Origin of the sequence: Actinoallomurus soli (assembly GCF_024055715.1) — a bacterium.
GTDB lineage: Bacteria > Actinomycetota > Actinomycetes > Streptosporangiales > Streptosporangiaceae > Actinoallomurus > Actinoallomurus soli.
Genome location: NZ_JAMXMV010000013.1, coordinates 56,974 through 114,644, shown reverse-complemented (window position 1 = coordinate 114,644; position 57,671 = coordinate 56,974). Strand labels below are relative to the sequence as shown.

The following is a 57,671-nucleotide window of genomic DNA, read 5'->3' as shown; positions in this document are numbered from 1 at the left end:
TGGCCCGCGGCCAGGTCAGGCGGGGCCTGCGCGTGGTCATCTCCGACTTCCTGGACGGGCAGGCGACCACGGGCGGGGAGTTGCCGTGGCAGCGGCCCCTGCGCCGCCTCGCCGTCCGCAACCAGGTGATCGCCGTGGAGATCGTCGACCCGCGGGAGCTGGATCTGCCCGACGTCGGGCCGGTGCTGATGAGCGACCCGGAGACCGGCGAGACCCGCGAGATCATCCTGTCGGGCCGGGTCCGCGCCGCGTACGCCGCCGCGGCGGCCGCCCAGCGCGCGCGGATCGGTGCGGCGATCCGCGGCAGCGGGGCGTCTCACCTGGTGCTGCGCACCGACCGTGACTGGATCAGCGATGTGGCCCGGTTCGCGCTGCAGCAGCGGCGTGTCGCGGGCCGTCCGCAGCCGCGAGGAGGCCGCTCATGACCTTCCTGTCTCCCGGCCGCCTGTGGCTGCTGGCGCTGGTGCCGTTCCTGGTCGGGGCGTACCTGCTGATGCAGGCCCGCCGCCGGCAGGCCGCGGTGCGCTTCTCCAACCTGGCGCTGCTGGCACAGATCGCGCCGCGCCGCCCCGGGTGGCGCCGGCACCTGGCCGCGACGTTGTTCCTCCTGTCGGTGATCTTGATGACGGTCGGGTTCGCCCGGCCCGCCAAGCCCGTCAAGGTGCCACGGGAACGCGCGACGATCATCGTGGCGATCGACGTCTCCCTGTCGATGAAGGCCACGGATGTCCTGCCGACCCGTCTGGACGCCGCCAAGGCCGCGGCGAGGAAGTTCGTGCAGGACCTGCCGATGCGTTTCAACGTCGGCCTGGTCAGCTTCTCCGGCAACGCCTCGGCCGTCGTCGCCCCGACCTTCGACCGGGAGGCGGTGGGCCACGCCATCGACGGGCTGCAGCTGGGCAAGGGCACCGCGATCGGCGAGGCGGTGTTCACCTCCCTGCAGTCGATCCGGTCGTTCGACGCGCGCGCCACCCAGGACCCGCCGCCCTCGCACATCGTCCTGTTGTCCGACGGCGACAACCAGAGCGGCCGGTCGGTCACCGAGGCCGCCGCCGCGGCCCGCGCCGCGAAGGTGCCCGTGTCGACGATCGCGTTCGGCACCCCGTACGGCACCGTCGACATCGACGGGGAGACCGTTCCGGTGCAGGTCAACAAGACCACGCTGCGCAACCTCGCGCACGACACCGCCGGCAAGGCGTACGAGGCGCAGGCCGGATCGGAGCTGTCGGAGGTCTACCGCCACATCGGCAGCTCGCTGGGGTACCGCATCGAACGCCAGGAGGCCGCCTCGCAGTACATCTTCGCCGCGCTGCTGCTGGCCCTGGCGGCCGGTGGCCTGTCGCTGGTGTGGTTCCAGCGCCTGCCCTGACGGCCGCCGCCCCGGGAAGGGATCAGCCGCGCCGGGCCGCCGGGCGGACGCCGCGTGCGACGTACCCGATGAGGCCCAGCAGGACCAGGACGCCCACGCCGTCCGACAGTCCCTCCCACAGGCTGGCGAACAGGCCGTGCCCGGACAGGAACAGGTAGGTCGCGAACACCGTCAGCGCCGTGCCCGCGGCCGGGACCGCGGCGTAGGACCACGGGTGCGCCTGCGCCCACGCCCGCGCGCGGTCACGGCCCTGGCGCAGCAGCGCGCCGCCGGCGCCGATGAGGAAGAACACCGACAGGCCGAGGGCGATCGGCGCGGCGAGGGTCAGGTGCCAGCCCAGCAGGTGCAGCGCGAAGTCGGCCAGGCCGACCGCCGCCCCGCCGGCGAGCGCGAGCGCCCAGGGCCCGTCGGCGGCCGCCGCCATGGCGATCCAGGTCGTCTCCGAGCGGCGCGGTACATCCGGTTCATGCGTCATATCGTGATGATGCGCCGGGATCGGCGGGAGGGCCATCGGGGATTCCCCCGAGCCGCCCCTGAGGTCACCCCCAGCCGGACGCTGGTACGGTCAGCCGTCGTGGGGGAGCACTACTTCGCGCGACAGCCGCAGGCCGACAGCAGACCGGGCACCGTCGACCTCGTCCTGCCCGACCTTCACCTGCGGCTCGCCACCGACCGGGGGATGTTCTCCCCCGACCGCGTCGACCCGGGCACCCGCGTGCTGCTGGAGACCGTCCCCCCTCCCCCGCCGGAGGGGGACCTCCTCGACCTGGGCTGCGGCTACGGCCCCATCGCCCTCACCATGGCCAGCCGATCGCCGCAGGCGATGATCTGGGGGGTGGACGTCAACGAGCGGGCCTTGATCATCGCGGAGCAGAATGCCCGAGCCGCCGGCCTTGACAATGTAAGGTTCGGTTTGGCCGACCGGATCGATCCCGCGCTGCGGTTCGCCGCGATCTGGTCGAACCCGCCGATCCGCATCGGCAAGCAGGCCCTGCACACGCTCCTGCAGACCTGGCTGGCCCGGCTCGCCCCCGGCGGCCGCGCCCACCTGGTCGTGCAGAAGAACCTCGGCTCGGACTCCCTGCAGCGCTGGCTGCGGGACCAGGGCCATCCCACCGAACGCATCGCCTCCCGCGCCGGGTACCGCGTCCTGGCCGTCGACCCGAAGGACCCATCGTGAGCACCGACGAGCGTCGGCAACTGCGCCCCACCGACGTCAAGCGCCTGAACCGCACCTGGCGCCGGCGCACCGAGGACCGCCTCGCGCTGCTCGTCGAGTCGGTGACCCAGCCGTTCAACATCGGCTCGATCACCCGGTCCGCGGCGGCGTTCGGCGTCGACCACGTGTGGCTGGCCGGCAACGCCACTCCCCCGACCCATCCCAACGCCCGCAAGACCGCGCTCGGCACCGAACGCCTCATCACCTGGGAACCGCCCGTCCCCGTCACCGACGCCGTACGCGCCGCCCGCGAGGACGGCTACCGGATCGTCGCGATCGAGCTGACCGGCGACGCGGCCCCCCTGCACGAGGCCCCGCTGGACGGCGACGTCTGCCTGGCCGTCGGCGGCGAGGACCACGGCTGCTCCCCCGCCCTGCTGGCCGCCGCCGACGCGGTCGCCTACATCCCCCAGATCGGACGGGTCGGCTCCCTCAACGTCGCGGTCGCCACCGCCATCGCCCTCGCCGAGGCCCGCCGCCGCGAGTGGGCCCGCTGACCGGTGCCCGTCACGCAGGCCCCGCCACGGCCGCGGCGGACGCCTCCAGCGCGCTGAGGAACCACCGGGCCGCCGGAACCGGGTCGGGCCCGGCGGCCCTGCCGTCGATCACGGCCAGGAGCTCCACGTACCGCGAGACCCGCGCGTCCGCGCCGACCCGGACCCGTTCGGCCAGCCAGCGGCGGAACTCCGCGTCGTCGTTCCGGCCGTGCGCGCCGGCGAACACGGCGACCAGCTCCTCGACGACGGCCCGCGCCCGCGCGCAGCCCGGTGGGACGCCCTCGGCGAGCGCCGCGCCTGCCAGGTCGAGGACGGCCCGCTCGGCACGGCGCCAGCTCGCCGGGTCGCCGCGGTCCGCGCCGGAGGCCCGGTCGGCGGCGTGCCGTTCGAACGCCGCGCGGACCGCCGTCCGGAAGCCCGGATCGCCGACCAGGTACGCCAGCTCCACCCACGCCTCCAGCCGCGCGGGCTCCGGGTCCTCCGGCGGGTCGGGCACCATCGAGCGCAGGTGCGCGGCGAAGCCCGGCTCCATGTCCAGGCCGCGGGTCGCCTCGCCGATGAGCTCGGTCACCATCAGGTGCCGCCGCCCCGCCGCGAGCACGGCGAGCCGGTGCGCACGGGTGACCGCGGCCGGATCCGCGCCGCGGGCGGCGGCATGGCGCAGCACCGCCTGCCGTACCCGCAGCTCCTGGATCCGTGCCTCCAGCGCGGCCGCCTGCCGGTCCGCGACCTGCGCCAGACTCTGCGCACCGTCCAGCACCCGGGCGGCCGTGGCGAGGTCGACGCCGAGATCACGGAGCGTGCGGACGAGTTCGAGCCGGGTCAGCGCGTCGTCGTCGTAGAGGCGGTACCCGCCGGGCGACCTGGCGGCGGGCGGCACCAGCCCCTCGTCGGAGTAGTACCGGATCGTGGCCACCGGCAGCCCGCTGAGCCGGGCCATCTCGCCGATCGTGCGCAGCCCCTCGTGCATGCCGCCCAGCCTGGCTCATCGATCCGCCGGGCGGTACCCGTCCCCGGCGGGGACGAGCCGCTCCAGGATCAGGCCGGCGACCCGCGCCGGCGCCTCCAGGTGCACGTCGTGGCCGGTCGCGAGGTGCACCACCGACAGCAGCGGTGTGGCGGCCGCGACCGCCGCCAACTCCCGTGCGAACCCCCGCCGGTACGCCGCGAACGCCGTCGCGACCGGCGGCGGCAGCAGCTCCTCCAGGTCCGAGCCCTCCGACTGGACCACCACCAGCGGGCAGCGCGCCGCCCGGTAGGTCGCGAACAGGTCCAGGGCGCCCAGCTCGGCGACCAGGCGGGTCAATGCCGGATCGCCGGCGCGCCGCGCCTCCTCTTCGAGGAAGCCGCGCATCGTCTGCTCCGCCGCCCGCGCGGCGCCGGCGTCCAGGTCGAAGGGGCCGGTGGGGTTGGTGTGCCCGTCCACGTTCACGGCGAGGGGGCACCGCGGCCGCCTCGTGGCCCACAGGGCCGCGACGATCCCGCCGAGGGAGTGCCCGGCCACGGCCGGTTCACCCAGCCCGAGACGGTCGATCACCGCGGCGAGGTCGTCGATCGCGTCCTGCCACGACCACAGCGCCGGGCCGGACGCGCCGTGCCCGCGCAGGTCGGCGGTGACCACCCGCAGCCCGGCCTCGGCGAGCAGCGGGGTCACCCGCCGCCAGTCGCCCATGTCACGGCCGCCGCCGTGCAGCAGGACGACCGTAGCGCCCCTCCCGCCATGGTCGCGGACGGCGATGTCCACGCCCGCGCGGGAGACCACGTGCTTCGTCCCCTCGCTCATCCTGACTCCTCCAAGATCCGGTTCGGCCGACGTGGAAGATCATGGAGTCTCGAGTCCCTTGAGACTCAACCCCGGCGGCCGTTCCGGGCCGTCATGCCGGCGAGGGCGAGGAGCGCGCCCATCCACGCCAGGCGCCGCCGCGAAGCGGACCGCACCGCCCGTTCCAGAGTCCCCCGGCGCCGCCGGCGGTGGCCCGTGTGGCGCGCTCATGGCCGGGGAAGGACCTGGTCGCGCGGATCACGCGGGGGGACGGAGGCCGGCGATGAGCACGACCGGGCGCGAGGCGAACCCGCCCGCCCGGAGCATCCGATTGCCCGGAATCCTCCTGGGGGTGGGCCTGGGCGGCTTCGTCGACGGGATCCTGCTGCACCAGGTCCTGCAGTGGCACCACATGCTGTCCAGCACCGACACCGCCAACATCGGCGTGCGGTACTACGACCCGAACACCGTGCCGGGGCTGCGGATGAACACCCTGTGGGACGGGATCTTCCACGTCGTGTGCTGGCTGTCGGTGCTGACGGGCCTGGCCGTGCTGTACTCGCGCGTGACGCTGAACCGCCGCCGCGTGTGGACCTCCCGTGTCCTGTGGGGCTGGGTCCTCACCGGCTGGGGCCTGTTCAACCTGGTCGAGGGGATCCTCGACCACCACGTCCTCGGCATCCACCACGTCCGCGGAGGCCCGTACCGGCTGTGGTGGGACATCGGCTTCCTGCTGCTGGGCTGGGCGCTGGTCGCCGCCGGTCACCTGATGCGGCGCGGCGCCCGCCCCGTCGACCCGGCCGCACCCGGAACGGTCCCCGCCCGATGAGCGGCCACCTCCACCATGCCGGGGGAACGACTCCCGGCACGCTCCCCGCCCTGGCTCTGGTCCTGGCGGCAGCCGCCGCGTACCTGTGGCTGGTGGCGCGGGCCCGCGACCGCGACCGGGGGCCACAGCGCCTGCGCACCGGGAGCTTCCTCGGCGGATGCGCCCTGCTCGCCGTCGCGCTGCTGCCCCCGGTCGCCGCGCACGGTGACTTCCGCCGCCACATGCTGCAACACATGATCATCGGAATGTACGCGCCGCTCGCCCTCGTGCTCGGCGCTCCCCTGACGGTACTGCTGCGGGCACTGCCCGCCGGCCGCGCGCGGCAGGTGACCCGCCTGCTGCGCGCCCGCCCGGCACGTGTCCTCACCCACCCGGTGATCGCCCTGATGCTGAGCACCGGCAGCCTGGGCGTGCTGTACTTCACGCCGCTGTACGACGCGGCGGCCGCCCGGCCCGCCGGGCACTGGCTCCTGCACGCCCACTTCCTGGCCTCGGGGTACCTGTTCGCCTGGGTGGTGGCCGGCCCCGATCCCGCGCCCGGCCGGCCGGGGGTACCCGCACGGCTGGTGCTGCTCGGCGTGGCCGTGGCGGCGCACGCCACGGTCGCGCAGCTGCTGTACGGCGGTTTCGGCGTCCACGTCCACGCCCCGGCCGGCCGGATTCAGGACGCCGCGGCGATCATGTACTACGGCGGGGACGTCGCCGAGCTCCTCCTGGCCGCCGCACTGGTCGCGACCTGGCGTCCCGAACGCCCGCGCCGGCGGGCGGCCCTGCTCACCGGATCCTCCTAGGCATAGGCCGCCGGCGTTTCGACGGAGCCGCAAGTGTCGCCGGGATACGTTCGGCCGGTGATAGCAATGATCTTCGAGTTCCGGTTCGATCCCGGGGACGAGGCCGCCTACCGGGAGTACCTGAGCGAGGCGGCGCGGCTGCGGGAGCTGCTGCCGGACCTGGACGGTCTCCACGGGATCGAGCGGTTCACCAGCGACACCGATCCGGGGCGGTTCGTCGCGATCGGTTACTTCCGGGACGAGGAGGCCGTCGCCGCCTGGCGTAACACCCCGGCGCACCGGCGCGCGCAGGCGCTGGGCCGGCGCCGGTTCTTCACCGACTACCGGCTGCGGATGGCCGAGGTGATCCGCGACTACGGGCCGGGCGATCGCAACGAGGCGCCCGCCGACAGCCGCCGCGCCCACGACGAGAGGACCACTGATGCATGACCTGACGATCGAGCTCGACGACGAGCCGGGCGCCCTGGCGGCCATGGGCGAGGCCCTCGGCGCCGCCGGCGCCAGCGTGGAGGGCGGCGGCGTGTTCGTCGTCGGCGGGCGGGCGGTCGCGCACTTCCTGTTCGACGACGGCGTGGCGGCGAGCGCGGCGCTGCGGGCGGCCGGCCTGCGCGTGACGGCCTGCCGGGAGGTCCTCGCCCGCCGCCTGGACCAGGACCGGCCGGGGCAGCTCGGGGCGATCAGCCGGGCCCTCGCCGACGCCGGCGTGAACATCGAGGTCCTCTACTCCGACCACGACCACCGGCTGATCCTCGTGGTGGACGATCCGCGAGCCGGCGCCGAGGCGACGGCCGCCTGGGATCGCTGACCGTTCCCGGCCGGGTACGGTGCCCTCCGAAGTGGGTGTGCGTGGCCCTCGGGGAGTATCGGAACGGGGATCAGCGGTAGCGAGGCGATCTTGATTCCGATTCGGTGACGTACCTGTTTTGCCTGGTCAGCTGGCTCTACGGTCCTCGGCAAGCCTGTTGAGTACCTGTCTGCTGAGCAAGAGGCCCGCTACGGCCGGTTCGCCACGGAACCGTCGCCCGGGGAGTTGGAGCAGTTCTTCCGTCTGGACCAGAAGGTCCGGGGTCCGGCGCGGGCGAACTGGCGCGGGGCGACCCCCCGTTCCAGGGCCTGTACTCGGCTCAGCAGGGTCTTCTTGAACAGAGCCACGGCCTTTACATAGTAAGGTACGGGCTTGGATCCGAGGAGCCGAAAGGCCGAGGGCCGGCGGAGCTTCGTTAGTCGTTCACATCTGCGTTCAGATCATTGACGATTTTTTTCTCCGAGCGGACACTGAGTCGTCGTCCCGTTCATTGCTTGAACGTTCGGGAAGCCGTACGTCGACTGGAGTGTCTGCATGCGCATGGCTCGTCTCGCGGTCGCGGCGGCGGTCACCGCCGCTCTGGCCGCGCCGCTCACCGCGGCGACCGGAGCGGCCCAGGCCGCCCCCGACGGAGGGCAAAGACCCTGGCTGAACACCTCACTACCGCTGGAACAACGGGTCGATCTGCTGCTGAGGCAGATGACCGACCAGGAGAAGGCCACCCTGATGACCGCGGTGGGACGGCCCAGCGGCTCGCACGCCACCGGCTACGTCCCCGGCATCGAGCGCCTCGGCATCCCCGGCCTGCAGTTCTCCGACGGCCCCAGCGGCGTCCGTGACGGCCAGCCCGAGACCGCGCTCCCCTCCCCCGTCTCATTGGCCGCCTCGTTCAACCCTCAGACGGCCACGGCGTACGGCACGGTGATGGGCACCGAGGCGAAGTACCGCGGCTACCAGGTCATCTACGGTCCGATGGTCAACATCGTCCGTACGCCGCTCGGCGGCCGTGACTTCGAGACCCTCGGCGAGGACCCGGAACTGGCCGGCGACCTCGCCTCCGCCGAGATCCGGGCCATCCAGGCGCAGGGCGTCGCCGCCCAGGTCAAGCACTACGCGGGCAACAACCAGGAGAACGCCCGCCAGACCTCCAGCTCCGACATCGATGAGCGGACGCTGCACGAGATCTACCTGCCGGCCTTCGAGAAGGCGGTCGCGGACGGCCGGGTCTGGTCCGTGATGTGCGCGTACAACAAGGTCAACGGCGTCTACGCGTGCGAGAACGCCCAGATCCTGCGGGACATCCTGCTCGACACCTGGAAGTTCGACGGAGTCGTCGGGACCGACTACCCGGCCAACCACTCGACGGTCGCCTCCGCGCTCGCCGGCCTGGACCAGGAGTTCAGCGGCACCACCTACTTCCAGCAGCTGCCCGCCGCCGTCGCGGCCGGCCAGGTGCCGCAGGCCGTACTCGACGACGCCGCCCGCCGCATCCTGCGGCTGGAGTTCCGCACCGGCCTGTTCGACCCGCCAAAGCCCGTGACCGCGAACTTCGACGACGACAGCGCCGTCGCCAAGCGCGCCGCCGAGGACGGCAGCGTCCTGCTGAAGAACAGCGGGAACACCCTGCCCCTGGACACGAAGGCCCTGCGCTCACTGGCCGTGATCGGCCCCAACGCCGACACCGCGATCACCGGGGGCGGCGGCAGCTCCGCCGTCACCCCGTACAAGAAGGTAGACCCGATCTCCGGCCTCAAGGCGAGACTCGGCGACTCGGTGAACGTGAACTACGTCAAGGCGGGCACGACCTCCGGCCAGCCCCCGATCCCCGCCTCCGCGCTGACCGGCCTCAAGGGCGAGTACTTCACCAACAAGACCCTCACCGGCACCCCCGCCGTCACCCGCGACGACACCGCCATCGACTTCGACTGGGGAAGCGGCTCCCCCGCCACCGGCATCCCGGCCGACGGCTTCTCCGCGCGCTGGACCGGCACGCTCACCGCACCCGCGACCGGCACGTACACCTTCTCGGCCACCAGCGACGACGGCAGCCGCGTCTACCTGGACGACAAGCTGATCGCCGACAACTGGAGCGACCACGGGGTGCGCACCGTCACGAGCACCCCGGTGCAGCTCACCGCCGGTGAGCGGCACACCCTCCGGGTGGAGTACTACGAGAACAGCGGCAACGCCTCCGTGAGCGTGGGCTGGTCGTCGCCGAACCTGCCCGACCCGCAGATCCAGGCCGCGGTCGCCGCCGCGAAGACCGCCGACGCCGCCGTGATCGTGGTCGGCGACTCCTCCAGCGAGGGCTCGGACCGCACCACCCTGGCGCTGCCCGGCGACACCGACGCCCTGATCGAGGCCGTCGCCGACGCCAACCCCAGGACCGTCGTGGTGCTGCGGGCCGGCGCGCCGGTGCTGATGCCCTGGCTCGGCAAGGTCCCCGCGGTGCTCGACATGTGGTATCCCGGCCAGGAGGACGGCAACGCGCTCGCCGAGCTGCTCACCGGCGACGCCGAGCCCGGCGGCCGGCTTCCCGTCACCTTCCCGAAGACCGACACCCAGACCCCGGTGGCCGCCGCGCCCGGCCGGTACCCGGCGGTCAACGGCGTCTACGACTACAGCGAGAAGCTCGACGTCGGATACCGCTGGTACCAGGACGAGAACGAGACCCCGCTCTTCCCGTTCGGCCACGGCCTGTCCTACACCACCTTCAAGCTCTCCCACCTGCGCGGCGGCCCCGCCAAGGTCACCGCAGGCGCGGGCACCACCGGCAGGATCAAGCTGACCGTCGACGTCACCAACACCGGCCGGCGCACCGGCTCCGACGTCGTCCAGGCCTACCTCGGTCACCCCGAGAGCGCCGGCGAGCCGCCCAAGGAGCTCAAGGCGTTCGCCAAGGTCCGGCTGAATGCCGGCGAGACCAGGAAGGTCACCCTCACCCTGGACTCCGGCGCCCTGCGGACCTGGGACGACAAGGCCCACGACTGGACCGTCCTGGACGGCGAGTACCCCATCCGCGTCGGCGAGTCCTCCGCGGACACTCCGCTGACCACCTCGGTGACGGTCCGCCGTACCCTCGGCACCCAGTACACGTCCGTCACCGCCCCCAAGATCACTCGGCCCGGTGACACGCAGACGGTCACCCAGACCTTCACCAACACCGGCGACTCCAGCGTGCACGGCCTCGCGCTCTCGCTGTCCGCACCCCAGGGCTGGACCGTGCGGCCCGCCACCGCGAACAGGTCCGCGCCGGCCGTCGTTCCCCCCGGCGGCCGGGTCGACACCACCTGGAAGGTCACCGCGCCGGCCGGTGCGGCGGCGGGCCCGGCCACCCTCACCGGGAACGCCTCCTTCGTCCTGGACGGGAGGCGGACCCGCAGCGGCGCCACCACGACCGTCGTGCCGTACGCCGACGTGACGAAGGCCTTCGACAACGTCGGGGTCACCGCCGACGGCGACCCGTCCCCCGGCAACCTCGACCCGAAGGGCTACAGCTTCTCGGCCACACAGCTCGCCGCGGTCGGCTACACCCCGGGCGCGACGGTGACCGCGGACGGCCTCTCCTACACCTGGCCGGACGTCCAGCCCGGGCAGCCGGACGACGTCGCCGCCGCCGGCCAGGTCATCCAGGTCCACGGCACGGGCGGCAGGCTCGGCCTGCTGGGCACGGGCACCGGCTCATCGCACTCGGGAACGGTGACCGTCACCTACACCGACGGCAGCACCGCCGACCTCCCCATCACCTTCCCCGACTGGTACGCCAACGCGGTCGGCGGCAACAGCCGGCTGGCGGTCACCACCGCCGACTGGAACCGCCCGCCCAGTGACACCCTGGGTCACCACAAGGTGAGCCTGTACACCACCGGAGGCGCACTCGCCCCCTCCAAGACCGTCGAGACCGTCACCCTGCCCGACGACAACGGCATCCACGTCTTCGCCATCACCGTCGGCTGAGCCGGGGCCGGCCCACCGGCCGGACGCTCCGCATCATCAGAGCGCCCTCCGCCGGCCGCCCGTACCGGGGCGGCCGGCGGAGGGCGACGCCCGCGTCGGCAGCGGGTCAGCCCTGGGACATGTAGGCGGCGAACTCCTCCAGCGAGATCTCCCCGTCACCGTCGGAGTCCATCCGGCGGACGACCTCGGCCGCCGTCTCGTCGGTGATGTCCTCACCGAGGGCCTTCATGAGCTGCTTGAGCTCCGGCGCGGAGACGCGCCCGTCCTTGTTGACATCGACGATCTCGAACGTCGCCGCGTAGGCGCTGGTGTCCGCCACGATCCCCGGCCTTCCCGGTTGAGAGGATGATGAGGGCTCTCCTGGAGCCACGACGGAGACAACTTAGTGGAAGAGATGCCCGGCTTGTGGTGGATCGGTGGTCCGTGTACGCCGTGCCGGTTGGTTCGGGGTCCGGTGCGTTGGAGAGACTACGGTTGATCAAGCCACCGCCTTTACGCAGTAAGGTCACTACTGTGGAAAGCGGGAGCAGCGCCCGCGGCCCCTAGTACGACAGGTGCACTCGTGTACGCATATCTCGACCATCCCGGCCCGATCCCCTTCGCGCACCGCGGCGGGTCCCCCGACGGCCGCGAGAACTCGATGGCGGCCTTCGATCGCGCCATCGGGCTGGGCTACCGCTACCTGGAGACCGACGTGCGCGCCACCGCGGACGGCGTCCTGGTCGCCTTCCACGACGCGACCCTCGACCGGGTCACCGACCGCACCGGCCCGATCGCCCGGCTCGGCTTCGCCGAGGTCGCCAAGGCGCGGATCGCGGGCCGTGAGCCCATCCCCCGCCTGGAGGAGATCCTCGCCGCCTGGCCCGGCGCGCGCCTGAACATCGACGTCAAGGCCGAGAACGCCATCGGACCGCTCACCGAGGTCCTGCACCGGGCCCGCGCGTGGGACCGGATCTGCGTCACCTCCTTCTCCCACCGCCGCCTCCGGCAGGTACGCGCCCGCATGCGCCTGCTGTCCGGCCGGGACGTGTGCACCGCGCTGAGCCCGCTGGGCGTGGCCACGTTGCGCGCCCGGTCCGTCGGCGGCCCGTTCGGCCGGCTCGTGCGCCTGGCCGAGCTCGGCGTCCCGTGCGCCCAGGTCCCCCGGCGCGTCGGGCGGACCCCGCTGGTCACCGAGGCGTTCCTGCGGACCGCGCACGCGCTCGGCCTGCAGGTGCACGTGTGGACGGTCAACGACCCGGCGGAGATGGCGCGTCTCCTCGACCTCGGCGTCGATGGCATCATCACGGATGAGATCGAGGCCCTGCGCGACGTCATGACCGCCCGCGCGCAGTGGGCCGCCGCGCCGGCCTGAGGCCGGCCGTTCCCCCGGGCGGGCCGAGGAGGACGCGTGGGCCTGGCGCCCGTCGGCACCCCCGCCGAGACCACCCCCCGCGACCGCCGGCGCGAGCAGCGCGGCTGGTACTTCTACGACTGGGCCAACTCCGCGTTCGACACGACCGTCGTGGCGGTGTTCCTCGGCCCCTACCTCAGCGACATCGCCAAGGCCGCGGCCGACGCCGACGGGTTCGTGCACCCGCTGGGCGCCGACATCCGGGCCAAGGCGGTCTACCCCCTCGCCGTCACGCTGTCGGTGGTCCTGCAGGTCCTCGTCCTGCCGCTGGCCGGCGCGCTGGCCGACCACACCGGACGCAAGCGCGCGCTCCTCGGAGTGTTCGCCTACATCGGGGCGTTCGCCACCATGGGCCTGTACTTCGTCGGCGGCGGGCGCTACCTCCTCGGCGCCGCCCTGTTCGTCGTGGGCAACCTCGCGCTCGGCGCCTCCACCGTCGTCTACAACGCCTTCCTGACCGACATCGCCGAACCGGACGAACGCGACGCGGTGTCCTCTCGCGGCTGGGGCCTGGGCTACCTCGGCGGCGGGCTGCTGCTCGTCCTGAACCTCGTGCTGTTCCTGGCGCACGACGCGTTCGGGGTGACCAAGGCGGAGGCGGTCCGGGTCAGCCTCGCCTCGGCCGGTGTCTGGTGGGCGGCGTTCACCCTCATCCCGCTGCGCGCGCTGCGCGACCGGCGGCCCGCGCCCGCGTCCGGCGCCGAACCGCTGCGTACGGCCGTGCGCGCCGGGTTCGGGCGGCTGGCCGGCACCCTGCGGGACATGCGCGGCCGGCCGGTCACCCTGCTGTTCCTGCTGGCGTTCCTGGTCTACAACGACGGCGTGCAGACGGTCATCACGATGTCGGCGACATTCGCGACGGAGGAGCTGAAGCTGGGGCAGACGGACGTGATCGCGGCGGTGCTGCTCGTGCAGTTCGTCGCGTGCGGCGGGGCGCTGGCTCTGGGCAGGCTCGCCCGGCGGTACGGCGCCAAGCGTGTCATCCTGGTCTCCCTGGTCCTGTGGACGGCCGTCGTGCTGGCCGCGTACGGGCTGCGGCGCGGGTCGGCGGCGGAGTTCCTGGCGCTGGCCGCCGCGATCGGCGTGGTCCTGGGCGGCACGCAGGCGCTGTCGCGGTCGCTGTTCTCCCACCTGCTGCCGCGGGACCGGGAGGCGGAGTACTTCGGCTTCTACGTCATCAGCGACAAGGGGACCAGCTGGCTGGGGCCGCTGGTGTTCGCGGCCGCGCTGCAGTGGACCGACAGCTACCGCACCGCCCTGGTCTCCCTGGTGGTGTTCTTCGTGATCGGCCTGGCGTTGCTGGTCACGGTGGACGTTCCCCGGGGCGTGCGCGAGGCCGGCAACGCCCTCCCCCGGCGGCTCTGAGGGCGCGCGGGCCGGTCCCGGCTCACCGAACGGCACCCGCCGCCGGCGCGCGTCGGCGAGGCGTCGCCGGTGTCCTCATGCCCGGTCGCGCCGGCGGCGGCTCGACGGTCCTCACGCACGCTCCCCTCGGGGCGAAGCGGGCTCCGCGGCGTCGCCCTCCGTCCCCGAACGGCCGGCCAGGTGCCGGCCGAGGAAGGACAGCTCGGCGTCGACGGCCTGCTCGTGCGCGTCCAGGAAGGGGGCGTAGTGCCCGCCGGGCAGGCCGATGAGCTCTCCGCGGGGGGCTCGCCGTGCCGCGCGGACGGCGGGGCCGGGCGGAGCGGTCTGATCCTGCTCGCAGACCACGACCAGCAGCGGGCAGCGCACGCGGGGAGCGTGCCGGCCGGGCCGGTAGAGCGTGATGCGGAGCGCCGAGCGGGCGGCGACGACCTGCGGCCAGTCCGGGGACCGGCCGCCCGGGTTGAGCGCCCGGTCTCCGTCCAGGCCGTCCGGGGTGGTGAGCATCGCCATCGTCCCCGGCACGCCGGCGAGCGGCACCGTCAGCGGAGGGCGGTGGAGGAGCCCGCCCACGGCGTCGAGGAGGCCCCGGCCGGTGAACCGCAGCATGGTCAGCGGCCTCTGGTGACGCCCCGCCCTCGGGGTGGCGTTCAGGCCGTCGGCGAGCGGCATCTGCGCGACCGCCGCCGCCACCCGTGGATCGTCCGCCGCGACCCGGATGACGTGACCGCCTGCCAGCGAGAAGCCCCAGTGGGCCACACGACGCGGATCCGCGCCGCCAGCGTCTCCTGACCCGACGCCTCGCGCGCGGCGGCCAGCGCGTTGTCGATGCGCCTCTCGCGGAGCTTGAAGATCACCTGCCGGAGCAGGTCCTCGACGCCGTCGAAGTGGTAGAGCAGCACCTTGTGCGTCGTCCCGGCCGCCCGCGCCGCCCGCCGCAGCGAGAAGTCCACGAGCCCGTTCGCGGCGACGTCCTCGGTGACGCGCTCCAGCAGTTCCCGCCGCCTGGCCTCCCCGCGCGGCGACCCCGCCGACCGCCGGTAGCCCGCCTTCGGTGACACCTCATCAGCCGCCGATCCCATGCCCACAGCTTTCCACCGTCCGTGGCCGCGACCGTACCTCGGCCCGTGGCCGCCCGCAGCGGTCCGTGCGGCCCCGGCATCCGCCGCCGGGCGCCGGGCATGGACGACGGGCGCGGCCCGATCGGCGCGCACGGGCCACGGCGGGTCGCGCCCCGGCCTCGGTCAGGACGAACGGGTCCCGAGGCCCGCCTGCTCCCCTTCCCGGGCACCGGCCCCGGCGGTCTCGCCGGTGCGCTGGTGACGGCCGCGCAGCACGGAGGCGAGGGCGCCGATCAGGGCCAGGGCCAGGGCCACGGTGAAGACCGTGACGAGGCCCTGGTGGAACGGGCCGGTCACCAGCGTCGGGAAGAACCGGGTGCCGGTGAGGGTGTGGACGTCATCGGCGGGCAGGGTGTTCAGGACGCCGCTCGGCGCGAGCAGGTGGCCGATCGGGTTGTTACCGAGGAAGGTGGCGAACAGGCTGCTGACCGGCGGCAGGTTCGCCACCTGGGCCGCGGTGCCGGCCGGCACGCCGTGCGCGCGCAGGCCGCTGTCGAGCGCGCCGGGCAGCGAACCGGCGAGGCCGGTGATCATCAGCGAGAAGGACAGGCCGATCGACAGGGCGGTGCCGGAGTTCTGGAACGTCGAGCGCATGCCGGAGGCGACGCCGCGCTGGTCGGGCGGGACACTGCCCATGATCGCGGAGGTGTTGGGCGCGGCGAACATCCCCTGGCCGAGACCGCTGAGCAACAGCATGGCCGCGAAGGCGGGATAGGGGAAGTCGACCGGCAGGAGGAGCAGGCCGAGGAAGGCCGCCGCCACCACGAGCAGCCCGGTCGTGGAGAACAGGCGCGCGCCGAAACGGTCGGACAGCCAGCCGGAGATCGGCCCGCCCAGCAGGAACCCGATCGTCAGCGGCAGCATGAAGATGCCGGCCCACAGCGGAGTGCGTTCGAAGTCGTAGCCGCGCAGCGGCAGCCACATGCCCTGCAGCCACATGATCAGCGTGAACTGCAGGCCGCCGCGGGCGATCGCGGTGAGCAGCGCCGCCAGGTTGCCCGCGGCGAAGGCGCGGATGCGGAACAGCCCGAGATGGAACATCGGCTCGGCGATGCGGGTCTCGGCGATGCAGAAGGTGACGAGCAGGGCCAGGCCCCCGCCCAGGGCGCCGAGCACGTACGGGTTCGTCCACCCGGTCGAGTGGCCGCCGTAGGGCTGGATGCCGTAGGTGATGCCGATGAGGAGGGCCCCGGCGCCGGCGGTGAACGTCAGGTTCCCCACCCAGTCGATGCGGCCGGGCCGGCGAGAGCCGATCTCGCGCAGGCTGCGGTAGGACCACACGGTGCCCAGCACGCCGATCGGCACGCTCACCCAGAACACCGCCCGCCAGTCGATGGCCGCCAGCAGGCCGCCCGCGAGGAGCCCGATGAACTGGCCCGCGAGCGCGGTGATCTGGTTGATGCCGAGCGCCATGCCGCGCTGCCGGGCGGGGAAGGCGTCGGTGAGGATGGCGGCGGAGTTCGCGGTGAGCATCGAACCGCCGACGGCCTGCACGATCCGGAAGCCGATCAGCCACAGGGCGCCGCCGCCGCCCCTGAACGGATCGAGTGACAGGGCGATCGAGGCGGCGGCGAAGATCGCGAAGCCCGCGTTGTACATCCGGACGCGGCCGAACATGTCGCCCAGCCGGCCCAGCGCGACCACGAGCACGGCGGAGACGAGCAGGTAGCCGAGGATCATCCACAGCAGGTAGCCGATGTTGCCGGGGGCGAGCGGGTCCAGTCCGATGCCCCGGAAGATCGACGGCAGGGAGATGATCACGATCGAGGAGTCGACGGTCGCGATGAGCACGCCCATCGTCGTGTTGGACAGCGCGACCCACTTGTAGCGTCCGGTCTCCTCCTGAGCGTGCCCGCGTTCGTCCACAGAGCCCATACGTCCGTTCACTCCGTCCGTCACAGCCGTTCCGCCAGTCGGTCGAGCAGGGGAAGCGCGGGAAGGAGCGAGCGCCGCTCGGCCGGCGTGAGCTCCGTGTCGATGACGGCGGCCAGGCGCCGTACGGATTCGGAGCGCCGGTCGGCGACCAGCGCGCGGCCCGCCTCGGTGATCGTCATCACCGCCCGGCGGCCGTCGCTCTCGTCCGGGCGCCGGTCGACGAGGCCGCGTCCCTCCAAGGTGGCCAGGGTGGTCGCCATGGCCTGGGGCCGTACGCCCTCGACGGCGGCGAGCGCGCTCGGCGACCTCGGGCCCTCCCGGTCCAGCCTGGCCAGTGTCGACATCTCCGAGAGCGCCAGGCCCGCGGATCCCTTGGCCTGGCGCATCTTGCGCGCGATCCGGCCCACGCTCAGGCGCAGCGCCGCCGCGATCTCGCTCGCATCCGGATCATCCGGGGCTGCGGGCGATACGTCCGTCTCGTCCATAGATACTAACGATAACTTAATAAGGCTGTTTTAACTATCTACGGCGACCCATGCGCCCGCCGGCGGTCCCGCCACCCCAGGGGGCGTGACCGCCGGCGGGACACGCCGGGCCTCGTCAGCGGGACAGCCCGATGGTCCGGCCGCCGAGACTCTTCGGGGCGGTCGCCGGGCTGCCGCCGACCGCCGCGAAGGGCAGGGACGTCGTCGGCGACGCGGCCGGCTCGATGAGTCGGCGACGGCGCCGAAGAGGCCCCGTATTCCCCGAGGTGACCCGACCGGAGGACCTGGATGAGAATCTCCCGACATCGGGCCTGGCTGCCGATCGTGACGGCCGCGCTCGGCACCATCGGAGTCGTCACCACCGTCTCGGCACACGCCGCCGGATGCCAGGTGACCTATACGGTCACCGACCAATGGCAGGGAGGCTTCGGCGCCGGAGTGACCATCAAGAACCTCGGTGACGCGATCAACGGCTGGCGCCTCACCTGGTCGTTCACCGCCGGGCAGACCGTCAGCCAACTCTGGAACGGCACTCTCGGCACTCCCGGCCCCCAGGTGAGCGTCACCAACGCCGGCGACAACGCCTCCGTCCCCAGCGGCGGCACCGCGAGCTTCGGCTTCAACGGCACCTGGAACGGTTCCAATCCCGCTCCCGGCGACTTCGCCCTCAACGGCGTCACCTGCACCGGAAGCGTCTCCGGCAGCCCCACACCGACCCCCACGCCGACACCGACCCCGACGGACACCGACGGCCTCTGGCCGCCCTCGGCGACCTACGGCAACCCGGTCCTGTGGGAGGACTACGCCGACCCCGACGTCTTCCGCATGGGCGACACGTTCTACTAGGCCCTGGTGTCCTAGTTCAGACACCAGCCGCAAAGTAGGCCGCGGGTAGCCGGATGCGTCCCGTTTCCCGGTCCGGGGCGCCGTCGTTGGTCTGATCGAGTGATCGAGTGATCGAGGCCAGGGGGGCGGGCGTGCGGCAAGAGTGGTCGCCAGAGGAGCTGTTGGCGAACTGGACGCTGGTAGACGGCGACTGGGACCTGGTGGCGAACAAGAGCGGGGCGACCCGGCTCGGCTTCAGCCTGTTGCTGAAGTTCTTCGAGTTGGAAGGCCGGTTCCCTGATGTGCTGGAAGAGGTCCCGCCGGTCGCGGTGGAGTACGTCGCCGATCTGGTGAAGGTCCCGGCCACCGACTTCACGAAGTACACGCTGGTCGGCCGGACTGCCGAGTACCACCGCAAGCAGATCCGTGAGGCCCTGGGGTTCCGGCCGTCGACGGTCGCGGACGAGAAGGCGCTGGCCGGGTGGCTGGCCGTGGAGGTCTGTCCGGTCGAGCTGGTGGAGGACCGGCAGCGCGAGGCCCTGCTGGTCGAGTGCCGGGCCCGGAAGATCGAGCCGCCAGGCCGGACCCGGGTCGAGAAGGTACTTGTCGCGGCGCGGGGCAAGTGGGAGAAGACGTTCTGCGCCCGCACGATCGGCCGCCTGGGCGAGGTGGGCACGGCCTGGCTGCCGTCTTTGGTGGCCGAGGACAACGAGGCGGGGACCGCCTTGCCGGCCGCGCTCAAGCGCGACCCCGGCGCGGTGGGCCTGGACTCCCTGCTCACGGAGATCACCAAGCTCAACGACGTGCGCAAGCTCGGGCTGCCCGAGGGGCTGTTCGCGGACTGCGCGGAGAAGCTGGTGGCCGCCTGGCGGGGACGGGCGATCAAGATGTACCCCTCGGACTTCCGCGACACGAGCGAGGGCGTACGGATCACCCTGCTCGCGGCGCTGTGCTCGTCCCGTCAGGCCGAGATCACCGACGCCCTGGTCGACCTGCTGGTCGCCCTGGTCCACAAGATCAACGCCCGTGCCGAGCAGCGGGTGGAGAAGCAGCTCACCGCCGAGTTGAAGAGGGTCCGGGACAAGGAGGGCATCCTCTTCAAGCTGGCGACGGCCGCCGTCGACAAGCCCGACGATGTCGTACGCCGGGCCCTGTTCCCGGTGGTCGGGGAGAAGACGCTCCGTGAGCTGGTGGCCGAGGCGAAGGCGAACGAGAAGGTCTTCAAGGCCAAGGTCCGCACCACCCTGCGCTCCTCCTACAGTTCGTACTACCAGCAGATGCTGCCTCCGCTGCTGAACACGCTGGGCTTCAAGTGCAACAACACCGCCTACCGGCCGGTGATGGACGCGATGAAGCTGCTGAAGAAGTACGCCGACGTCGACGGCAAGACCCGCTTCTACGACGCCGGCGACGAAGTGCCCATGAACGGCGTGGTGCGCAAGGACTGGCGCGAGGCGGTCGTCGACGACAAGGGCAAGGTCGAGCGCATCCCCGAGCCCACCGGGCTGGCGGCCCTCAAGGAGGAGGTCGCACGCCGCTGGGGCGTCCTGGACCTCCTGGACGTACTGAAGAACGCCGACTTCCTGACCGGCTTCACCGAGGAGTTCTCCTCGGTGGCCGCCTACGAGCGCATCGAGCGCGACGGGCTTGCCGTCGAGCTTGCTGCGCACGGTGCCTTCGAGGACGTAGGCGTAGACGAATGCCTGGCCGTGCCGGTGCGGCACGGCGCGTGCGCTGGGCGGGAAGTCGACGACCGCAGAGGTGAACGTCTTGCCCTTCACGTTCGGCAGGGCCTGCTGGAGCAGGGGGGTCAGGGTTTCGGTGGGGTGCTTCGATGCCGCGGTGGCGGTCGGCGTCTTGGTGTGGGTGGGCTGGACCGAGGCGGTACAGCCGGTGGCCCCAGCCAGCGTGGCGACGGCCAGGAGGCCGCCGGCGATCCTCATGGTGACCACGAGGGGTCTCCTGCTCAGTCTTCGGTGATGCGGATGATCGTCTTACCGGGGGTGCGCGGGGCGGGGGCGAATGCGGCGGGTGCTTCGGCGAGTGGCCGCACGGCGCCGACGATCGGCTTGAGCCGTCCGTCCCTCAGCCGCGTAGCGAGGTCGATGAGCCGGGCACGGTCGGGTTCGACCACGAAGAAGACGGCCCGCCCGTCCTTGGGCTGGACCTTGGGCGGCATGACGATGGTGACGAGCGCGCCACCGGCCCGGACCAGGGTGGCCGAGCGGTCGAGGATGTCGCCGCCGATCACGTCGAACACGACGTCGGCCTCGCCGGCGTCCTCCAGCTTCTCGGTCTGCAGGTCCAGGAAGGTGTCGACGCCCAGGGCGAGTGCCCTGTCCCGGTCGGAAGCCAGGCCGGTGCCGATGACACGGGCGCCGGCCTCGCGGGCGAGCTGTACCGCGATCGAGCCGACGCCGCCCGCGGCACCGTGGATCAGGACGGTCTGGCCGGTGGTAAGGCGGCCGTGGTCGAACAGGCCCTGCCAGGCGGTCAGCCCGGAGATCGGCAGTGCGGCGGCCAGGGTGTGGTCGATGTCCGCCGGCAGCGGCGCGAGGTTGCGGGCTTCCACCGCGACGTACTCGGCGAGCGAGCCGTTGCGGGTCCAGTCAGCCAGGCCGAACACCCGCTGGCCGACACTCAGGCCGGTGGTGCCGTACCCCAGCTCTACGACGACACCCGACAACTCGTGCCCGGGCACGCTTGGCGCCCGGTCACGGCCGGCGCGATCGGCCCACGTGCCCGGCCAGTCCAGCTCGCCAGGGGTGAAGCCCGCCGCGTGCACCCGCACGATGACGTCGTTTTCGGCCGCATGGGGGTAGGGCATGTCCTCCAGGGACAGCCCGGCCAGACCGGCGTCACGGTCTCGAACAGTGATGGCTTGCATACAGGTCCTTGCTTGGAGGGGCGACTCGAGCGCGCGGCCCGTTCACACACAGGGCTCATAGCGGCTCGTCATCGGGAAGATGCAGCAGGTGGATGTATGCCGTTCCGCATGATCGATTTCACCTGCTCGCGCATTCCTTCGTCGCCCGTTTTGCGTTCTCATCAGGGAGACGAGGTAGCCCCTCCGAACGTGACAGCTCAGACGCGCACAAGTTTGTCGGGATTGATGACCCTGCGGTACGCGGTGATCAGACCGTCTGTGATCTGGACCGTGTCGACGGAGTAGACCCTGCCTTCGCGGTAGAACACCAGGGCGAGCTCGCCGCCGACCTCGGCGAAGTCGATGCGGTCCGGGTGCCACTGGCGCCCCACACGCACCATGACCTCGGCGACGCGCTCGCCGCCGTGGATGAGCTTGCGTGCCGCGGAGACCTTGCCGCCGCCGTCGGTGGCGTAGACGGCGTCCGGGTGCAGGAGCCTGACCAAGCCGGCCAGGTCCCCGGCCTCGTACGCGGAGCGGAAAACCGCGAGGACGCGTTCGCGTTCCGCCTTCGACGCCTGCGGCATGGACTGCTTCGCCTCGGCCACCCGCCGTCGCGCCCGCGAGGCGAGCTGCCGGGCACCCGGCACGGAGACGTCCAGCACTTCGGCGATCCGGCCGAACTCAAGACCGAAGACATCGTGCAGGACGAAGGCCACCCGCTCCGGCGGGGACAGCTCCTCCATGATCAGCAGCATCGCCGAACTGACGGACTCATCGACGAGTACCGGCTTCGACGCGTCCGGCCCCGTCAGCAGCGGCTCCGGCAGCCATGGCCCGACATAGGTCTCCCGACGGACCCGGGCACTCTTGAGAATGTCGTACGACCGTCGCGCGGCCACCGTCACCAGCCAGGCCCGCAGATCACCGATGCCCTGCAGATCCGCTCCGGCCGCCCGCAGCCACACATCCTGGGTCACATCCTCGGCATCGGCCACACTCCCCAGCAGCCGGTAGGCCACACCGAAAACCGCGGGCCGGTGCATCTCCCATCCGGCTCCGAGCGAGTCCTCCTGCTCAGACCGTCCGGGTCCGTGCCCGTCACCCATACAGATCGCAACATCCTCCAGCTTGCGGATCGGGACTGTACGGTAGTGCGACAGAGCCGTTAACCGGACAGACCCGCGGACGGGACCGGTCAGGTCAGGACGCAGCAGGTCTTCACCTCGCCGTCGAACGTCGGGACCATCGAGGGCTCGCGCTTCTACAAGATCAACGGCGCCTACTACATCCTCGTCACCCATCCGGCCGACGCCGAGTACGTCCTGAAGTCCACCAGCGGCCCGTTCGGGCCGTACACCATGCGTCCGCTGATCAACAAGATCACCAGCCCGGTCTCCGGCAGCGGCAACCCGCACCAGGGCGGCCTCGTGCAGCTGCAGAACGGCCAGTGGTACTCCATGGCGTTCGTGGACTCCTACCCGGGCGGGCGGATCCCCGTCCTGGCCCCGGTGACCTGGACCTCCGACGGCTGGCCCCAGGTGCAGACCGGCAGCAACGGCGGCTGGGGCGACACCTACCCGTACCCGAACGTGCCGCGCCCGGCGCACCAGGTGAAGCAGCCCACCGGAACCGACACCTTCAGCGGGACGGCCCTGGGCCCGGAGTGGGAGTGGAACCACAACCCCGACAACACCAGATGGTCCTCGGGGAACGGGCTCGCCCTGCAGACCGCGACGGTCACGAACGACCTCTACTCCGCGCGGAACACCCTCACGCACCGGATCCTCGGACCCACCTCGACCGCCACCGTCGAACTCGACTACTCACAGATGAAGGACGGCGACCGGGCCGGCCTCGCCCTGCTCCGCGACTCCTCGGGATGGATCGGCGTCCAGCGCGACAACGGCGGCGCGAAGCTCGTCCGGATGGACGGCATCACCATGGACACCAACTGGAACACCACGAGTACCGGGACTCAGGTCGCGTCCACCCCCGTCTCCGGCGGGCACATCTGGCTCCGCGTCAACGCGGACATCCATCCGGGCGCCGGACGGCTGGGGCACTTCTCGTACAGCACCGACGGAACCCACTTCACCTCCTTCGGCCCCGCCTTCACGATGGACGACAGCTGGCAGTTCTTCATGGGCTACCGATACGCGATCTTCAACTACGCCACCCGGTCCCTCGGCGGCACGGTGACGGTACGGCGATTCGACCTGAGCACGCCCTGACCCGCCGCCGGTGTCGAGGCACGTGCCGCCGTTCCTGCGGGTTCACGCTGACGCGGGGCCGGCCTTCAGCGTCCCGCGGCTGAAGGTCCGGAGGATCCGCTGGTGGGTCTGGCGGGGAAGGGACCGGCTGCCGGGCTCGCCGAGAGGCGTCCCGGGCCGCGCCGGAGCCTCGCCCAGCAGCTCGTCCAGACCGGCACGGGCGACCATCAGCAGACCGTGGGTGGCCCGGGTACAGGTGACGGCGAGCCGGCCGAACGCCGAGTTGAACTCGTCCAGCCGGTCGGCCCCGGACAGCGGGTGGACGGCGACGGTGACGGCGTTGGTCTGGCCCTGCCAGGAGTCGACGGTCGAGGCGAGCAGCACGCCCGGCGGCAGGCCGTACTTGTCCGTCAGGCGCTCGACCATCGCCGCCGCGTCGTCCACGGCCTGGTTGCGGGTGGCGAGGACGACGATCAGGGGATCCCCGGACGGCGCGCCGGAGGTGATCCGTTCCTCGTCCAGGGGCCGGCCGGCGCCGTCGTACCGGCGGCGCGTGATCGCGAACCCGTTCTCCAGGAGGGGCATGAGCATCTCCTCGACCACGCCGAGCAGGTCCGGGTCGATGTCCGGCGCCTCGGGGTCCGGGAGACCGCCGACCTCGAGCAGGGTCGGGGCGCCGGTGGCGACGGACGCCCAGACCGCGGCGGCGGGCCCGGTCATGGCCGGCAGCTCGACGGCCCGGTCTCCCGGCGCCGCCACGCAGTCCAGCCGGTCCCAATCACCGTAGAAGGCCCGCCAGAGGGGAAGCTGCGCGGCCGTCGGGCGCCACACGGCGGGAAGGTCGACGGCGAAGGTCTTCTCGTCCTTCTCGTAGGCGGTCGGCCAGGCGCGGTAGGGGTTGTAGCCGGAGTCGCCGCGCCAGGGGTTCTGGCCGGGGTCGATCGGAGGGAGCTGGCCGACGTCACCGACCCCGACGGACAGCGGGGCCAGCCCCTCGACCGTCGCGTACCGGTGGAGGGGAAGCTGCCACGCCTCGTCGACGAACAGGACGTCGAAGGGCAGCGTCGCGTTGACGGCGGGGCCGAGGCGGTCCAGCAGCCGCTGCTGCTCCCCCCACGCGCCCATCTTGTGCGAGGTTCCGAGGACCACGGCGCACGTGTCGGGGATCGCGCCGGCGGAGGTCGCGACGGAGACCTGGTCGAGCACGTCCTGCGGGACCTCGGGCAGCCGGTCCTTCGCCACGAACAGGCAGACCTGGGAGGCGCCCAGTTCCCTTCCCAGGTCGCCGGCGAGGGGGAACACCTGCTTGTTCGCGAAGGCGGTCACCCCCACCCGGCCGCAGTTCTCATGCGCCAGGGCCTCCCGGACCATGCGCACGAGCGCGTAGGACTTCCCGGCGCCGGCGGCGGCGCGCAGCAGGATCCTCTCGTAGCCGGCGGTGCCCTCGAGGGCCGCCAGGAGGGCGTCGATGGCCCTTTGCGCTGCCTCGATGTTCCCCTCGGCCGCGGCGTCGTGGTGAAGCGCGTCCTCGGGCGGTGCGGCGGGGGCCGAGAAGGTGATCGTCATCGCCGTTCAGTCCAGGTCGTCGAGGGTGAGATGGCCGGGGACGTCCGTGGCCGCGAGCGGCGGTCGCTCGTCGTGCGGTCCGACGTCGAACCGTTCTTCGTCCACCAGCGGCGGCCAGACCTGCGGGTTGAGCTCGCCGCGGGACCGGCGCTCGGCCAGCGTGTCGGCCCACTCGGCCTCGGCGGCCGTGTGCGGGCGGCAGCAGTACTGGTGCTCCTCCGGATCCTCGGTGTAGGCGTCCGGGGTGCAGGTGGGCTTCGGGGCGGACCGGTCGTCCAGGGACGGCCGCTTCACGGCGATCTCATGACCCGACTTGAACCGGGTGAACCAGGCGGTGTCGGCCAGGACCAGGGTGTCGCCGACCGTCAGGTCGGGGACGACGAGGGGGTCCCAGCCGAGTCCCCCGGCGTCGTCGATGTGCCTCAGCGTCCCGACCGGCATCCGCCCGAGCTTGAAGGATCCTTTCTGGATCTTGAAGACCGTTTCCGGCCGCTCGACGACGGCGTGGTCGCCCACGTGCAGGGCGACGACCTCCGATCCGTCGCCCAGGCGCCGTGACCTCACGTCGAGCCGGATGGGGTCGAGGCCGATCACCGTCGCCAGGGCCAGTTCGCGGACGCCCGCGTCGGCCGCCCTGTCCCGCGCGGCCGCGGTGTCGGCCAGGCAGGTGAGCTGTTCGAAGCACGTACGGTCGGCGTCCAGGAGGTCGACGTGGGAGTTGCGCCAGCGCGGGTGCATCCGGGAGAAGCGGACGAGGTCGGAGGCCTGCAACGCGACGCGGCGGCCCCAGATCTCCTGCGCGTCGGCCTCCAGGACGCGGTGCGCTTCGCGCAGCCGGGAGATCCCCAGCCCGCCGAGGACCCGGTGCGCCCGCTCGAGCACCTCGACGCGGTAGTCCAGGGCCGCGCCGACGAGCGCCTCGTACGCCGCCGTGTCCTCCGCGCGGCGCGCCCTGTCGATCGCGTCGGAGGCGACGTTGGACAGCCGGGCGCCGGGGGTCTCCGGTCGCTCCGCGATGGCGTCGGAGATCTCGCGGTGGTCGAGCGGGCCGGTGGCCTCGGCCCAGGTGAGGAGGTAGTCCAGGCGGCCCGCGTCGACGGCCGGGCCGCCGGGCGTCACGTGCGCGGCCAGCACGGCCCGCAGGTCGACGATGGGCGTGCGCAGGCTCATGGCCCGGGCCCGGTCCTGTTCCAGGAGGAAGGCGACCGCGAGCCGCTCGTCGTCGTGCAGCGGCTCCGGCAGCGTGGCGGGTTCCCCGTCGAAGGTCAGGGCCGGGCGGCCGCTGTCCAGGTCGTGCTGCCAGCGCAGCCGGCTGAGTTCGACGCCGGCCAGGGAGTCCGCGGCGGTGGCCAGCAGGTCGGCGGTCGGCTGGTCCGGAACGACCAGGTGGACCGGCCCGGTGCCCGCCTCCCGGCTCTCGCGGATGGCCGCGCCCAGGATCCGCATCACCGCGCGGCGGGTGAACGGGGACTGCGGATCGGCGAACACCCGCCGCGTCCAGGCGGTCGGCCCGTCCGCCCGCATCCGCCGTACGGCCACGCCGTGCACGCCGAGAGCCGACGCGTCCGACTTCACGAGGACGAGATCGATGGTGCCCGGCAGTCCGCACGGGTCGGTGCGCAGGCGCCCGGTCCAGGACGGCAGGCCGGTGACGGTGGCGCGCACCTGGTCGACGACGCTCCGCGGCGCGGCCCCGTCGGCGCCGTCCCCGGACACCAGGCCCGCCACGGCGGGACGTCTGAGCCGGTCGATCCCGATCTCGGTGAGGACGGCGAGCGGGTCGCCGGAGCCGCGCAGTTCCGCCCGGCAGTAGAAGAACAGGTTGCAGGTCGCGCAGCCGCGCGGGTCGAAGTTCGCGGTCAGGCCGGCGACGTACGGGCCGAGTCCGTCCTGCGCGGGCGGGTCGTCGCCGAGTTCGGCCCTGGCCTTCAGCCGTTCGTCGGCCCTCGTGCGAACCTCGATCCGGTGGTCGTCCAGCGACTCCACGACGGCCTCGGGCTGCAGGAAGGCGTTGCGCGGCACGGCGAGCGCCCCGCAGCGGTGCACGCGCATGCCCGCCGGCAGACCGCTCCACGCGGCGGCGGACTCGGCGCCCAGCGCGACCTGCAGGAAGCCCTTGAGCATCCGGCCGTCGTCGATGCGCGAGCGGATCCGTTCGTAGTCCTTGGCGTCGCCCATGATCAGCCACGATCCGACGGCCCGGCCGTCCTCCTCCCGAGGACAGACGATCGCGAAGTCCGGCTGGACGGGGGTCGCGTCGGGGATGTTCTCGAGGTCGAGGTACGGGACGGCGAGCGCGGTGAGCATGGTCGCCTGGCCGGAGGACTCCGCGTCGCGGTGCGCGGCGGCGAGTTCGGCGGCGGTGCCGGCGACGGTGCCGCGGCAGTCGCGCCTGCGGACCGCCTCCGGGCGGGCGAGATCGAGCCGCCCGACCGTCTTGGTGAGCAGCTCGGAGACGAAGCGCTCGGAGCGCACGAGGGTCTCGAAGGTCATCGCCCGCGTCCACCGGGCCTCGGGGATCCCGGCACCGACGTCGGGGTGGCCGATGCGGGCGGCCAGGACCTTGCGCGTCCTGCGGGTGATGAAGGGATCGGTCAGCCGGAACCGTTCGCACCCGGCATGCGCCGACGCGGCCACGGCACTCGTTCCGCCCCCGGACTGCAGTCCCCCCATGTCCCACCCTTCACTCTTCGCACGCTTCGCTACGTGACTGTAGAGCGAGATGCCGGATCATGGCGCATCGTCGCGTGCGAACGCCCCGGCGCGGCGCGCTCACCGGTCAGCAGGCTCCGCAGTTCCTCCGAGGTCGTCTTCGCAGCGGGCGCTGCGTGCGTGATCCGGCACGGTCTCTCCTGGAGCGTTGATCGTCGAGGGGCCCGCCGCCCTGACACCGGGTGAGCGAATGTCATGCGAAATGCGGCGATTGTCGAGTTTTTGCGGCTTCGTGCCCACGTGCAGTGGAGGTTGCGGGTAGCCGACCGCCATACCCGTCTGCGCGTGTGGACGGTCCGCCGGACGGCCCCGAACGACACAGGGAGTTCGAGATGGGACAGAAGGTCAGTGATTACATGCTCCATCGGCTCACCCAGTGGGGCATCCACCGCGTCTACGGATATCCCGGGGACGGGATCAACGGTTTCCTGGGCGCGTACGACCGGGCGGGCGGTGACCCGGAGTTCATCCAGCCGCGGCACGAGGAGATGGCCGCGTTCATGGCGTGCGCGCACGCGAAGTTCACCGGCGAGGTCGGCTGCTGCACCGCGACCTCGGGACCGGGCGCGATCCACCTGCTGAACGGCCTGTACGACGCCAAACTGGACCATCAGCCCGTGCTGGCGATCGTCGGCCAGCAGAAGCGGATGTCGCTGGGCGCGCACTACCAGCAGGAGGTCGACCTCACCACCCTCTTCAAGGACGTGTCGGAGTACGTCGAGGTCTGCATGGCGCCCGCCCAGGCCCGCCACCTGATCGACCGGGCACTGAAGATCGCCCTGACCACCCGCGGCGTCGCGACGGTCATCGTGCCCGAGGACGTGCAGGAGTCCCCGGCCGAGCCGTCACCGCCCAAGGAGCACGGCGCCGTCTATTCGAGCGTCGGCTGGACCAAGCCGCGGCTCCTGCCCGACGAGCAGGAGCTCCGCAAGGCGGCCGAGATCCTCAACGCCGGCGAGAAGGTCGCCATGCTCATCGGCCAGGGCGCCGTCGAGGCGGCTCCGGAGGTCGTCGAGACGGCCGACCTGCTGGGCGCCGGCGTGGCCAAGGCGCTCCTGGGCCGCGCGGCCCTGCCCGACGACCTGCCGTTCGTCACCGGCCCCATCGGCCTGCTGGGTTCCAAGGCCAGTGACGACATGGTGATGAACTGCGACACGCTCTTCATGATCGGCACCAGCTTCCCGTACGCCGAGTGGCTGCCCGACGAGGGCAAAGCACGCGGAGTGCAGATCGACATCGACGGGCGGATGATCGGCATCCGCTACCCCATGGACGCCCACCTGATCGGCGATTCCAAGGAGACGCTGCGGGCGTTGATCCCGCTCCTGAAGCGCAAGGCCGACCGGTCCTGGCGGCGGGGGATCGAGGAGAACGTCCGCAAGTGGTGGCGCATCGTCGAGCGCCGGTCCCACCAGAGATTCACGAAGATCAACCCCCAGGCCGTCGCGTGGGAGCTGTCCGGCCGGCTGCCCGACGACGCCATCCTCACCGCCGATTCCGGCTCCTCGACCACCTGGTGGGCGCGGCAGCTCAAGCTGCGCCGGGGCATGAAGGCGTCCCTGTCCGGAACGCTGGCCACGATGGGCCCGGGGACCCCGTACGCCATCGCGGCGAAGTTCGCCTACCCCGACCGGCCGGTCATCGCGTTCGTGGGCGACGGCGCCTTCCAGATGAACGGCATGAACGAGATGATCACCGTCAAGCGTTACCTGGGCCGTCTCGGCCGCTCGCCGTTGATCTTCTGCGTCTTCAACAACCAGGATCTCAATCAGGTCACCTGGGAACAGCGGGCGATGGCCGGCGACCCGAAGTTCCTCGGCTCCCAGTACATCCCCGACGTGCCGTACCACAAGTGGGGCGAGCTGCTCGGGCTGACCGGCATCTACTGCGACGACCAGGACGCGGTCGGCGACGCCTGGGACCGCGCCTTCGCCGCCAAGGGGCCCGTGGTCCTGGAGTTCATGGTCGACCGGGAGGTTCCGCCGATGCCCCCGCACATCATGTGGGAGCAGGGCAAGAAGGCCGCCAAGGCCGCCCTGCACGACCCGGAGAAGGTCGGCATCGCGGTCGCGGGCTTCCGGCAGAAGCTCGCCGAACTGTACGAGGCGGTGCCGGGCCGCGGCGGGCGCTGAGCGCACCCCGGCGACCGGCCACGAGGAGGTCTCCCGCAGGACCCGCGGACGCCCCGCCCGCAGGCGCGCAGCCCGCAGGCGCGCAGCGACGAGAAGGAGCATCATGACCCGAACCAGCAGCCGCGTCGACGTCCCGGCCAAGAGCGCACCGCAGGTGCCGGCGCCGCCCCGGTCGTCCCAGGTCGTCAACGTCCGCGCGCTCGAACGCGCGCTCCGCGCGGAGGTCGAGGGCGAGGTCCGTTTCGACACCGCCTCCAAGGCGATGTACGCCTCGGACGGCTCCAACTTCCGGCAGGTGCCGATCGGCGTGGTCGTCCCCAGGACCCTCGACGACGTGGTGGCGGTGCACCGCGTGTGCGCGCGGTTCGGCGCCCCCATCGTCAACCGTGGGGGCGGCACCAGCCTGTCCGGGGAGACGGTGAACTACGCGGTCGTCATCGACCACACGAAGTACCTCACGAGGATCGGCGAGACCGACGCCGCACGGCGGCTGGTGACCTGCGAACCCGGGGTGATCAACGAGCAGCTGAACAAGAGGACCGGCGAGAAGGGGCTGGTGTTCGGCCCCGATCCCTCCTCCCATTCCCGGTGCGCGATCGGCGGGAACCTCGGCAACAACTCCTGCGGCATCCACTCGCTGCAGTCCCAGCTGTACGGTCCCGGCCCCCGGACCTCCGACAACGTCCACGCCATGGAGATCGTGACCTACGGCGGAGAACGGTTCTGGGTCGGCAACGGGGAAGAGGACCGGCTGGAGGAGATCATCGCGGCCGGTGGCGTCAAGGGCGAGATCTACGCGAGACTCCGGGACCTGCGGGACCGGTACGCCGGCGCGATCCGCGCCGGGTACCGGCCGGTCAGTGAGCTGCCGCGCCGGGTCTCGGGCTTCAACCTGGACGAGCTGCTGCCGGAGCGCGGGTTCAACGTCGCCAGGGCGCTCGTGGGCACCGAGAGCACCTGCGCGACGGCGTTGCGCGTGACGCTCATGCTGACGCCGGCCCTCATGATGCGCACGACCGTGGTCGTGGCCTTCGGCGACATCGCGGACGCCGCCGAGCACGTGCCCGAGATCGTCGAGCGCTGGCGGCCGATCGGCCTGGAGGGCATCGACCGGCAGCTGATCCAGAACCAGCGGCAGGAGCACCGCAACGTCGCCGCCATCGGGCGACTGCCCCACTCCGCCGACGCGGACGGCTGGCTGCTGGTGCAGTTCGGCGCCGACACCGCCGAGGAGTCGGTGAAGACGGCGCACGACTTCATCGCATGGCTGCGCGCGGACAAGGGGTACGCCCGAGATCGGATCGACGTCCTGAAGAGCGAGGAGGAGGGCGGCGTCAGCGAACGGGTATGGGCGATCCGCGAGGGCGGCCTGGGCGCCACCGCCTTCCCGCCCGACGGCCGGGACCACTGGCCCGGCTGGGAGGACTCGGCCGTACCGCCCGAACGGCTCGGGGACTACATCCGCGACCTGCGCGAGCTGTGGGACCGGCACGACCTGCACGGTCAGGTCTACGGGCATTTCGGGCAGGGCTGCCTGCACTCACGGATCAGCTTCGACCTGCGGACCGCGCAGGGCATCGCGAACTACCGCGCGTTCATGGAGGACGCCGCCGACCTCGTGGTGTCCTACGGCGGAACCCTGTCCGGCGAGCACGGCGACGGCCAGCAGCGCGCCGAACTCCTGGACCGGCAGTACGGGCCCGAGCTGATCCAGGCGATGCGGGAGTTCAAGCTGATCTGGGACCCCGGGTGGAAGATGAACCCCGGGAAGGTCGTCGACCCGTACCGGCTCGACGAGAATCTGCGGCTCGGCACGTCGTACGACCCGCCCCGGCCGCGTACCAGGTTCACCTACCAGGAGGACGGTGACGACTTCGCCCACGCCATGCTCCGCTGCGTCGGCGTCGGAAAGTGCCGGGTCCCCGAGGCCGACGGTCAGGTGATGTGCCCCAGCTACCAGGTCACGCGTGAGGAGAAGCACAGCACCCGAGGCCGGGCCCGGCTGCTGTTCGAGATGCTCCAGGGAGACGTGGTCACCGACGGCTGGCGGTCCAGGGAGGTCTACGACGCGCTCGACCTGTGCCTGGCCTGCAAGGGCTGCACGAACGACTGCCCGGTCAACGTCGACATGCCGACGTACAAGTCGGAGTTCCTGTACCACCACTACCGCTCACTGCGCCGGTGGCGGCCGCGCTACGCCTACGCCATGGGGTTCATCGACCAGGCCTGCCGCCTCGGCGCCCGGATCCCCGAGATCGCCAACGTCTTCCTGCACGCGCCGGGCCTGGCACGACTGACCAAGTGGGCCGGTGGGGTCGACCGGCGCCGGCCCGCCCCCTGGTTCGCCCCGATGACGCTGCAGCGGTGGTTCCGGGAACGCGGCGGCACCACCAACCCGTACGGCCGTCCCGTGGTGCTGTTCCCCGACACGTTCAACAACCACTTCCACACCGACGTGGGCGTGGCCTGCGTCGAGGCGATCGAGGCCGCCGGCTGGCAGGTCGTCATGCCGGAGGGCCACGTGTGCTGCGGCCGGCCGCTGTACGACTACGGTTTCCTCGACATCGCCCAGCGCTACCTGCGCGACGTCCTGGGCGTCCTTCGTGAGCACATCCGCGCCGGCACCCCCGTCGTCGGGATGGAACCCAGCTGCCTCGCCGTCTTCAAGGACGAGCTGGCCAGGATGCTGCCGCACGACGACGACGCCGGGCGCCTCGCCGGCAACGCCTACCACTTCGCCGAGTTCTTCCAGGCCTTCGACATCGAGCCGCCCCGGCTCGAGGAGAAGGCGCTGCTGTGGGGCCACTGTCACCACAAGGCCACCGGCGGCACCGAGCCCGAGAAGGAGCTGCTGGCCGGGATGGGCCTGCAGGTGCAGGAGGTGGAGGGAGGATGCTGCGGCCTCGCCGGCTCGTGGGGTTTCGAGCAGGGCAAATACGACATCTCCCTCGCCTGCGGGGAACAGGCCCTGCTGCCCGCGGTGCGCCAGGCCGCCCCGCGCACGCTGGTCGTCGCGAACGGGTTCTCCTGCAAGAGCCAGATCGAGGACGCCCGCACCGGACGCCGCGCGATGCACGTCGGCCAGGTCATGAAGCTGGCCCGCGACGCTCGTCACGGCGAGCGCCCGGCGGACCGGCCCGAGCAGGCCGTCGTCGGCGTGCGACCGGCTCCCCCGCTGGGCCGGCGCGTCATGCGCGTGGCGCTGCCCGTGGCGGTCGGCGGGGCCCTGGGCGCGGGAGCGTTCCTGGCCGCCCGGGACCGCCGCTCGACGCCGCCCGCCCAGGGCCGCCCGGTCGCGTCGCTCCTCCATCCGGCCGCGTCGCTGTTCCGCCCGGTCGCGTCGCTCGTCCGCGCGGTCCGGCCATGAGCCGGGGACGACCGCCTGCCGAAGGCGAGCACCACCGCCCATGAGGGCGGTCCCGGCCTGAAGACGGCCTCGACCGCAGGCGAACGGCCGCGCTCAGGCGGGTGATCGCCTGCCGCTCGACGGGAACCTGCGCCCGCGACGCCGCGCCGACGGGCCGCCGCTCTATCCGCTCACCGCGGGGTGAGGCGGACCACGGGGTACTGCCGCTCCGACTTGCTCTGGTACTTCGCGATGCGGGGCTGGGCCTCGGCGATGCGCTGCCAGGCCTGCTCCCGGTCGGCGCCCTCGAGCGAGTGCGGCGTCACCGGGAGCGGCTCCCGTCCGGGCAGCTCGATCGACGCCTGGTCGGGGTGCGCCATCAGGTTGACGTACCAGTCCGGGTTCCGCTTCCCTCCGCCCGACGCGACGATCAGCCGGCTGTCCTCGCCGTCGGCGAACCACGCCACGGGCGACTGCCGCGGCTCCCCGCTCCGGCTGCCCACCGTGTGCAGGATCAGCACGTCCATGCCCATGAACGTGCCGTTGCCCTTACGGATGCGGCGGTTCGTACGCGCGTTCACCTTGTGCTGCATCCACCGGGAGAACGCGCCGGGGCCACCGCCGGCGCGCCCGCCACGGCTGTCTGTCTGCTTGCTCTCTGTCATCGCTACCTCCAGCCTCGCCGGACGGCTCAGCCGAGCTCGTTGATGCCGATCATTCGCCTGCGGGATCACGGAAGGCGAAGTCGCGAATCCGGATGGTCAGATCCACGGCGATCAGGCTAGTTCCGGCTCACCGGCCCGCGCTTCTCGATTCCTGATCGGTGTGTCCTTCCTCGCCCGTACGGCCGGTGATCGGCCCTGCTCTCCGCGCCTTCCCGCCGAAGTGGGATGGGTCACACTGGTTACGCGGATTCGTGATGTGTTCGTAACATGGAAGTACATAGATGCCTAATGCAACTATGCGGATCGTGAGCGGAGGACCACGTCCCGTGCTGGTCCTCGGCACTGACGCTGGAGGTGGCACATGTGCGGAATCACCGGCTGGGTGGCGTTCGACCGTGACCTGCGAGCGGAGCAGCAGGCCGTGGACGCGATGACGGAGACGATGTCCTGCCGCGGCCCCGACGACCGCGGCACCTGGATCGGCGAGCACGCGGCGCTCGGCCACCGGCGGCTGGCCATCATCGACCTGCCCGGCGGCCGCCAGCCGATGAGCGTCGACACGCCCGGCGGGCCCGTGGTGATGGTCTACTCCGGCGAGACGTACAACTTCTCCGAGCTGCGCGGCGAGCTGATCGGGCGCGGGCACCGGTTCCGTACCGACTCCGACACCGAGGTCGTCCTGCACGCCTACCTGGAGTGGGGCGAGGCATTCGTCGAGCGGCTCAACGGCATGTACGCCTTCGCCATCTGGGACTCCCGCGAGAACCGGCTCATCATGGTCCGCGACCGCATGGGCATCAAGCCCTTCTACTACTACGAGACCTCCGACGGCGTGCTGTTCGGCTCCGAGCCGAAGGCGATCCTGGCCAACCCCCTCGCAGAACGCACCGTGACCCTCGACGGCCTCCGCGAGCTGTTCGCGTTCGTCAAGACGCCCGGCCACGCGATCTGGGAGGGCATGCGCGAGGTCGAGCCCGGCACGATCGTGACCGTCGGCACCAACGGCGTGCGCACCACCCGCTACTGGACGCTCGAGACCCGCGAGCACACCGATGACCAGGAGACGTCGGTCGCCCACGTGCGCGAGCTGCTGGAGGACATCGTCCGCCGCCAGCTCATCTCCGACGTGCCGCGCTGCACCCTGCTGTCCGGCGGCCTCGACTCGTCGGCGATGACGGCGATCGCCGCCCGGCAGCTCGCCGCGGCCGGCGAGACGGTGCGCAGCTTCGCCGTGGACTTCGTCGGGCAGACCGAGAACTTCGTCCCCGACGAGCTGCGCGGCACGCCCGACACGCCCTACGTGCACGACGTCGCGGCCAAGTCCCGCACCGAACACCAGGACATCGTGCTCGACTCCGACCAGCTCGCCGACCCGGACGTGCGCTCGAAGGTCATCCGGGCCCGGGACATCCCGGCGGGGTTCGGCGACATGGACGCCTCGCTGTACCTGCTGTTCAAGGCGATCCGCGAACACTCGACGGTGGCGCTGTCGGGAGAGTCGGCCGATGAGGTCTTCGGCGGCTACCAGCAGTTCTTCGACCCGGAGGCCCAGCGGGCCACGACGTTCCCCTGGCTGGTGCGGGTCGCCCGGCACTTCGGTGAGGACGACGGCATCCTCACCCCCGAGCTCGCCGCGACCATCGACCTGCCGCGGTACGTCCAGGACGCCTACGACACCTCCGTGGCCCGGATCCAGCGGCTCGACGGGGAGAGCGACTTCGAATGGCGCATGCGCAAGGTCTGCTACCTGCACCTGACGCACTTCGTGCGCATCCTCCTGGACCGCAAGGACCGCGCCTCGATGGCGGTCGGCCTGGAGGTCCGCGTGCCCTTCTGCGACCACCGGCTGGTGGAGTACGTCTACAACACGCCCTGGTCGCTCAAGACCTATGACGGGAGGGAGAAGTCACTGCTGCGCGGCGCCGCGCGCGACGTGCTGCCGCAATCGGTGGTCGAGCGGGTCAAGTCGCCGTACCCGTCCACGCAGGACCCCAAGTACGCGGTGAAGCTGCAGGAGAACGCGCGCGCGTACCTGTCCACCCCCGACCACGCCGTGTTCGACATCGTCAGCCGGGACTGGCTGGCCCGCGCGGTCGAGGTCGACACGCCGCAGATCACCCAGGCGTCCCGCCACGGCCTCGAGCGCACACTTGACCTGGCTCTTTGGCTGGACATGTACAAGCCGACCCTGAAAATATCCTGACCATGAACGAACGGGCGGTGCACACGGACGAGGCACTCGACGTCGTGATCGCGATGCACCGCCTCATGCGCCGTCTCCGTCGTTCGGGCCACGGCGGCGCCGTGCATCCGACACAGCTGATCGTGCTGGCCCTGCTGACCCAGTACGGCCCGCTGCGCATCGGCGAGATCGCCCGGCGCGTCCCCTGCTCGCAGCCGACCGCCACCACCGCGGTGGCGGGGCTGCTGGCGGGCGGGTACGTCGACCGCAGGGCGGACCCCACCGACGGCCGTGCCACCCAGGTGCTCATCAGCGAGGCGGGCGGGGAGATCCTCCGCTCGTTCGCGCGCGCCCAGGCGGAGGTCCTCGCCGGCCTGATGTCGGCCATCCCGGCGGATCAGGCGAAACTCCTCCTGTCGACCGCGCCGGTGCTCGGTCACCTCGCCGACCTGCCGGCCCCGCCGGACCCGCGCACACCGGGCGACGCGCCCTGATCCGTTCGGAGCGTCGCTGGAGGGACGTCTCGATCAGGTGTGCCGGGTCGAGAGAGCACTCATCGGCTACCACGCGCCCATTGCGCCGCCGAAAAGACTAAATGCCATCTTTTGTCCACTCTTGACGACGGATTTAGCCCGATCGTACGTTTTGACGGGCTTAGAGGCCCTAGGTGGACGTTTCACCGATCCTACTGGGCAAGGATGTGCGCCGAATGACCAGATCGCGTCCCCACCGTGATCGCCCCCGCCGCCCCGTGCAGTCCCCGCCGGCCGACGACGGACCGGCGCCTCATCCCCGGCGTCTCAGGTCGGCCCGGGTCCTTTTCGTGGCCGTGGCGACCACCGCGGCATCGATGGTGATCAGACCCGGTGACCGTGCCAGGTCCCGTGGCCGGGGCCGCGGCAGGAGCGCGGTGGCCGGCGTGCTGGCACTCGGCTCCGTGGCGCTGGGCGCGGTGGCGGTGCCGGCCTCGGCCGCGCCGCCGGGCCGGCTCACCGGCGGTGGCTGGGTGCTGAGCACGAGTGACACCTCGAAGAACTACTCCCCGACGTTCGTCGGCAACGGTTACCTGGCCGCGCGGGTGCCGGCGGGAGGCGAGGGCTACAGCAGCACGCCCATCGTCACCCAGTCCGAACTCGCCGGCTTCTACGCCCACCCCGCCGGCCAGAACGAGCAGCGCGCGAGCCTGCCGAGCTGGACGACGCTGGGCTTCGGCCGCAGCGGCGACGTCTACGGGACGGGGAGCTGGTCCTGCGCCTTCGACCAGCTGTGCCCGGCCGCGTACGGGAAGATCTCGGGCGGCGCGTTCGTCGAGACCTCCCACCCCGGTTCGACCGTCGGCGGCTACCTGGCCGGCCTGAACACCAATGGAAAGCCGACGATCGGCGGCACCGACGTCATGGAGATCCGTGACGCGCCGGCCGGCAAGGCGACGCTGGCGGTGCGGTACGGCAACGCGAGCGGCGGCCCGCAGAGCATCCACCTCGGCGTGAACGGCACGCTCCAGCAGCTGACCGTGCCCAGCCTGTCCAGCTGGGACGATTGGGGGGTGGTGACCGTGCCCGTGACGCTGAACGCGGGCGCGAACACGCTCGAGATCACCGTCGCCCAGGGTGACGAGGCCCGGGTGAACGTCGACTACCTCGCGCTGTATCCGGACGGCGGCCAGCGGCCGACGCAGGTCGCCCCCGCCACGGTCGGCACCACCAGCGACTACAAGCAGTCGCTGGACCTGCGCACCGGGGTGCTGAGCACGTCGTTCGACTGGACCTCACCCGAGGGCGACACGACCAGCCTCACCTACGAGGTCAACGCCAACCGCGCGGACGGCCATCTGGGCACGGTGAGCGTGCAGGCCGTACCCCACTGGAGCGGAACGGCCACCGTCGTGGACGAGTTCGACGCCCGGGGACTGAACCACGCCTCCACCTCGGACCCCCGCGTGGACGGCAGGACCGCGACGCTGTCGCAGACCGTCGTGAGCGACGGGAACCTGGTCACCGCCGGGCTGAACTCGGTGCTGCGCGTGGACGACAGGACCGTGCCCACCCAGGCGACCGCCGCCTCCGGCGACGGCAGTGCCGGGCAGAGCGCGGCCTTCCCCGTCCACGCCGGTCAGGCGTACCGGATCACCAAGTACGTGGGCGTGGCCTCCAGCGTCGACACCGACCGGTCGCTCAACGCCGCGAGCCCGCGGCGGGCCGCCGCGGACACCGCGTCCCGCGCCGCCGAGAGCGGCTACCGGCACGCGCTCGACCGCAACGACCGCGCCTGGGCGGACCTGTGGCGGTCCGGCATCTCGGTCCCCGGTGACGCCACCACGACCGCGCGGATCCACGCGTCGATGTTCTACCTGCTCGCGAGCATGCGCGCCGGGGTCACCTGGAGCGCCAGCCCGGGCGGGCTGTCCTCGGACGGCTATGCCGGTCACGTGTTCTGGGACATGGAGACCTGGATGTACCCGTCGCTGCTCGCCCAGTTCCCCGACATCGCGGTCGGCGCGAACACCTACCGGCAGAAGCTGCTGTCCGGGGCCGAGGCCGACGCGGCGAAACTGTCCACTCCCACCCAGCCGATCAAGGGCGCGAAGTTCCCGTGGGAGAGCGCCCTCAGCGGCACGGAGCAGACCCCGCCGTGCTGCACCACGGGTAAGAGCGAGATCCACATCAACTCCGACGTCGCGCTGGCGCAGTGGCAGTACTACGAGGCGAGCGGCGACACGGCGTGGCTGCGGGACAAGGCCTGGCCGGTGCTGAAGGACATCGCCGACTACTGGGCCACGCGTGCCGTGCCCGACCCGGCCGGCGGATACGACATCAACGACGTCATGGGCTCGGACGAGTACCACGACAACGTGAACAACAGCGCGAGCACCAACGCCGGCGCGCAGGCGTCGCTGCGCATCGCGGTCCGCGCCGCCGGCGTCCTCGGCCGGACCGCCGATCCGGCGTGGAGCAAGGTCGCGGACGGCCTGAAGATCCCGGTCGACACCACGGCGAACATTCACCCCGAGTTCCAGGGCTACAACGGGCAGACCGTCAAGCAGGCCGACGTCACCCTGCTGCAGTACCCGTGGGGTGTGCCGATGTCGGCCGGCCTGGCGCAGAACGACCTCGGCTACTACAAGCAGCACACCGACCCGAACGGCCCGTCGATGACCGATGCGATCGCGGCCATCGACAGCGCCGCCCTCGGATCGCCCGGCTGCACGGTCTACACCTACCTGCGCGACAGCGCGGACCCGTACCTGGCCGCACCGTTCGACCAGTGGTACGAGACCCGCAACGGCGGAGCGTTCACCTTCACCACCGGTGAGGGCGGCTACCTGCAGGAGTTCCTGTACGGGTTCACCGGGCTGCGCTGGGGAACGGACGCGATCGCCATCGATCCCTTCCTGCCGCCGCAGCTGCCGGGCGTCGACATCACGGGAGTGAAGTGGCACGGGCGCACGTTCGACCTTTCGGTCGGACAGCAGGCGACGAAGCTGACCCTCCGGTCCGGCCCGCCGCTCCCGGTACGGGTCGCGGGCGGCGGCGTGCGCAAGGTGACGCCCGGTGCCGGGCTCCAGGTGCCCACCAGGCACCCGGCGGGCGACGCGACGCAGTGCTCGTGAACACGCCGGGCACGGACCCGGCACCCCCGCCGTCGCCGTGACCCATGGCCGGGCGGGCCCCCCAGCGGGGGGCGGCCGGCCCGCCATGCGCGGGCCGGCCGGCACCGTCACCGATCATCGCCCCCGGCCGGCCCCATCCGGGCACTCCGGCCGGGGGCGACGGCCATCCGGCCGGGCGTGTGCACCACCGCTCACGGAAGTCTCCTTCACGCAGCCTTCCTTCGCGGTCCGCCGGAAGCGGACGCGGTGAACCAGGTGCCCCCACCGTCCGAGCGCTCCGATGTCCGGTCCGCCGCCGGTCAGCGCCACCAGGGCGCCCGCCGCAGCCGTGCGACCTGGTCGGCCGGGCCGGTCAGGCCGTCCAGGTACGGTACGATGTGCTCGAGGTGCTGGGCCACCCACAGCGTGCAGGCGATGTTCCGGTCCGACGCGTCGAGCGCGGACCGGGCCAGGCGCAGTGACTCCGGGGATGGCGGCCGCAGCGGAACGAACGGCCGACCGGCGGCCGGGCCGAGATGCCCGGCGACCTCGTCGAACCAGCCGGTCAGCCGGGTGGTCTGCGCGCTGAGCGCGCGGGTCGCCGGATCGGGCTCGGCGTCCGGGCTGGGCAGCCCGGCCAGGGACTCGCCCGTCAGGCGCAGCCGGACCGTGCCGCCGACGAGCCGCCACAGGTCCTCCTTGGGCATGTGTTTCGTGCCCCGCTCGGCCAGGAAGCCGCGCAGCGCGTCATCGAGCCGGAGACCCGCCGTGACGGCCGGGGCCGCGTCGGGCGGCGACGGCCGGACCCCGAGCGCCCAGGCGACCGACTGGCACAGGTAGTCGCCGCCACGCCGGAACGCGTCCGCGAGGGCGTCGCCGACCACCGCGCTCGCCCCGCGCGGCCACAGCAGCACACCGACCACGAGACTGACCGCACAGCCGATGGCCACGTCCTCCAGGCGCAGCATGCCGACCCGCCACCCGGCCGGCGCCACCAGGTTGTACAGCACCGAGACCGTGACGGTGAAGGCCGCCTGCCCGACCGCGAACGGCGCCGTCCCCGGCGCGTACGAGGCCACGGCGACCGCGATCGGCAGCGCCACCCACAGTGCGGTCGGGCCGGTGCCGATCGTCAGCAGGAGCAGCGCGCCGACGAGGAATCCGGCGACCGTCCCGGCCAGGGCGCGCAGCGCCGTCGCGCCGGTCGAGGCGGCGCTCGTCCGCAGCACCGACAGCGTGCCCAGCACCACCCAGAAGCCGTGCTGCACGCCCGTCGCGTCGGCCACGGCGATCGCCGCGGCCAGCGCGACCGCGCCGCGCACGCTGCTCAGGAACCACGCCGACCGCACGCTCACGTGCCGCCAGGTCACGGTCGCGGCACCGGCGAGCGCGGCGGTGCGGGGCGCGCCACCGCGCGGCCCGCGCCCCTCCACGGTCGCCGGTTCGGTGGCGGGCAGACCGTACCAACGCCGCCTGTGTCCGACGATCAGGTCGGGATCGGCCCGCCGCATCGCGATCAGCGCGTCCTCGGTGGCCTGCTGGACCGCGAGGGCCAGCGTCCGCGCGTGAAAGGACAGGTGGACGGCGTCACGGTAGCGGGTCTCGACCACGCCCATCCCGCGCAGGTGGGCGACACTGGCCTCCAGGCACTCGCGCAGCGCGGGCAGGTCCGGGGTGACCCGCTCGTCCGAGAGCACCGCGGCCATGTCGCGCAGCGTCCGCGCGGTCGCCGTCAGCAGTTCCCGCTCCACGGCGGGAACCGCGCTGAGGTCGCGATACTCCCCCAGACTCTCGCACACCACGGCGGTGCACCACTCGAGGAGCCCGACCAGGTTGTCCAGTGCCTGATCGGTGGTGCCGAGGCCGGTGGGCCGGTACGGGGTCGCGGTGAACTCGCTCAGCAGCGCGTGCTTGGCCGCGACCGACGCCTCGGCGTGCTCGGGGGCCAGCTCGTTCCGCAGCGCCGCGTCGAGCTGATCGGCGAGGGCGTCGCCGCACGCCGCAGCGCGGGCCCGGAGCCGGTGTCCCGGCGGGCGCGGCGACAGCAGCAGCACCGCCGCCGTACCCGCGACCGAGGCCAACCACCACCCGGCCAGCCGGGAAGGGATCATCTCGACCGTGCCGGGCGTCGCCGCGGGCAGCACGTACGCGACCAGGGCCGCCGTCACGCCCGAGGCGGCGGCCGGGCCGGCAACGCCGGCGAACATCACCACGAAGACCGTCGGCAGCGTGATCAGGGCGGCCAGCACGGGGGACGAACCGACGACGGTCCCGAGCGCGATGAGGGCGCTTCCGGCGACGGCGAGCCCGAGGTGGGCGGCCAGCTTGTCGCGCCGCGTCCCGCCGAACCCGGCCATGACCAGCGTGGCGAACCCACCGAACGCCGCGAAAGTCGCGACCTGGGGATCGCCGATCACCTTGGCGGCGAACGCGAACAAGCCCGGCACCACGATGACGGTCCGCAGCGCGCGCAACGCCGCCTCGGCCGACCACCGGGGCATCCAGGCCGGCGACCGTACGGCGAAGCCTCGCCGGGCGGGCGCGGCCTCCTTTTGTAGCATTTCGGACATCCCGCAAGGTTCGCTACATTCGCCCTAACTGTCCAGCCACCGAGCGACGAGCTTCCGAAGGAGCCTTGACCGGGCGTATCGGGCGACGGAACGTCGCGTCCCGACCTGCGACCCGAACCGGCCCGACCGACCCCGGATGATCTGTGGCGGGCCGCGTCCCCCGAGGCTCGCGTTGATAGACTCTTAGCGCTGCTCAGGAGGGCAAAGCCGGGCGACCTCGGGAAACGATCGGTCTTCCCAGGGTTGGATCCAGGCCAAGGCGGGAATCTTGTGACGGTATCCAGCGTTCATGTCTAGCAGAACGCACGCCGTCTGGGAGGCACGTCACGATGGCCGAGCGCGCACTTCGCGGCACCCGACTCGGAGCCACGAGCTACGAGAACGATCGAAACACCGACCTGGCCCCTCGTCAGGAGGTCATGTACGACTGCCCGAAGGGCCACCGGTTCACCGTCATCCTGGCCGCGGAGGCCGAGGTGCCGATGACCTGGGAGTGCCGGAGCTGCGGTGCGACGGCCCTTATGGTCAATGGCGAGATGCCCCAGTCCAAGAAGGGTAAACCGCCCCGCACGCACTGGGACATGCTCATGGAGCGCCGCACGATCGAAGATCTGGAGGAGGTCCTGGCCGAGCGACTGGCCGTCCTGCGCGCACAGCGCAGAAGGACCGCGTAACCGAGCACCGAACGCACACGGGCCGTGCCGTCAGCCCCTCGACGGCACGGCCCGTGCGTCGTTCAGCGCCGGTCCGCCTCTCGGTCCTCTTCGATGACCTCTCCGCGCACCACCCGGGGTCCCGGCTCCGGCTCGCCGGGCCCGGGGCCGTACATCCCGCCCAGATCCCCGAAGCGCAGGCTCGTGCGGCGCCGCGACGCGGAGATCCGGCGCTCGGCGTACCGCGACAGCAGGCGGCGCACCAGCGGCCGGGTGAACGGCAGCACGAACAGGAACCCGAAGAAGTCCGTCACGAAACCGGGCGTCAGCAGCAGCGCGCCGCCGACCAGGACGAGCCCGGCGTCGGCCAGCTCCCGGTCGGGCATTCTCCCGCCGCCGAGGGTCTCCTTCAGCGCGCGCCACGCCCGCCGGCCCTCGCGCCGGATGATCCAGGCGCCGAGGACGCTCTCGGCCAGCAGCAGCGCGACCGTCGGCCAACCGCCGATCAGCTCGCCGACCTGGATGATGACGTAGATCTCCAGCACGGGGATCAGCAGGAACACGATGAACAGCGCCACGGGGAGCATGTCTCCATTGTGTCCTGCCGGCGGCGGCGTTCGGGCGGTGGCAGTTGGCGGTGATTTGAACACCGTGACGGCATGGCGCACCGACCCACGGGTACCGGTCCATATCGAGGAAAATGCGCAGGTCAACGGGGGGTTAACGATGGTGAGGCTCATGCGCAGGGCTGGTATCACGTCCGACACGATGTACATCGCCGGAGTCGCGTCGATCCTGGCGTCGTTCGCCAGCTGGGCGATGTCGCTGAAGGCGGAGGAGCACGCCGGACTGGACCGCGCCGACCGCTGGGGGATCTTCATCGGCGAGTGGGCACCGACCTTCTTCGCGCTCGGTGTCGCGCTCCGGATGGAGGAGGAGTACGGCGAGGAGGAGCCGCACGAGGGGGCCGAGCGGATGAAGCGCCGGGCCCGTGAGGCGATGCCGGTCAGCTGAGCCCGGAGGCAGGCCTCGGGGAACGCGTCGGAGCCCTGGTTGGGCGAACTGCCACGGCTCATCCGGCCGATGATGGCCCTGCTGAAACGGTCCCTGCCGCCGGATCAGACAGAGTACGGGTGGGAGCTGAAGTGGGACGGAGTCAGGGCGGTCGCCTACGTGCAGGGCCGGAGCCTGCGGTTGATGTCCCGCAACGACAAGGACATCACCCGCTCCTACCCGGAGCTGGCCGCCCTGGCCCGGATGTTGCGCCGGCCGGCGATCCTCGACGGTGAGATCGTCGCCCTGCGCGACGGGCGGCCGAGCTTCGCGACCCTGCAGACCCGGATGCACGTCCAGCGCCCCGGTGACCGGCTGATCCGGGCCGTGCCGGTCCAGTACTACCTGTTCGACGTCCTCCACCTGGACGAGGAGTCGCTCCTGGGGTGCCCCTACACCGAGCGACGGGACCGCCTCGACGGACTCGGCCTCGACCGGGCGCCGGTGCGCGTCCCGCCGTGGTGGCGGGGCGAGGGCGAGACGGTCTTCGCGGTCGGCCTGGCCCAGGGGCTGGAGGGCGTCGTCGGCAAGCCGCTGCGATCCCATTACCACCCCGGACGGCGGGGCCCCTGGATCAAGGTCAAGAACATCCGTCACCAGGAGGTCGTCATCGCCGGGTGGCTGCCCGGCGCGGGCCGCCGCGCCGACATGGTCGGGTCCCTGGTGCTCGGCGTCCACGACGACGGGCGGCTGCGGTACGCCGGGAACGTGGGGACGGGTTTCACCGAGGCGGACCTGCGGGACCTCGCCGCCCGGCTGGCGCCGCTGGCGCGGGACGAGGACCCCTTCGACCCGCCCGCGCCCCGCGAGATCGCGCGGCGCGCGCGCTGGGTCGAGCCCGTGTTGGTGGGCGAGGTGGCGTTCGCCGAGTGGACCCCCGACGGCGCCCTGCGCCACCCGAGCTGGCGGGGGCTCCGCCTGGACAAGCGCCCCAAGGACGTCCACCGCGAGGAACCCGCGTGACGGAGTTCGGCGGTACGACAGGAACCGCCGGGGTCGCGCCGTTCTTCCGGCGTGTGCATTTGCGGGATCATGGTGACGGCAGAAGAGTTGCCCCGGCGTCCCGTCCGGTCGTGATCCGGTCCCCCGCCGGACGCCCGACCGGGCCCGCGGATCGCCGGTCGTCACTGATCCCTCATGCTTTGGAGTCTCGTCGTGCGCAAGCGTGTGCTCGTTCTCGTCGCCGTGGCCGGGCTCGGCCTGGCAGGCTGCGGTGGCAGCGGTGGCAGCGGATCCGCGCATCAGGACAAGTCCGCCGCCTCCTCGTCCTCGGCCGCGAGCGGTGCGGCGGCGGGCGAGCCGCTGCCCAGCGCTTCTCCGAAGGGCGACAGCGACGCTCCCACCTGCACGACGGTCACCTACCGGGTCGCCGGTACGGGCGTCGAGGTCACCGCGCAGGTGGGCAAGACCCCCATCACCCTGAACTTCGAGGCCGATGACGCCGACGACAACCCCGTGACGGGCGACCCGTCCACCTCCGGCGTCACCTACGCGTTCAAGGGCGGCGACACACGGCACACGCTGCTGATCAAGGGCGTGAAGTCGCTGCACCACGTGACCGTCATCGCCCTGGGCACCGACCAGGACAACTCCTGCCGCGCCTACGCGAAGTAGCGCGCGGAGGCGGACGGCCCGGGTGTCAGTCGCGCGCCCGGGCCCGTACCTGCTCGGCGATGTGGTCGGCGATGGCCAGCGCCGACGTCGCCGCGGGCGAGGGCGCATTGCGGACGCTGACGACCGGGCCGAGGTGGTGGATGGCGAAGTCGTCGACGAGGGCGCCGTCGCGGTCGACGGCCTGCGCGCGGACCCCGGCCGGGGCCGGTATCACGTCCCGGACCGTCAGCTCCGGCACGTACGCGCGGGCCTCGGCGATGAACCGCCGTGTCGACAGGGACGTCAGCGCCTCGCGCACGCCGGCCCGCCAGTGGGCGCGGGCGAGGCGCCGGAAGCCCGGCCACCGGAGGACCTCCCGCAGATCGGCGAGGTCGACGTCACCGCGCCGGTAGCCCTCGCGCGCCGTGGCGAGCACCGCGTTCGGGCCGATGTCGACGGTGCCGTCCACGCGCGGGGTGAAGTGGACGCCGAGGAAGGGATACGCCGGGTCGGGCACGGGATAGACCAGGCCCTTGACGAGCTCCCTGCGGTGCGGTGCCAGCCGGTGGTACTCCCCGCGGAACGGGACGATGGCCGGCGCCGGCTCGTCCCCGGCCAGCGCCGCGACGCGGTCGGACTGCAGTCCGGCGCAGATCACCAGGCGATCGACGGGGGTGCTCTCCGCGGCGGTGTGCACGATGAGCCGCCCGCCCGCGCGTTCGAGCGCGGTCACGGCCCGGCCGAGGAGGATCCGGCCGCCGGCCGCCCGTACGTCGTCGGCCAGGGCACGGGCGATCAGACGGTAGTCGACGATGGCGGTCGTCGGTGAGTGCAGCGCGGCGTACCCCCGCACGTGCGGCTCCACCTCCGCGAGCTCGGCCGGGTCCAGCCGGCGCAGTCCCGGAACGCCGGCCGCCCGCGCCCGTGCCTCGAGGTCGCGCAGCCGCCCCGCCTCGTCCGCCGACCGCGCCACGATCACCTTGCCGATCTCCTCGTACGGCAGGTGGTGCTCGGCGCAGAACTCCTTCAGCCGGCGCGCGCCGTCCCGGCACAGGCGGCTCTTCAGTGAGCCGGGCGGGTAGTACACGCCCGCGTGGACGACCCCCGAGTTGTGCCCGGTCTGGTGCAGCGCGACGTCGGCCTCCTTCTCGAAGACCGTGACCTCGTGGTCCCACCGGGCCAGCCGGCGCGCCACCGAGAGCCCGACGATCCCGGCTCCGACCACACCGACGCTGAGAGTCATCGACGTTCTCCTCCGGCGCGCTCCTCGGCCACCACTCGACGGCCGTCCCGGAGTCGCGGTACCCGCCGGTGGGCGGGCGCCGCGACCGGGGTCAGTGCCGCTCGCGGCCGGTGAGACGCCCCAGCCAGTAGGCGGCGCCCCACCGGGCGATCCGCTGGAACGCCTCGATCATGATCGCGCGGCTCATCTTGCTGGCGCCGTGGGTGCGCTCGACGAACCGGATCGGCACCTCGGCGACCCGCAGGCCGGCCCGTACGGTCCGCAGCGTCAGGTCCACCTGGAAGCAGTAGCCCTGCGACGCGACGCCGTCGATGTCGATCTTCTGCAGGGTCGTCGCGCGGTAGGCGCGGTACCCGCCGGTCGAGTCGCGCACCGGGATGCCCAGCATCAGCCGCGCGTAGACGTTGGCGCCGCGCGACAGGATCTCCCGGTTGACCGGCCAGTTCTCCACGGTGCCGCCGCGGACCCACCGGGAGCCGATGACCAGGTCCGCCCGGGAGAGCGCGCTGAGCAGCCGCGCCAGCTCCTCGGGCTGGTGCGACCCGTCGGCGTCCATCTCGACGAGCACGTCGAAGCCGTGCTCCATCCCCCAGTGGAACCCCGCGATGTACGCGGCGCCGAGGCCCTCCTTGCCGGCCCGGTGCATGACGTGCACGCGCTCGTCGTCGGCGGCGAGCCCATCGGCGATCTTCCCGGTGCCGTCGGGGCTGTTGTCGTCGGCGACCAGGATCTCGGCCTCGGGAACGGCGGTGCGCACCCGGGCGACGATGCTCTCGATGTTCTCCCGCTCGTTGTACGTCGGGATGATCACGAGCACCCGCCCGATGTCGTCCGTGTTCTGCACCGGTCAGGCCCCCCTGCTCGTCTTCCGTGTCCTCCACGCGGCGGCGACCGCGGCCGCGAGTCCCAGCAGCGCCAGCACCCACTCGGGAGCGGCACCCAGGTGATCAGTAAGCGTACGCGAGGTACGCAGCGGCACGCGGCGGACCTGGATGTCCGGGGTGAATTCCTTTGACTTGGTCAGGACCTTCCCGTCCGGCGCGATGATCCCGCTGATGCCGCTCGTCGAGGCGACGAGGACGCTGCGCCCGTGCTCGACCGCGCGCATCTGCGACATCGCGAACTGCTGCGGGGGAAGGCTGGTGCGTCCGAACGTCGCGTTGTTGGTCTGCACGACGAGCAACGGGGCGTCCGCGACGTCCCGCACGAGCCCGTCGTAGGCCACCTCGAAACAGATGACGTCTCCGATTTTCACCGGACCGAGCTGAAGGGATCCGCGTGAACGGCCCTTGACGAACTCTCCAACCTGGTCGAAACGGGTGATGAGCTTTCGCAGCAGGCCGCGGAAGATCGGGATGTACTCGCCGAACGGCAGCGGATGGCGCTTGACGTAGTACGCGCCGGGGCCCTTGACGGGATCCCACACGATCCCGCGGTTCTCGACGTGCTCGCCGTCGCCGGCGTCGATGACGGCGCCGACCAGCACCGGCACGCCGACGTCCTTGACCGCCGCGTCGATCACCTCGCGGGCGGTCTCGTCGGCGTACGGGTCGAGGTCGCTGGAGTTCTCCGGCCAGATGACCACGTCGGGCCGGGGCACCTGGCCGGCGCGGATCTCTTCGGCCAGCCGGTGCGTCTCCCGCGCGTGGTTGTTCAGGACGGCCTGGCGCTGGCCGAGGAAGTCCAGGCCGGCGCGGGGCACGTTGCCCTGGATGACCGCGACGGTCACCGATCGGCCGCCGGTGGGGCGTGGCACGAGCATGCCGGCCGCGCCGAGAACGAGCACGGCGGCGACCGCGAGGGCCGCCCAGCGGACCGGCCGCCCGGCCACCCGGCCCGGCGCGCGACCGGGAGTGCCGGTCTCGGCGGCCGTCCCGGCCTCCGCGGCCGGGTCCGCCCCGGGAACCGCGTCCGCCGCGGCGACCGGTTCCGGGGCCGGGAAGGGGGTCCGCCGCCGCCACAGGAGCAGGACCGCCGCGGCGAGCAGTCCGCCGGTGAGCGCGGTCACGAAGCCGACCAGCGGCGCGCCGCCGATGGAGGCGTAGCCGGTGAAGGGCGAGGAGGTCTGGCTGAACGCCAGCCGGGCCCAGGGGAAGCCGCCGAAGGGCACGCGGCCGCGGATGAGCTCCTCGGTGATCCACGCCGCGGCCGTCCACACGGGCCAGCCGGGCAGGCGGGTGACGAGGGCCAGGCCGATGCCCAGCACCGCGAAGTAGAGCGCCTCGAAGAGGCTCAGCGCGACCCAGGCGTCGATGCCGACGGGCCGCAGGCCCTCGAAGGTCGGGAAGCAGAACGCCAGGCCGAACAGCATGCCGAGGCCGGCGCCGCGACGCCAGGTCCGGCCGCGCATCAGCAGCGCGAGCATCGCGGTGGCGACCGGCGCCAGCGGCCACCAGCCGATCGGCGGGAACGCCGCGGCCAGCAGCAGGCCGGCCAGAACCACGCCCGCCGGGCGTGGCAGCCACGCCGGAATCCGTGACCGCCGGTCACGCTCGGCGACGCCGGGCGTCTTCTCGGCGAGCAACTCCTGCGCCACCAGCACTCCTCATCAGGTCCGACCGTCGACGGAACGCTACCCGCCGGTGGGGACCGGGACGAATACGGGCAGGCCGCTTCGTACGGATGATCCCACTTCCAGGGTGAAGTCGCACGGACGAGAGCCCGGATGGCGCTCCTGCGGCGGGAGACGGAAACGGAAGAGGACCCGGGCGCTCCCTTCGAACCGGACCCGTCTCGTCGGCGGCGAGCGCGTAGTCCGTTGTCTGATGGGTGCCCAGGCCCTTACCGAGTTCCACCCCCCGCCGGCCGGGGTGCTCCGGCCGCGGGCGGGCGCGTCATCGTGCGTCTGGCATGGACGGATGGGCGCCTGAGCCGGCGCGTGCTCGCAACCCCCGTCGCGGCGCAAGATTCGCGGCGCCCCGGTCGGCCGACCGGTCAGTCCTGCGGTGGACGTTCAGGCAACCTATCGGTATCCGTAGCGATGTCAAGGCGGCCGCGACCTGCGGATTGCCGTATCACCGCAGGTCAGCGGGCCGATCACAGGCCACGGAAATCCCTGTGATCATTGCCGTTCATCGCGTGTCGGTCCACCTGTCAGGTGCCGGCGTGCGGTAGCACGACGGTGCCGGTGGCGGTGACCGCGACGATGGGCTCGGCCAGCGCCTCGGCGGCCGACGGCCCCTTGTCCGGACGGGCCCGGCAGACCACCCGTGCCTCGAACGCCAGTGTACGGCTGCGGCGCCCGGCGCGGATCACCGTCGCGGTGGCCTCCAGGACGTCCCCCGCGCGCACGGGGGCACGGAACTGCACGTCGTCGTAGGAGGCGAACAGGCCCTCGTCGCCGCCGTCGCGGATGCACACCTCGGTGGCGACGTCACCGAACATCCCGAGGACGTAGGCGCCGTCGACGAGGTCGCCGCCGTAGTGGGCGTGCGCGTAGGGGACGTACCGGCGGTGGGTGACGCTCAGCCCGACCCGCGGGTCCTCGCCCTCGGGTGCGACGGGCATGCTCCGCTCGCTCATGCGTTCTCCGCGGGGTTCTCGGGGGGCCGGCTGGGGAGCAGGGCGTGCACGAGGTAACTGGCGACCTCGCGGGGAGTGGTGCCCTTGCCGAAGATACGATCGACGCCGAGCTCCTGCTCGGTGACCGTGTCGAAGCGCGGGCCGCCCGCGATGAGCAGCGGCCGTCCCATGCCCGGCCCGACCGCCGTGGGATACGCGGCGTGGAAGGCGGCGGCCATTTGCTTGGTGTTGTGGATGTGGGCGTTCTTCTGGGTGACGACCTGGGAGACGAGGACGGCGTCGGCGTTCTCGGCCTTGGCGCGCTCCACGAGCTCCTCGACGGTCACCTGGGCACCCATGTTGATCACCTGGATCTCGCGGTGGTACTCCAGGCCCTTCTCCCCCGCGAACCCCTTGACGTTGAGGATCGCGTCGATGCCGACGGTGTGCGCATCGGTGCCGATGCAGGCCCCGACGACGACCATGCGGCGGTTCAGGACGGTCCGGATCGCCAGGTCGATCTCCTTGGCCGACAGCAGCGGGTACTCCCGGCCCTCCGGGACCTCGATGCCGGCGTAGTCGATCAGGTGGTTGACCTTGCCGTACACGATGAAGAACGTGAAGTTGGGCCCCATCGGCTTGGAGTGCACGACGCTGGCCGGGTCCAGGCCCATCTTCCCGGCGAGCTGCAGCGCGGCCAGTTCGGCGCGCTTCCCGGCGGGCACGGGCAGGCTGAAGGACAGCTGCACCATCGCGTCGCCGGTCGTGTCGCCGTACGGCCGGATGATCGAGGGCAGGTCCTGCGGTGCGGTCCGGTCGGTGGTGGCGGAGTCCTGCGGTCTCATTCGGCCCTCCCTGCGGGCGTCGTGGGCACGGCGGTGTCGTGCGGATCCTCCGACTCCAGGATCTCGGTGACGGGATTGAAGTAGCCGTCGGCGCGCTCGACGACGCCGTCGAGGCCCTTGCCGCCGTCGGCGGGCCGCCGGGTCACCCCGAACGTCCCCTCGGCGATGGCCGTGAGGAGCGTGTCGTCGCAGATCCGTTCGAGCAGGTCGACGGATTCGGACAGCACCTGCCGGGCGCGGCGGACGATGAACCCGTCCGGGCGCGGGACGAAGTCCTCGGCGAGGGAGCCGCAGGCGTCGCGGACGTACCGGACGTTCTCCAGGGCGAGGTCGCGGTCGGACAGCCACGGGGTGTGGATTCCCTCGGTCATCATGCCGATCAGGATGATCGACTGACCGGTCATCACGCCGGCGAGGTTGAAGAAGGCGTCCAGGAGATAGCCGGCGAAGATGTTGCCGGTCATGTGCTTGGTCGGCGGCATGTACTTCAGCGGCGCGTCCGGGAACAGCTCGCGCACGAGCTGGGCGTGGGCGAGCTCGAGCCGGAACGACTCGGGGATCGCCGGGTTGATCTCGAACGCGTGGCCGAGGCCGAGCTGCCGGTCGGCCAGGCCCGCCTCCTTGCCGAACCGCTCGTTCAGCAGCTGGCTGACGATGACGGTGTGGGCGGCGTCGACGGCGTCGGCGGTGGTGAGGTAGTTGTCCTCGCCGGTGTTGATGACGATGCCGGCGCGGGCGTGGATCTGCCGGGAGAACCGCTGGTCGATGAAGGTCCGCCGCGGGTTGATGTCGCGGAAGATGATGCCGTACATGCAGTCGTTCAGCATCATGTCGAGGCGTTCCAGGCCGGCGAGCGCGGCGATCTCCGGCATGCACAGCCCCGACGCGTAGTTGGTGAGCCGCACGTACCGGCCGAGTTCGCGCGAGACGTCGTCGAGCGCGGCCCGCATGAGCCGGAAGTTCTCCTGGGTGGCGTACGTCCCGGCGTAGCCCTCGCGGGTGGCGCCCTCGGGCACGTAGTCCAGGAGCGACTGCCCGGTCGAGCGGATCACCGCGACGACGTCCGCGCCCTCGCGGGCGGCGGCCTGCGCCTGCGGGATGTCCTCGTAGATGTCGCCGGTCGCGACGATGAGGTAGATCCACGGCTGGCGGGGGTCGCCGGTCAGGCGCAGCATCGCGTCGCGTTCGGCGCGGCGCGCGTCGATGCGGCCGATGCCCTGGCGGGCCGCGCGGCGCGCCAGCTCGGCGGCCTCGTCGGCGTCGCCCCCGGACGGCAGGCGGAACGTCACCGCGCCCAGCGAGGCCGCACGCGCCAGGTCGCCCAGGTCGTCGTACGGCTCGCGCAGGAGCGCGTCGAAGACCGGCAGGGCGACCCCGTGCTCCAGGCCCACCTGGTCCCGTACGGCGTCGACGAGGTGGTTCACCCACGGCAGGCCGTCGGAGTCCGCGCCGGTGAGGCCGGCCAGCCGCAGCTGCGCCCGCTCGACCGACACGGTCGTGTGGGTGCGGGCCATCTCGATCACCGGCTGGGCGGCGCGCTCGGCGAGCAGCCGTGCCTTGCGGACCACCTGCGGGTCCAGATCCAGTTTCGTCATTCCGTCTCCACCCGCTCCTGAAAGATCGCGCGCAGGCTCGGCTCGGTGCGAAGGAGGTCCAGGGCCAGCTCCGCGTGACCGGGGACGTACCCGTTTCCGATCAGCATGGTCACGTCGGCGGCCAGTCCCTCGGCGCCGAGGGCCGCCGCCGAGAACGACGTGGCCATCGAGAAGAAGATCACGGTGCCGCCCGTGGCGGTGGCCAGGATCGCGCCGTGCTCACAGCCCGGCACGTCCACGCACACCACCGTGACGTCGGCGCCGGTCCCGCCGACGGCCTCGGCGAGCGCGATCGGGTCGCGGGCGTCGGCGAGGACGACCTCGTCGGCGAGGCCGGAGGCGCGCAGCCGCGCGGCCTCGGTCTCGTTCGGCACCACGCCGACGGTCCGCTTGGCGCCGGCGCGCCGGGCGGCCGCCAGCGACAGCGACCCGCTCTTGCCCGCGCCGCCGAGCACCGCCACCACCGGGGAGGCGTACGAGGCGACCACACGGGACGTGAGGGCGGGCGCGCCGCACACGTCGAGCACGGCCAGCGACAGCTCCGGCGGCAGGTCGGCGGGCAGCTCGGCCGCGATCGAGCGGGCGAACAGGATCGCGTGCCCGTCGGTGGGCACCTGCTCGCCGAGCCCGTCCCAGCGGGCGAGGCCGTCGGTGATCCGCAGCGGGGTCAGGGTGAGGGAGACCAGGGTGGCCACGCGCATCCCGGGCCGCAGGCCCAGCGGGGACCGGGGGCCGACCTCCTCGACGACGCCGATGAGCATGCCGCCCGAGCCGGTCACCGGATTGTGCATCTTCCCGCGCGTCTCGATGATCTCGGCGACCTCGGCGCGGATCCGGTCCGGATCACCGCCGTGCCGGGTGTGCAGCTGCCGGTACGAGGCGGCGTCCAGGTTGAGCCGCTCGACCCGGATCCGTACCTCGTCGTCGCGGACGCGCGGGTCGGTGTCGAGGCGCTGGGCCGCCTGCGGCAGCACGCCCGGCGGCTCGGCGACCCGGTGCAGACCGACCGGAGAACTTCTCATCCCTCACCTCGCTGGCGCAAAATCTTACGGTTAGCCTTGGCTCTAGCAGAATATTTCTCGTATCGTCAGGCTAATGCAAGAGTTCATCCTGGAGGACACCGTGACCGCTGTCGCCGAGGAGTCCGTACCGGCGCCCGGAGCGCACCCGCAGCCGTACGCCTATCGCCACCGCGAGCTCGCCGAGCCCGACTGGCGGCGGTTCCCCGGCTGGCGTGACGTCACGGCCGCGGAGTGGGAGTCGGCGCAGTGGCAGCGCGCCCACTGCGTGAAGAACGTCCGCCAGCTCCGCCAGGTGATGGGCGACCTGCTGAGCGAGGACTTCTACGCCGACCTCGAACGCGACCAGCGCGAGCGGGCGACCATGTCGATGCTGGTCCCGCCGCAGATGCTGAACACGATGGACGTGAGCTCGACGGCGGCGTTCCACGCCGACCCGGTGCGCCGCTACATGCTGCCGGTCTTCAGCGACCGGCGCACCGACTGGCCCTCCCACCCGGTCGCCAGCCGCGACTCGCTGCACGAGGCGGAGATGTGGGCGGCGGAGGGCCTGACGCACCGCTACCCCACCAAGGTGCTCGCCGAGCTGCTGCCCACCTGCCCGCAGTACTGCGGCCACTGCACCCGCATGGACCTGGTCGGCAACTCCACCCCGCAGATCGACAAGCACAAGTTCACGCTGAAGCAGCCGGACCGGGTCCAGGCGATGCTGGACTACCTGCGCCACACCCCGCAGGTGCGCGACGTCGTCGTCTCCGGCGGTGACGTGGCGAACATGCCGTGGCCGCGGCTGGAGGCGTTCGTCGACCAGCTGCTGGACATCGACAACATCCGCGACATCCGGCTGGCCACCAAGGCGCTGATGGGCCTGCCGCAGCACTGGCTGCAGGACGACGTACGCGCGGGCGTCGAGCGCCTGGCGACCAAGGCGCGGGCGCGCGGCGCGCAACTGGCCGTCCACACCCACGTCAACGCCGCCCAGTCGATGACCCCGCTCGTCGCCAAGGCCGCCCGGGCCATGCTGGACGCCGGCGTCCGCGACGTCCGCAACCAGGGCGTGCTGCTGCGCGGCGTCAACACCACCGTCGAGCAGCTCCTCGACCTGTGCTTCGCGCTGCAGGACAACGGCGTGCTGCCGTACTACTTCTACCTGTGCGACATGATCCCGTTCAGCGAGCACTGGCGGCTGTCGCTGGGCGAGGCGCAACGGCTCCAGCACGGGATCATGGGCTATCTGCCCGGCTTCGCCACGCCGCGGATCGTGTGCGACGTCCCGTACGTCGGCAAGCGGTGGGTGCACCAGGTCGCCGAGTACGACACCGAGCGCGGCATCTCCTACTGGACGAAGAACTACCGGACCGCGCTGGAGAGCGACGACCCGGACGCGCTGAACCGCCGGTACGAGTACTACGACCCGATCCACACCCTGCCCGAGGAGGGCCGGGCCTGGTGGCGCGAGCACGCCGCCGAGGTGCCCGGCAGGGCCGCCGACCTGGCCGCCGCCAGCCGCAACGCCTCCGAGGCCCTGCTCACCGAGTGACACCGTGTGCCGGCGGGCGCACGACCGGGATCATGAGGTGTGAGCGAGCGGTTCCGCGACACCGGCGAGCGCCTCTGGATGCCGGCGCGGCAGATCCTGGTCGTGCGCTCGCGCTGGGCCGCCGTGGTGGTGCGCCCCGACCACCGGGAGGTCCGCCGGTACCCCGGTGAGCTCGTCATGGCCCGCACCGGCTGAGCCGTCCCGGCTGCGGGCACATCGACGCGTGGTGGCCACGGCGATGGCGCGAGGGCGACCTGTTCTTCCGCGACGCGGATGGCGTCACACCGTGCGCACCACGCAGCCGCGCGCGCTGATCGCCGCGACGGCCTCGGCGGGGGCAGCGGCATCGGTCACGATGACGTCGAGGTCCGTGACGGAACAGACCCGGCCCAGACCGGTCCGGGTGAACTTCGACGCGTCACAGACCGCGATTCTTCGCCGCGCAACAGCGATCATCGCCTGTTTGACGGGAACCTCGTCGAGTCGCGGGGCGGTGAGCCCGTCGTCCGCCGACAGGCCGCAGACGCCGAGGATCGCGGTGTCGGCCCGCAGCGCGCGCAGTGCGGTCTCGGTGAGATGACCCGTGAACGACTCGTTTCCTCAGCACGGACCTGAGACTGACCAAACCCGACCCGGCGATCTTCCGGGAGGTCTGCCGGCGGCTCGGTGCGGAGCCCAAGGAGATCACGTTCATCGACGATCGGCGGGAGAACGTCGAGGCGGCCAGGATCATCGGGATCGACGCCGTACTGTTCACCGGCGCCGCCCGGCTGTCGGACCACCTCGACCGTCTGTCCTGTGGGTGAATTCCAGGCCGGGAGGACGATTCTCAGGCCCGCGCCAAGTGACGGCCGAGGAACGCGATCTGGTCCGGCAGCATCCGGCGCCGGAACGCCGCGTCATGGCACCCGGGATGGATCCCGCCGGTGACCTCGGCCCGGCGGGCGGCGCGGAGCCGGGCCAGCAGGTCCTTCGTCGGAATCGCGAACGCGTCGTCGCGCCCGCAGGTCAGCGACGCCGGCACGCGGCCGAGTCCCCCGGCCAGCGCCGTCACGTCCCCTCCCGACAGGGCGGGCGAGGCGGCGGCGACCGCGGCGACCCGGCCGGGTCCCAGCGCGGACGCGAGCAGGAGGGCGCCCCGCCCGCCGATCGACCAGCCGAGAAGACCGATCCGGGTCGTCGACAGGCCCCGGTCGCGCAGGAAGGGCAGCAGGTTCCGGGTGATGACCGGCGACGGCCCCCATCCGTCGTCCGCCCAGTCGTCGATCGCGGCGACGGCGAACGGGGCGACGCCCCGGCGCGCGGCGGCCGCGAGGTGGTACTGGACGCCGTACGTGTCGAAGGGGGTGCGGGCGTCGCCGTCCGAGCCGTGCAGCATCACCACGACGGGCAGGCCCTTCGTCACGGGCCCCGGATGGCCGATCAGGACGCGCGCTCTGCCCGCCGGCGAGCGGAACTCCGTCTGCTCGACCGCGCCGGGCGCGACCTTGGGCAACGGTGGCATGCTCCCGCACCGTCCGAGGTAAGGCGCCAGGCGGTAGCGCCCGGGCAGCACGCCCTCCTCGACGAGGCCGTACGCCGTGCCGGCGCCGGCGAGCGCGGCGGCCCCGCCGATTCCGGCGATGAGGACGCTGCGGCGGGAGTGGGTCGACATGGGCCGTGAGCCTAGTGGGAGCTCTGGACGGCGGGTGGTGCCCTCGGGGGAGAAAAAGCCCTAATGTCGCATAGGTGAAGTTTCCTGTCGGCGCGAGCGCCACCATCGAGGAACTGGACGCCGATCCGCACCCGCTCCTTGCCCGGCTGCGCGTGGCCGAGCCGGTGTCCTGGATCCCCGTCCTCGGCGGGTGGCTCGTCACCCGCCACGATCTGGCGCTGCGCGTGCTGCGCGACACCCGGTTCACCGTCGACGACCCGCGTTTCTCCACGGCGCAGGTCGTCGGGACCAGCATGCTCTCCTTGGACGGCGCCGCGCACACCCGGCACCGCGACGCGTTCGCGCGCCGGTTCCGCCCGGCCGAGACCCGCGCCCGGTTCACCGCGTTCGTCCACGACGAGGTCGACCGCCTGGTCGGCGCCGTCGCGCCGCGCGGGCACGCGGAGGTCCGCGACGATCTGGCCGGCCCCCTCGCCGTCGCCGTGGTGACCGAGGCGCTCGGCCTGCGGGACGTCACTCCCGCCACGATCCGATCGTGGTACGACGCGTTCGTCGAGGCGGTGTCGGCCATCACGGCGGGACGGCCGGCGAACGCCACGGACGCCTACGACCGCTTGCGGGCCAAGGTCGAGGCGGCCCTCGACGAGCACGCGGCGGAGGACACGCTGCTGACGGCGGCCGCCCGTCACCTGGACACTGACGAGGTGGTGGCGAACGCGGCCGTACTGATGTTCGGCGGCATCGACACCACCGAGGGAATGATCACCAACGCCGTCCTGCACCTGCTGGAACGCCCGGCCCGCCTCGCCCTCGTACGGGACGAACCGGGCCTGCTCCCGGCGGC

The 57,671-nt window shown here is 72.1% G+C and carries 48 protein-coding genes and 3 pseudogenes (2 of these 51 only partly in view); 27 read left to right on the top strand and 24 right to left on the bottom strand.

The genetic code is table 11. From position 1 onward, the window contains the following. Positions 1-425 carry the end of a DUF58 domain-containing protein gene (locus NDW01_RS28335; protein ID WP_252826160.1) on the top strand. The gene continues 547 nt to the left of window position 1, outside the view, so only the last 425 of its 972 coding nucleotides appear in the window; its start codon lies beyond the left edge, outside the window; it ends in the stop codon at positions 423-425. Beyond that, positions 422-1,369, top strand: coding sequence for a VWA domain-containing protein (locus tag NDW01_RS28330; protein ID WP_252826158.1), 948 nt, complete (start codon positions 422-424; stop codon positions 1,367-1,369). The genes NDW01_RS28335 and NDW01_RS28330 overlap by 4 nt, the downstream gene beginning before the upstream one ends. A 22-nt stretch (positions 1,370-1,391) precedes the next feature. Here the strand turns inward: NDW01_RS28330 and NDW01_RS28325 are convergent, their stop codons facing one another. Further along, on the bottom strand, positions 1,392-1,844 hold the full coding sequence (locus NDW01_RS28325; protein ID WP_252826156.1) for a hypothetical protein: 453 nt from the start codon (positions 1,842-1,844) through the stop codon (positions 1,392-1,394). Positions 1,845-1,943: 99 nt separating this feature from the next. On the opposite strand from NDW01_RS28325, the gene NDW01_RS28320 reads away from it, so the two are divergent. Beyond that, positions 1,944-2,549, top strand: a complete 606-nt coding sequence (locus tag NDW01_RS28320; protein ID WP_252826154.1) for a class I SAM-dependent methyltransferase — start codon at positions 1,944-1,946, stop codon at positions 2,547-2,549. Further along, complete coding sequence (locus NDW01_RS28315) at positions 2,546-3,085, top strand: TrmH family RNA methyltransferase (RefSeq protein WP_252826151.1); 540 nt, start codon at positions 2,546-2,548, stop codon at positions 3,083-3,085. The genes NDW01_RS28320 and NDW01_RS28315 overlap by 4 nt, the downstream gene beginning before the upstream one ends. A gap of 10 nt (positions 3,086-3,095) precedes the next feature. Here NDW01_RS28315 and NDW01_RS28310 read toward each other — a convergent pair whose 3' ends face one another. Together NDW01_RS28310 and NDW01_RS28305 are read right to left on the bottom strand one after the other, a co-directional pair. Beyond that, a complete protein-coding gene (locus NDW01_RS28310) occupies positions 3,096-4,055 on the bottom strand; it encodes a MerR family transcriptional regulator (RefSeq protein ID WP_252826149.1) in 960 nt (319 codons plus the stop codon). A 15-nt stretch (positions 4,056-4,070) separates the two neighbouring features. After that, the gene (locus NDW01_RS28305; protein ID WP_252826146.1) at positions 4,071-4,868 is read right to left on the bottom strand and encodes an alpha/beta fold hydrolase; all 798 of its coding nucleotides are present in this window, start codon (positions 4,866-4,868) and stop codon (positions 4,071-4,073) included. Between the two features lie 262 nt (positions 4,869-5,130). Between NDW01_RS28305 and NDW01_RS28300 the strand changes: the two genes are divergently transcribed. The 5 genes from NDW01_RS28300 to NDW01_RS28280 all read left to right on the top strand — a co-directional run bounded on the left by NDW01_RS28300 (position 5,131) and on the right by NDW01_RS28280 (position 11,229). Then, a complete protein-coding gene (locus NDW01_RS28300; protein ID WP_252826144.1) occupies positions 5,131-5,676 on the top strand; it encodes a DUF2243 domain-containing protein in 546 nt (181 codons plus the stop codon). Then, complete coding sequence (locus tag NDW01_RS28295; protein ID WP_252826142.1) at positions 5,673-6,467, top strand: cytochrome c oxidase assembly protein; 795 nt, start codon at positions 5,673-5,675, stop codon at positions 6,465-6,467. Before NDW01_RS28300 ends, NDW01_RS28295 begins: the two co-directional genes overlap by 4 nt. 66 nt (positions 6,468-6,533) lie before the next feature. Then, positions 6,534-6,896 (top strand): antibiotic biosynthesis monooxygenase family protein, encoded by a 363-nt coding sequence (locus NDW01_RS28290; RefSeq protein ID WP_252826139.1) that lies wholly within the window; start codon positions 6,534-6,536, stop codon positions 6,894-6,896. Then, complete coding sequence (locus NDW01_RS28285) at positions 6,889-7,272, top strand: ACT domain-containing protein (RefSeq protein WP_252826137.1); 384 nt, start codon at positions 6,889-6,891, stop codon at positions 7,270-7,272. The genes NDW01_RS28290 and NDW01_RS28285 overlap by 8 nt, the downstream gene beginning before the upstream one ends. 534 nt (positions 7,273-7,806) lie before the next feature. Then, positions 7,807-11,229, top strand: coding sequence for a glycoside hydrolase family 3 C-terminal domain-containing protein (locus NDW01_RS28280; RefSeq protein ID WP_252826108.1), 3,423 nt, complete (start codon positions 7,807-7,809; stop codon positions 11,227-11,229). Between the two features lie 106 nt (positions 11,230-11,335). On the opposite strand, the gene NDW01_RS28275 is transcribed toward NDW01_RS28280, so the two are convergent. Beyond that, positions 11,336-11,548, bottom strand: coding sequence for an EF-hand domain-containing protein (locus NDW01_RS28275; protein WP_252783466.1), 213 nt, complete (start codon positions 11,546-11,548; stop codon positions 11,336-11,338). A 243-nt stretch (positions 11,549-11,791) separates the two neighbouring features. Here NDW01_RS28275 and NDW01_RS28270 point away from each other — a divergent pair, with 243 nt between their 5' ends. Together NDW01_RS28270 and NDW01_RS28265 are read left to right on the top strand one after the other, a co-directional pair. Then, positions 11,792-12,583, top strand: a complete 792-nt coding sequence (locus NDW01_RS28270) for a glycerophosphodiester phosphodiesterase (protein WP_252826106.1) — start codon at positions 11,792-11,794, stop codon at positions 12,581-12,583. 36 nt (positions 12,584-12,619) lie between these two features. Further along, a complete protein-coding gene (locus tag NDW01_RS28265) occupies positions 12,620-13,987 on the top strand; it encodes an MFS transporter (protein WP_252826104.1) in 1,368 nt (455 codons plus the stop codon). Positions 13,988-14,098: 111 nt separating this feature from the next. On the opposite strand, the gene NDW01_RS28260 is transcribed toward NDW01_RS28265, so the two are convergent. The 4 genes from NDW01_RS28260 to NDW01_RS28245 all read right to left on the bottom strand — a co-directional run bounded on the left by NDW01_RS28260 (position 14,099) and on the right by NDW01_RS28245 (position 17,465). Next, positions 14,099-14,677: an alpha/beta fold hydrolase gene (locus NDW01_RS28260; protein WP_252826101.1), complete on the bottom strand. Its 579-nt coding sequence runs from the start codon at positions 14,675-14,677 to the stop codon at positions 14,099-14,101. Beyond that, positions 14,635-15,066 carry a TetR/AcrR family transcriptional regulator gene (locus NDW01_RS28255; RefSeq protein ID WP_252826098.1) on the bottom strand — a complete coding sequence of 144 codons (432 nt, stop codon included), beginning with the start codon at positions 15,064-15,066 and terminating at the stop codon, positions 14,635-14,637. The genes NDW01_RS28260 and NDW01_RS28255 overlap by 43 nt, the downstream gene beginning before the upstream one ends. Before the next feature lie 162 nt (positions 15,067-15,228). Further along, positions 15,229-16,980: an MFS transporter gene (locus NDW01_RS28250; RefSeq protein WP_252826086.1), complete on the bottom strand. Its 1,752-nt coding sequence runs from the start codon at positions 16,978-16,980 to the stop codon at positions 15,229-15,231. Positions 16,981-17,000: 20 nt separating this feature from the next. After that, entirely contained in the window at positions 17,001-17,465 is a 465-nt protein-coding gene (locus tag NDW01_RS28245; RefSeq protein ID WP_252826084.1) for a MarR family winged helix-turn-helix transcriptional regulator, read from the bottom strand. Positions 17,466-17,753: 288 nt separating this feature from the next. On the opposite strand from NDW01_RS28245, the gene NDW01_RS28240 reads away from it, so the two are divergent. Further along, on the top strand, positions 17,754-18,311 hold the full coding sequence (locus NDW01_RS28240) for a cellulose-binding domain-containing protein (protein ID WP_252826081.1): 558 nt from the start codon (positions 17,754-17,756) through the stop codon (positions 18,309-18,311). A 107-nt stretch (positions 18,312-18,418) separates the two neighbouring features. After that, positions 18,419-18,889: pseudogene (locus NDW01_RS28235) on the top strand (DUF4158 domain-containing protein); the annotation flags it as partial. 1,367 nt (positions 18,890-20,256) lie between these two features. Here NDW01_RS28235 and NDW01_RS28230 read toward each other — a convergent pair. Further along, entirely contained in the window at positions 20,257-21,117 is an 861-nt protein-coding gene (locus NDW01_RS28230; protein WP_252827160.1) for an NADP-dependent oxidoreductase, read from the bottom strand. Between the two features lie 257 nt (positions 21,118-21,374). Next, positions 21,375-22,460: an RNA polymerase sigma factor SigJ gene (gene sigJ / locus NDW01_RS28225; RefSeq protein ID WP_252826079.1), complete on the bottom strand. Its 1,086-nt coding sequence runs from the start codon at positions 22,458-22,460 to the stop codon at positions 21,375-21,377. On the opposite strand from sigJ, the gene NDW01_RS28220 reads away from it, so the two are divergent. Beyond that, complete coding sequence (locus NDW01_RS28220; RefSeq protein WP_308211814.1) at positions 22,404-23,390, top strand: beta-xylosidase family glycoside hydrolase; 987 nt, start codon at positions 22,404-22,406, stop codon at positions 23,388-23,390. The two genes, sigJ and NDW01_RS28220, sit on opposite strands and share 57 nt — an antisense overlap. A gap of 42 nt (positions 23,391-23,432) precedes the next feature. On the opposite strand, the gene NDW01_RS28215 is transcribed toward NDW01_RS28220, so the two are convergent. Beyond that, complete coding sequence (locus NDW01_RS28215; RefSeq protein WP_252826076.1) at positions 23,433-24,935, bottom strand: hypothetical protein; 1,503 nt, start codon at positions 24,933-24,935, stop codon at positions 23,433-23,435. A gap of 6 nt (positions 24,936-24,941) precedes the next feature. Further along, positions 24,942-27,608 carry a hypothetical protein gene (locus NDW01_RS28210; protein ID WP_252826074.1) on the bottom strand — a complete coding sequence of 889 codons (2,667 nt, stop codon included), beginning with the start codon at positions 27,606-27,608 and terminating at the stop codon, positions 24,942-24,944. Positions 27,609-27,979: 371 nt separating this feature from the next. On the opposite strand from NDW01_RS28210, the gene NDW01_RS28205 reads away from it, so the two are divergent. Both NDW01_RS28205 and NDW01_RS28200 read left to right on the top strand, forming a co-directional pair. Beyond that, entirely contained in the window at positions 27,980-29,779 is a 1,800-nt protein-coding gene (locus tag NDW01_RS28205) for a thiamine pyrophosphate-requiring protein (RefSeq protein ID WP_252826071.1), read from the top strand. Between the two features lie 103 nt (positions 29,780-29,882). After that, positions 29,883-33,146, top strand: a complete 3,264-nt coding sequence (locus tag NDW01_RS28200; protein ID WP_252826069.1) for an FAD-binding and (Fe-S)-binding domain-containing protein — start codon at positions 29,883-29,885, stop codon at positions 33,144-33,146. A 170-nt stretch (positions 33,147-33,316) separates the two neighbouring features. Here the strand turns inward: NDW01_RS28200 and NDW01_RS28195 are convergent, their stop codons facing one another. Further along, entirely contained in the window at positions 33,317-33,790 is a 474-nt protein-coding gene (locus NDW01_RS28195; RefSeq protein ID WP_252826067.1) for a nitroreductase family deazaflavin-dependent oxidoreductase, read from the bottom strand. A 361-nt stretch (positions 33,791-34,151) separates the two neighbouring features. Here NDW01_RS28195 and asnB point away from each other — a divergent pair, with 361 nt between their 5' ends. From asnB to NDW01_RS28180, 3 genes are all read left to right on the top strand, one after another. Next, complete coding sequence (gene asnB, locus NDW01_RS28190) at positions 34,152-35,993, top strand: asparagine synthase (glutamine-hydrolyzing) (protein WP_252826064.1); 1,842 nt, start codon at positions 34,152-34,154, stop codon at positions 35,991-35,993. A gap of 2 nt (positions 35,994-35,995) precedes the next feature. Continuing rightward, complete coding sequence (locus NDW01_RS28185; protein WP_252826062.1) at positions 35,996-36,466, top strand: MarR family winged helix-turn-helix transcriptional regulator; 471 nt, start codon at positions 35,996-35,998, stop codon at positions 36,464-36,466. Positions 36,467-36,882: 416 nt separating this feature from the next. Continuing rightward, positions 36,883-39,582: a glycosyl hydrolase family 65 protein gene (locus tag NDW01_RS28180; RefSeq protein ID WP_252826050.1), complete on the top strand. Its 2,700-nt coding sequence runs from the start codon at positions 36,883-36,885 to the stop codon at positions 39,580-39,582. A gap of 299 nt (positions 39,583-39,881) precedes the next feature. Here NDW01_RS28180 and NDW01_RS28175 read toward each other — a convergent pair whose 3' ends face one another. Next, positions 39,882-42,122 (bottom strand): FUSC family protein, encoded by a 2,241-nt coding sequence (locus tag NDW01_RS28175; protein ID WP_252826048.1) that lies wholly within the window; start codon positions 42,120-42,122, stop codon positions 39,882-39,884. 338 nt (positions 42,123-42,460) lie between these two features. Here NDW01_RS28175 and NDW01_RS28170 point away from each other — a divergent pair, with 338 nt between their 5' ends. After that, complete coding sequence (locus tag NDW01_RS28170) at positions 42,461-42,805, top strand: RNA polymerase-binding protein RbpA (RefSeq protein WP_252783493.1); 345 nt, start codon at positions 42,461-42,463, stop codon at positions 42,803-42,805. A gap of 62 nt (positions 42,806-42,867) precedes the next feature. On the opposite strand, the gene NDW01_RS28165 is transcribed toward NDW01_RS28170, so the two are convergent. Then, a complete protein-coding gene (locus NDW01_RS28165) occupies positions 42,868-43,371 on the bottom strand; it encodes an FxsA family protein (protein ID WP_252826045.1) in 504 nt (167 codons plus the stop codon). A gap of 151 nt (positions 43,372-43,522) precedes the next feature. Here NDW01_RS28165 and NDW01_RS28160 point away from each other — a divergent pair, with 151 nt between their 5' ends. The 3 genes from NDW01_RS28160 (at position 43,523) to NDW01_RS28150 (ending at position 45,451) form a co-directional block, all read left to right on the top strand. Further along, positions 43,523-43,798, top strand: a complete 276-nt coding sequence (locus NDW01_RS28160; RefSeq protein ID WP_252783495.1) for a hypothetical protein — start codon at positions 43,523-43,525, stop codon at positions 43,796-43,798. Positions 43,799-43,837: 39 nt separating this feature from the next. Then, positions 43,838-44,800 carry a non-homologous end-joining DNA ligase gene (gene ligD, locus NDW01_RS28155; RefSeq protein ID WP_252826043.1) on the top strand — a complete coding sequence of 321 codons (963 nt, stop codon included), beginning with the start codon at positions 43,838-43,840 and terminating at the stop codon, positions 44,798-44,800. Between the two features lie 192 nt (positions 44,801-44,992). Next, on the top strand, positions 44,993-45,451 hold the full coding sequence (locus NDW01_RS28150; protein WP_252826041.1) for a hypothetical protein: 459 nt from the start codon (positions 44,993-44,995) through the stop codon (positions 45,449-45,451). 25 nt (positions 45,452-45,476) lie between these two features. Here NDW01_RS28150 and lhgO read toward each other — a convergent pair whose 3' ends face one another. The 7 genes from lhgO to kdd all read right to left on the bottom strand — a co-directional run bounded on the left by lhgO (position 45,477) and on the right by kdd (position 53,636). Beyond that, positions 45,477-46,673, bottom strand: a complete 1,197-nt coding sequence (gene lhgO, locus NDW01_RS28145; protein ID WP_252826039.1) for an L-2-hydroxyglutarate oxidase — start codon at positions 46,671-46,673, stop codon at positions 45,477-45,479. 91 nt (positions 46,674-46,764) lie between these two features. Further along, positions 46,765-47,517 (bottom strand): polyprenol monophosphomannose synthase, encoded by a 753-nt coding sequence (locus tag NDW01_RS28140; protein ID WP_252826036.1) that lies wholly within the window; start codon positions 47,515-47,517, stop codon positions 46,765-46,767. A gap of 3 nt (positions 47,518-47,520) precedes the next feature. Continuing rightward, positions 47,521-49,209, bottom strand: coding sequence for an apolipoprotein N-acyltransferase (lnt, locus tag NDW01_RS28135; protein WP_252826034.1), 1,689 nt, complete (start codon positions 49,207-49,209; stop codon positions 47,521-47,523). 557 nt (positions 49,210-49,766) lie between these two features. Further along, positions 49,767-50,195, bottom strand: a complete 429-nt coding sequence (kal, locus tag NDW01_RS28130) for a 3-aminobutyryl-CoA ammonia lyase (RefSeq protein ID WP_252826032.1) — start codon at positions 50,193-50,195, stop codon at positions 49,767-49,769. Then, positions 50,192-51,019, bottom strand: coding sequence for a lysine 5,6-aminomutase subunit beta (gene kamE / locus NDW01_RS28125; protein ID WP_252826030.1), 828 nt, complete (start codon positions 51,017-51,019; stop codon positions 50,192-50,194). Before kamE ends, kal begins: the two co-directional genes overlap by 4 nt. Continuing rightward, complete coding sequence (gene kamD / locus NDW01_RS28120; RefSeq protein WP_252826017.1) at positions 51,016-52,614, bottom strand: lysine 5,6-aminomutase subunit alpha; 1,599 nt, start codon at positions 52,612-52,614, stop codon at positions 51,016-51,018. Before kamD ends, kamE begins: the two co-directional genes overlap by 4 nt. Beyond that, positions 52,611-53,636, bottom strand: coding sequence for an L-erythro-3,5-diaminohexanoate dehydrogenase (kdd, locus tag NDW01_RS28115; protein ID WP_252826015.1), 1,026 nt, complete (start codon positions 53,634-53,636; stop codon positions 52,611-52,613). Before kdd ends, kamD begins: the two co-directional genes overlap by 4 nt. 73 nt (positions 53,637-53,709) lie before the next feature. Here kdd and NDW01_RS28110 point away from each other — a divergent pair, with 73 nt between their 5' ends. Further along, positions 53,710-55,173 (top strand): KamA family radical SAM protein, encoded by a 1,464-nt coding sequence (locus NDW01_RS28110; RefSeq protein WP_252826012.1) that lies wholly within the window; start codon positions 53,710-53,712, stop codon positions 55,171-55,173. A 39-nt stretch (positions 55,174-55,212) separates the two neighbouring features. Beyond that, the gene (locus NDW01_RS28105) at positions 55,213-55,368 is read left to right on the top strand and encodes a hypothetical protein (RefSeq protein WP_252826011.1); all 156 of its coding nucleotides are present in this window, start codon (positions 55,213-55,215) and stop codon (positions 55,366-55,368) included. A gap of 84 nt (positions 55,369-55,452) precedes the next feature. On the opposite strand, the pseudogene NDW01_RS28100 reads toward NDW01_RS28105, so the two are convergent. Next, positions 55,453-55,758 (bottom strand): annotated as a pseudogene (locus tag NDW01_RS28100) (decarboxylase); the annotation flags it as partial. 23 nt (positions 55,759-55,781) lie between these two features. Here NDW01_RS28100 and NDW01_RS44460 point away from each other — a divergent pair. After that, positions 55,782-55,979, top strand: a pseudogene (locus NDW01_RS44460) (HAD-IA family hydrolase); the annotation flags it as partial. Between the two features lie 23 nt (positions 55,980-56,002). On the opposite strand, the gene NDW01_RS28095 reads toward NDW01_RS44460, so the two are convergent. After that, entirely contained in the window at positions 56,003-56,827 is an 825-nt protein-coding gene (locus tag NDW01_RS28095) for an alpha/beta hydrolase (protein ID WP_252826009.1), read from the bottom strand. A 74-nt stretch (positions 56,828-56,901) separates the two neighbouring features. Here NDW01_RS28095 and NDW01_RS28090 point away from each other — a divergent pair, with 74 nt between their 5' ends. Further along, on the top strand, positions 56,902-57,671 hold the 5' portion of the coding sequence (locus NDW01_RS28090) for a cytochrome P450 (RefSeq protein ID WP_252825987.1). The gene runs 391 nt beyond the window's last position; only the first 770 of its 1,161 coding nucleotides appear in the window; it begins with the start codon at positions 56,902-56,904; its stop codon lies off the right edge, out of view.

Coding starts and splice junctions, on each gene's coding strand:
- kamE (WP_252826030.1), bottom strand. CDS start 51,019: ATGAGACCGCAGGACTCCGCCACCACCGACCGGACCGCACCGCAGGAC.
- NDW01_RS28210 (WP_252826074.1), bottom strand. CDS start 27,608: ATGGGGGGACTGCAGTCCGGGGGCGGAACGAGTGCCGTGGCCGCGTCG.
- lhgO (WP_252826039.1), bottom strand. CDS start 46,673: ATGACTCTCAGCGTCGGTGTGGTCGGAGCCGGGATCGTCGGGCTCTCG.
- NDW01_RS28325 (WP_252826156.1), bottom strand. CDS start 1,844: ATGACGCATGAACCGGATGTACCGCGCCGCTCGGAGACGACCTGGATC.
- NDW01_RS28290 (WP_252826139.1), top strand. CDS start 6,534: ATGATCTTCGAGTTCCGGTTCGATCCCGGGGACGAGGCCGCCTACCGG.
- kdd (WP_252826015.1), bottom strand. CDS start 53,636: ATGAGAAGTTCTCCGGTCGGTCTGCACCGGGTCGCCGAGCCGCCGGGC.
- NDW01_RS28195 (WP_252826067.1), bottom strand. CDS start 33,790: ATGACAGAGAGCAAGCAGACAGACAGCCGTGGCGGGCGCGCCGGCGGT.
- NDW01_RS28330 (WP_252826158.1), top strand. CDS start 422: ATGACCTTCCTGTCTCCCGGCCGCCTGTGGCTGCTGGCGCTGGTGCCG.
- NDW01_RS28095 (WP_252826009.1), bottom strand. CDS start 56,827: ATGTCGACCCACTCCCGCCGCAGCGTCCTCATCGCCGGAATCGGCGGG.
- NDW01_RS28300 (WP_252826144.1), top strand. CDS start 5,131: ATGAGCACGACCGGGCGCGAGGCGAACCCGCCCGCCCGGAGCATCCGA.
- NDW01_RS28255 (WP_252826098.1), bottom strand. CDS start 15,066: ATGGGATCGGCGGCTGATGAGGTGTCACCGAAGGCGGGCTACCGGCGG.
- NDW01_RS28205 (WP_252826071.1), top strand. CDS start 27,980: ATGGGACAGAAGGTCAGTGATTACATGCTCCATCGGCTCACCCAGTGG.
- NDW01_RS28160 (WP_252783495.1), top strand. CDS start 43,523: ATGCGCAGGGCTGGTATCACGTCCGACACGATGTACATCGCCGGAGTC.
- NDW01_RS28245 (WP_252826084.1), bottom strand. CDS start 17,465: ATGGACGAGACGGACGTATCGCCCGCAGCCCCGGATGATCCGGATGCG.
- kamD (WP_252826017.1), bottom strand. CDS start 52,614: ATGACGAAACTGGATCTGGACCCGCAGGTGGTCCGCAAGGCACGGCTG.
- NDW01_RS28185 (WP_252826062.1), top strand. CDS start 35,996: ATGAACGAACGGGCGGTGCACACGGACGAGGCACTCGACGTCGTGATC.
- NDW01_RS28110 (WP_252826012.1), top strand. CDS start 53,710: ATGCAAGAGTTCATCCTGGAGGACACCGTGACCGCTGTCGCCGAGGAG.
- NDW01_RS28200 (WP_252826069.1), top strand. CDS start 29,883: ATGACCCGAACCAGCAGCCGCGTCGACGTCCCGGCCAAGAGCGCACCG.
- NDW01_RS28285 (WP_252826137.1), top strand. CDS start 6,889: ATGCATGACCTGACGATCGAGCTCGACGACGAGCCGGGCGCCCTGGCG.
- sigJ (WP_252826079.1), bottom strand. CDS start 22,460: ATGGGTGACGAGGATGTAGTAGGCGCCGTTGATCTTGTAGAAGCGCGA.
- NDW01_RS28280 (WP_252826108.1), top strand. CDS start 7,807: ATGCGCATGGCTCGTCTCGCGGTCGCGGCGGCGGTCACCGCCGCTCTG.
- NDW01_RS28170 (WP_252783493.1), top strand. CDS start 42,461: ATGGCCGAGCGCGCACTTCGCGGCACCCGACTCGGAGCCACGAGCTAC.
- kal (WP_252826032.1), bottom strand. CDS start 50,195: ATGAGCGAGCGGAGCATGCCCGTCGCACCCGAGGGCGAGGACCCGCGG.
- NDW01_RS28230 (WP_252827160.1), bottom strand. CDS start 21,117: ATGCCCTACCCCCATGCGGCCGAAAACGACGTCATCGTGCGGGTGCAC.
- NDW01_RS28215 (WP_252826076.1), bottom strand. CDS start 24,935: ATGACGATCACCTTCTCGGCCCCCGCCGCACCGCCCGAGGACGCGCTT.
- NDW01_RS28175 (WP_252826048.1), bottom strand. CDS start 42,122: ATGCTACAAAAGGAGGCCGCGCCCGCCCGGCGAGGCTTCGCCGTACGG.
- NDW01_RS28165 (WP_252826045.1), bottom strand. CDS start 43,371: ATGCTCCCCGTGGCGCTGTTCATCGTGTTCCTGCTGATCCCCGTGCTG.
- NDW01_RS28305 (WP_252826146.1), bottom strand. CDS start 4,868: ATGAGCGAGGGGACGAAGCACGTGGTCTCCCGCGCGGGCGTGGACATC.
- asnB (WP_252826064.1), top strand. CDS start 34,152: ATGTGCGGAATCACCGGCTGGGTGGCGTTCGACCGTGACCTGCGAGCG.
- NDW01_RS28310 (WP_252826149.1), bottom strand. CDS start 4,055: ATGCACGAGGGGCTGCGCACGATCGGCGAGATGGCCCGGCTCAGCGGG.
- NDW01_RS28250 (WP_252826086.1), bottom strand. CDS start 16,980: ATGGGCTCTGTGGACGAACGCGGGCACGCTCAGGAGGAGACCGGACGC.
- NDW01_RS28295 (WP_252826142.1), top strand. CDS start 5,673: ATGAGCGGCCACCTCCACCATGCCGGGGGAACGACTCCCGGCACGCTC.
- NDW01_RS28240 (WP_252826081.1), top strand. CDS start 17,754: ATGAGAATCTCCCGACATCGGGCCTGGCTGCCGATCGTGACGGCCGCG.